Origin of the sequence: Streptomyces avicenniae, from assembly GCF_000719135.1 — a bacterium.
Lineage (GTDB): Bacteria > Actinomycetota > Actinomycetes > Streptomycetales > Streptomycetaceae > Streptomyces > Streptomyces avicenniae.
Map to the genome: position 1 here is coordinate 1 of NZ_JOEK01000018.1, position 55,252 is coordinate 55,252.

52 protein-coding genes, 1 pseudogene and 1 riboswitch (1 of these 54 cut by a window edge) are annotated in these 55,252 nt (G+C 74.2%); of the genes and pseudogenes, 18 read left to right on the plus strand and 35 right to left on the minus strand.

Translation table 11 applies throughout. The features are described 5' to 3' along the window. The 6 genes from IF27_RS30620 to IF27_RS26685 all read right to left on the minus strand — a co-directional run. Window positions 1-123: adenosylhomocysteinase (locus IF27_RS30620; RefSeq protein WP_190233114.1), on the minus strand; the 123-nt coding region annotated here is incomplete at its 3' end. Between the two features lie 245 nt (window positions 124-368). Beyond that, window positions 369-1,568, minus strand: coding sequence for a mannose-6-phosphate isomerase, class I (gene manA, locus IF27_RS26670; RefSeq protein WP_052852405.1), 1,200 nt, complete (start codon window positions 1,566-1,568; stop codon window positions 369-371). Between the two features lie 43 nt (window positions 1,569-1,611). Then, window positions 1,612-2,799 (minus strand): SIS domain-containing protein, encoded by a 1,188-nt coding sequence (locus tag IF27_RS26675; RefSeq protein WP_052852406.1) that lies wholly within the window; start codon window positions 2,797-2,799, stop codon window positions 1,612-1,614. Window positions 2,800-2,846: 47 nt separating this feature from the next. Further along, window positions 2,847-3,020, minus strand: coding sequence for a Trm112 family protein (locus IF27_RS30625; RefSeq protein WP_110946272.1), 174 nt, complete (start codon window positions 3,018-3,020; stop codon window positions 2,847-2,849). A 138-nt stretch (window positions 3,021-3,158) separates the two neighbouring features. Then, window positions 3,159-4,517 (minus strand): phosphomannomutase/phosphoglucomutase, encoded by a 1,359-nt coding sequence (locus IF27_RS26680; protein WP_052852407.1) that lies wholly within the window; start codon window positions 4,515-4,517, stop codon window positions 3,159-3,161. A 124-nt stretch (window positions 4,518-4,641) separates the two neighbouring features. Continuing rightward, on the minus strand, window positions 4,642-5,022 hold the full coding sequence (locus IF27_RS26685; RefSeq protein ID WP_052852408.1) for a DUF3499 domain-containing protein: 381 nt from the start codon (window positions 5,020-5,022) through the stop codon (window positions 4,642-4,644). A 185-nt stretch (window positions 5,023-5,207) separates the two neighbouring features. On the opposite strand from IF27_RS26685, the gene IF27_RS26690 reads away from it, so the two are divergent. Further along, complete coding sequence (locus IF27_RS26690; RefSeq protein ID WP_110946289.1) at window positions 5,208-5,681, plus strand: metallopeptidase family protein; 474 nt, start codon at window positions 5,208-5,210, stop codon at window positions 5,679-5,681. A 44-nt stretch (window positions 5,682-5,725) separates the two neighbouring features. Here the strand turns inward: IF27_RS26690 and IF27_RS26695 are convergent, their stop codons facing one another. From IF27_RS26695 to IF27_RS26705, 3 genes are all read right to left on the minus strand, one after another. Beyond that, complete coding sequence (locus tag IF27_RS26695; protein WP_052852410.1) at window positions 5,726-7,243, minus strand: DUF5719 family protein; 1,518 nt, start codon at window positions 7,241-7,243, stop codon at window positions 5,726-5,728. After that, entirely contained in the window at window positions 7,240-10,881 is a 3,642-nt protein-coding gene (locus IF27_RS26700; RefSeq protein WP_052852411.1) for a glycosyltransferase family 2 protein, read from the minus strand. Before IF27_RS26700 ends, IF27_RS26695 begins: the two co-directional genes overlap by 4 nt. Before the next feature lie 116 nt (window positions 10,882-10,997). After that, window positions 10,998-11,261, minus strand: a complete 264-nt coding sequence (locus IF27_RS26705; RefSeq protein ID WP_004952403.1) for a WhiB family transcriptional regulator — start codon at window positions 11,259-11,261, stop codon at window positions 10,998-11,000. Window positions 11,262-11,806: 545 nt separating this feature from the next. Between IF27_RS26705 and IF27_RS26710 the strand changes: the two genes are divergently transcribed. From IF27_RS26710 to IF27_RS26720, 3 genes are read left to right on the plus strand one after another with little or no spacing between them, the layout of a single operon-like run. Beyond that, window positions 11,807-12,307, plus strand: coding sequence for a cysteine dioxygenase (locus tag IF27_RS26710; protein WP_052852412.1), 501 nt, complete (start codon window positions 11,807-11,809; stop codon window positions 12,305-12,307). 13 nt (window positions 12,308-12,320) lie between these two features. Beyond that, a complete protein-coding gene (gene cofD, locus IF27_RS26715; RefSeq protein ID WP_052852413.1) occupies window positions 12,321-13,286 on the plus strand; it encodes a 2-phospho-L-lactate transferase in 966 nt (321 codons plus the stop codon). Next, window positions 13,283-14,620: a coenzyme F420-0:L-glutamate ligase gene (locus tag IF27_RS26720; protein WP_052852414.1), complete on the plus strand. Its 1,338-nt coding sequence runs from the start codon at window positions 13,283-13,285 to the stop codon at window positions 14,618-14,620. The genes cofD and IF27_RS26720 overlap by 4 nt, the downstream gene beginning before the upstream one ends. 18 nt (window positions 14,621-14,638) lie before the next feature. On the opposite strand, the gene IF27_RS26725 is transcribed toward IF27_RS26720, so the two are convergent. The 5 genes from IF27_RS26725 to IF27_RS26745 all read right to left on the minus strand — a co-directional run bounded on the left by IF27_RS26725 (window position 14,639) and on the right by IF27_RS26745 (window position 21,570). Next, on the minus strand, window positions 14,639-15,745 hold the full coding sequence (locus tag IF27_RS26725; protein ID WP_052852415.1) for an LCP family protein: 1,107 nt from the start codon (window positions 15,743-15,745) through the stop codon (window positions 14,639-14,641). Between the two features lie 283 nt (window positions 15,746-16,028). After that, a complete protein-coding gene (locus IF27_RS26730; RefSeq protein ID WP_052852416.1) occupies window positions 16,029-17,771 on the minus strand; it encodes an LCP family protein in 1,743 nt (580 codons plus the stop codon). Between the two features lie 110 nt (window positions 17,772-17,881). Next, on the minus strand, window positions 17,882-19,633 hold the full coding sequence (locus IF27_RS26735; RefSeq protein ID WP_338058226.1) for an LCP family protein: 1,752 nt from the start codon (window positions 19,631-19,633) through the stop codon (window positions 17,882-17,884). 212 nt (window positions 19,634-19,845) lie between these two features. Then, window positions 19,846-20,778, minus strand: coding sequence for an LCP family protein (locus IF27_RS26740; RefSeq protein ID WP_052852418.1), 933 nt, complete (start codon window positions 20,776-20,778; stop codon window positions 19,846-19,848). Between the two features lie 39 nt (window positions 20,779-20,817). After that, entirely contained in the window at window positions 20,818-21,570 is a 753-nt protein-coding gene (locus IF27_RS26745) for a TIGR03089 family protein (protein WP_052852419.1), read from the minus strand. A 173-nt stretch (window positions 21,571-21,743) separates the two neighbouring features. Here IF27_RS26745 and IF27_RS26750 point away from each other — a divergent pair, with 173 nt between their 5' ends. The 3 genes from IF27_RS26750 (at window position 21,744) to IF27_RS26760 (ending at window position 25,640) form a co-directional block, all read left to right on the plus strand. Continuing rightward, window positions 21,744-23,051: a peptidoglycan recognition protein family protein gene (locus IF27_RS26750; protein ID WP_110946275.1), complete on the plus strand. Its 1,308-nt coding sequence runs from the start codon at window positions 21,744-21,746 to the stop codon at window positions 23,049-23,051. A 24-nt stretch (window positions 23,052-23,075) separates the two neighbouring features. After that, a complete protein-coding gene (locus IF27_RS26755) occupies window positions 23,076-23,984 on the plus strand; it encodes a DNA-3-methyladenine glycosylase family protein (RefSeq protein WP_052852420.1) in 909 nt (302 codons plus the stop codon). A gap of 183 nt (window positions 23,985-24,167) precedes the next feature. Then, a complete protein-coding gene (locus IF27_RS26760) occupies window positions 24,168-25,640 on the plus strand; it encodes an FG-GAP-like repeat-containing protein (protein ID WP_052852421.1) in 1,473 nt (490 codons plus the stop codon). 54 nt (window positions 25,641-25,694) lie between these two features. Here the strand turns inward: IF27_RS26760 and IF27_RS26765 are convergent, their stop codons facing one another. Further along, complete coding sequence (locus IF27_RS26765; RefSeq protein ID WP_052852422.1) at window positions 25,695-26,237, minus strand: acyl-CoA thioesterase; 543 nt, start codon at window positions 26,235-26,237, stop codon at window positions 25,695-25,697. Window positions 26,238-26,331: 94 nt separating this feature from the next. Between IF27_RS26765 and IF27_RS26770 the strand changes: the two genes are divergently transcribed. Further along, window positions 26,332-27,612, plus strand: a complete 1,281-nt coding sequence (locus IF27_RS26770) for an LCP family protein (RefSeq protein ID WP_052852423.1) — start codon at window positions 26,332-26,334, stop codon at window positions 27,610-27,612. A gap of 24 nt (window positions 27,613-27,636) precedes the next feature. Here the strand turns inward: IF27_RS26770 and def are convergent, their stop codons facing one another. Further along, window positions 27,637-28,263: a peptide deformylase gene (def, locus tag IF27_RS26775; protein ID WP_052852424.1), complete on the minus strand. Its 627-nt coding sequence runs from the start codon at window positions 28,261-28,263 to the stop codon at window positions 27,637-27,639. Window positions 28,264-28,343: 80 nt separating this feature from the next. Here def and IF27_RS26780 point away from each other — a divergent pair, with 80 nt between their 5' ends. From IF27_RS26780 to IF27_RS26790, 3 genes are read left to right on the plus strand one after another with little or no spacing between them, the layout of a single operon-like run. Further along, window positions 28,344-28,916, plus strand: a complete 573-nt coding sequence (locus tag IF27_RS26780; protein WP_052852425.1) for a helix-turn-helix domain-containing protein — start codon at window positions 28,344-28,346, stop codon at window positions 28,914-28,916. After that, a complete protein-coding gene (locus IF27_RS26785) occupies window positions 28,906-29,112 on the plus strand; it encodes a DUF6011 domain-containing protein (protein WP_052852426.1) in 207 nt (68 codons plus the stop codon). Before IF27_RS26780 ends, IF27_RS26785 begins: the two co-directional genes overlap by 11 nt. A gap of 43 nt (window positions 29,113-29,155) precedes the next feature. Continuing rightward, window positions 29,156-29,770: a DUF4232 domain-containing protein gene (locus IF27_RS26790; RefSeq protein WP_052852427.1), complete on the plus strand. Its 615-nt coding sequence runs from the start codon at window positions 29,156-29,158 to the stop codon at window positions 29,768-29,770. 7 nt (window positions 29,771-29,777) lie between these two features. On the opposite strand, the gene IF27_RS26795 is transcribed toward IF27_RS26790, so the two are convergent. The 5 genes and pseudogenes from IF27_RS26795 to IF27_RS26815 form a co-directional block, all read right to left on the minus strand. Further along, a complete protein-coding gene (locus tag IF27_RS26795; protein WP_052852428.1) occupies window positions 29,778-30,431 on the minus strand; it encodes a hypothetical protein in 654 nt (217 codons plus the stop codon). Window positions 30,432-30,560: 129 nt separating this feature from the next. Next, window positions 30,561-31,202 (minus strand): GNAT family N-acetyltransferase, encoded by a 642-nt coding sequence (locus tag IF27_RS26800; protein WP_052852429.1) that lies wholly within the window; start codon window positions 31,200-31,202, stop codon window positions 30,561-30,563. A 70-nt stretch (window positions 31,203-31,272) separates the two neighbouring features. After that, window positions 31,273-32,103, minus strand: a pseudogene (locus tag IF27_RS26805) (GH12 family glycosyl hydrolase domain-containing protein); the annotation flags it as partial. A 138-nt stretch (window positions 32,104-32,241) separates the two neighbouring features. Next, entirely contained in the window at window positions 32,242-33,705 is a 1,464-nt protein-coding gene (locus IF27_RS26810; protein WP_223291231.1) for an APC family permease, read from the minus strand. A 100-nt stretch (window positions 33,706-33,805) separates the two neighbouring features. Beyond that, complete coding sequence (locus IF27_RS26815) at window positions 33,806-35,152, minus strand: UDP-glucose dehydrogenase family protein (RefSeq protein ID WP_110946279.1); 1,347 nt, start codon at window positions 35,150-35,152, stop codon at window positions 33,806-33,808. Window positions 35,153-35,287: 135 nt separating this feature from the next. On the opposite strand from IF27_RS26815, the gene IF27_RS26820 reads away from it, so the two are divergent. Beyond that, window positions 35,288-36,448 (plus strand): acyl-CoA dehydrogenase family protein, encoded by a 1,161-nt coding sequence (locus IF27_RS26820; protein WP_052852431.1) that lies wholly within the window; start codon window positions 35,288-35,290, stop codon window positions 36,446-36,448. Window positions 36,449-36,469: 21 nt separating this feature from the next. On the opposite strand, the gene IF27_RS26825 is transcribed toward IF27_RS26820, so the two are convergent. Next, window positions 36,470-37,264 (minus strand): TetR/AcrR family transcriptional regulator, encoded by a 795-nt coding sequence (locus IF27_RS26825; RefSeq protein ID WP_052852432.1) that lies wholly within the window; start codon window positions 37,262-37,264, stop codon window positions 36,470-36,472. Window positions 37,265-37,401: 137 nt separating this feature from the next. On the opposite strand from IF27_RS26825, the gene IF27_RS26830 reads away from it, so the two are divergent. Both IF27_RS26830 and IF27_RS26835 read left to right on the plus strand, forming a co-directional pair. Beyond that, the gene (locus tag IF27_RS26830; protein WP_052852433.1) at window positions 37,402-38,421 is read left to right on the plus strand and encodes an ATP-binding cassette domain-containing protein; all 1,020 of its coding nucleotides are present in this window, start codon (window positions 37,402-37,404) and stop codon (window positions 38,419-38,421) included. Further along, window positions 38,418-39,239 (plus strand): ABC transporter permease, encoded by an 822-nt coding sequence (locus tag IF27_RS26835; RefSeq protein WP_052852434.1) that lies wholly within the window; start codon window positions 38,418-38,420, stop codon window positions 39,237-39,239. The genes IF27_RS26830 and IF27_RS26835 overlap by 4 nt, the downstream gene beginning before the upstream one ends. A gap of 84 nt (window positions 39,240-39,323) precedes the next feature. Here IF27_RS26835 and IF27_RS26840 read toward each other — a convergent pair whose 3' ends face one another. From IF27_RS26840 to IF27_RS26855, 4 genes are all read right to left on the minus strand, one after another. Next, window positions 39,324-40,079 (minus strand): LysM peptidoglycan-binding domain-containing M23 family metallopeptidase, encoded by a 756-nt coding sequence (locus IF27_RS26840; RefSeq protein ID WP_052852435.1) that lies wholly within the window; start codon window positions 40,077-40,079, stop codon window positions 39,324-39,326. Window positions 40,080-40,082: 3 nt separating this feature from the next. After that, window positions 40,083-40,271: riboswitch (cyclic di-AMP (ydaO/yuaA leader) on the minus strand. 349 nt (window positions 40,272-40,620) lie between these two features. Continuing rightward, window positions 40,621-41,808 carry a dipeptidase gene (locus IF27_RS26845; protein WP_052852436.1) on the minus strand — a complete coding sequence of 396 codons (1,188 nt, stop codon included), beginning with the start codon at window positions 41,806-41,808 and terminating at the stop codon, window positions 40,621-40,623. Further along, entirely contained in the window at window positions 41,805-42,341 is a 537-nt protein-coding gene (gene purE / locus IF27_RS26850) for a 5-(carboxyamino)imidazole ribonucleotide mutase (protein WP_052852437.1), read from the minus strand. The genes IF27_RS26845 and purE overlap by 4 nt, the downstream gene beginning before the upstream one ends. Then, the gene (locus IF27_RS26855) at window positions 42,338-43,486 is read right to left on the minus strand and encodes a 5-(carboxyamino)imidazole ribonucleotide synthase (protein WP_110946280.1); all 1,149 of its coding nucleotides are present in this window, start codon (window positions 43,484-43,486) and stop codon (window positions 42,338-42,340) included. The genes purE and IF27_RS26855 overlap by 4 nt, the downstream gene beginning before the upstream one ends. A gap of 63 nt (window positions 43,487-43,549) precedes the next feature. On the opposite strand from IF27_RS26855, the gene IF27_RS26860 reads away from it, so the two are divergent. Beyond that, the gene (locus IF27_RS26860) at window positions 43,550-44,038 is read left to right on the plus strand and encodes a GtrA family protein (RefSeq protein ID WP_110946281.1); all 489 of its coding nucleotides are present in this window, start codon (window positions 43,550-43,552) and stop codon (window positions 44,036-44,038) included. On the opposite strand, the gene IF27_RS26865 is transcribed toward IF27_RS26860, so the two are convergent. From IF27_RS26865 to IF27_RS26880, 4 genes are all read right to left on the minus strand, one after another. Next, on the minus strand, window positions 44,024-45,286 hold the full coding sequence (locus tag IF27_RS26865; RefSeq protein ID WP_052852438.1) for an ATP-binding protein: 1,263 nt from the start codon (window positions 45,284-45,286) through the stop codon (window positions 44,024-44,026). The two genes, IF27_RS26860 and IF27_RS26865, sit on opposite strands and share 15 nt — an antisense overlap. Window positions 45,287-45,298: 12 nt before the next feature. Next, complete coding sequence (locus IF27_RS26870) at window positions 45,299-45,976, minus strand: response regulator transcription factor (RefSeq protein WP_052852439.1); 678 nt, start codon at window positions 45,974-45,976, stop codon at window positions 45,299-45,301. Between the two features lie 93 nt (window positions 45,977-46,069). Beyond that, window positions 46,070-46,705 carry an ATP-binding protein gene (locus IF27_RS26875; protein WP_052852440.1) on the minus strand — a complete coding sequence of 212 codons (636 nt, stop codon included), beginning with the start codon at window positions 46,703-46,705 and terminating at the stop codon, window positions 46,070-46,072. Window positions 46,706-46,889: 184 nt separating this feature from the next. Continuing rightward, entirely contained in the window at window positions 46,890-47,270 is a 381-nt protein-coding gene (locus IF27_RS26880) for an STAS domain-containing protein (protein ID WP_052852441.1), read from the minus strand. A 251-nt stretch (window positions 47,271-47,521) separates the two neighbouring features. Between IF27_RS26880 and IF27_RS26885 the strand changes: the two genes are divergently transcribed. Beyond that, window positions 47,522-48,433: an RNA polymerase sigma factor SigF gene (locus IF27_RS26885; RefSeq protein ID WP_052852442.1), complete on the plus strand. Its 912-nt coding sequence runs from the start codon at window positions 47,522-47,524 to the stop codon at window positions 48,431-48,433. Window positions 48,434-48,488: 55 nt separating this feature from the next. On the opposite strand, the gene IF27_RS26890 is transcribed toward IF27_RS26885, so the two are convergent. Further along, window positions 48,489-49,133, minus strand: coding sequence for a TetR/AcrR family transcriptional regulator (locus IF27_RS26890; RefSeq protein ID WP_052852443.1), 645 nt, complete (start codon window positions 49,131-49,133; stop codon window positions 48,489-48,491). 153 nt (window positions 49,134-49,286) lie between these two features. Here IF27_RS26890 and IF27_RS26895 point away from each other — a divergent pair, with 153 nt between their 5' ends. Together IF27_RS26895 and IF27_RS26900 are read left to right on the plus strand one after the other, a co-directional pair. Next, window positions 49,287-50,240 carry a zinc-binding dehydrogenase gene (locus IF27_RS26895; RefSeq protein WP_052852444.1) on the plus strand — a complete coding sequence of 318 codons (954 nt, stop codon included), beginning with the start codon at window positions 49,287-49,289 and terminating at the stop codon, window positions 50,238-50,240. A gap of 90 nt (window positions 50,241-50,330) precedes the next feature. Next, complete coding sequence (locus tag IF27_RS26900; RefSeq protein ID WP_052852445.1) at window positions 50,331-51,026, plus strand: MOSC domain-containing protein; 696 nt, start codon at window positions 50,331-50,333, stop codon at window positions 51,024-51,026. 13 nt (window positions 51,027-51,039) lie between these two features. On the opposite strand, the gene IF27_RS26905 is transcribed toward IF27_RS26900, so the two are convergent. The 4 genes in view from IF27_RS26905 to IF27_RS26920 are tightly spaced (at most 52 nt apart) and all read right to left on the minus strand, a layout consistent with a single transcriptional unit that may run on beyond the window. Continuing rightward, a complete protein-coding gene (locus IF27_RS26905) occupies window positions 51,040-52,428 on the minus strand; it encodes an MFS transporter (RefSeq protein ID WP_052852446.1) in 1,389 nt (462 codons plus the stop codon). 52 nt (window positions 52,429-52,480) lie between these two features. Beyond that, window positions 52,481-53,683: an imidazolonepropionase gene (hutI, locus tag IF27_RS26910; RefSeq protein ID WP_052852447.1), complete on the minus strand. Its 1,203-nt coding sequence runs from the start codon at window positions 53,681-53,683 to the stop codon at window positions 52,481-52,483. Window positions 53,684-53,720: 37 nt separating this feature from the next. Beyond that, window positions 53,721-55,073 (minus strand): formimidoylglutamate deiminase, encoded by a 1,353-nt coding sequence (locus IF27_RS26915; protein WP_110946282.1) that lies wholly within the window; start codon window positions 55,071-55,073, stop codon window positions 53,721-53,723. Further along, on the minus strand, window positions 55,064-55,252 hold the final stretch of the coding sequence (locus IF27_RS26920; RefSeq protein ID WP_110946290.1) for an allantoate amidohydrolase. The gene runs 1,002 nt beyond the window's last position; only the last 189 of its 1,191 coding nucleotides appear in the window; the start codon falls outside the window, past its right edge; it ends in the stop codon at window positions 55,064-55,066. Before IF27_RS26920 ends, IF27_RS26915 begins: the two co-directional genes overlap by 10 nt.

Genomic DNA, 55,252 nt, shown 5'->3' on the forward strand with positions numbered 1-55,252 from the left:
GTACTCCTCACGCAAGGCCATCAGACCCGGCATCTCATGCTCAGCAAGCGTGATCTCCTTCCGCCCGAAACCGGCGAGGGAGAGATCGGCGACCTTGAAGTCACCGGAGGCGTTCGACGTCATGACGTCTGCTCCTGTGGAGGTGAGTGGATGGCGGACAGGTTGCGGCGACGGGCGCGCCGGGGCGCGACCGTGCGTTCGCGGTCCGTCGGAGGGCCTTCTTACCCCTCGGCCGGGCGGCGGCATGGCCGCCCGACTGCCATCAGCATCGACTGTGACTCCGCCGCCGAATCTACACCGCGTGCCCCGGGACGGCTCAAGGGCGGCCGGTGGTTACCGGCCACGTTCCGCCGCCCGGGGGTGCGCGGTCAGGCGGCGACGGTGGCGCGGAAGAGGGTGCCGGCGCCGGAGATCTCCACGCGGTCGGTCGCCGGTGCCCACGCCGACTGTCCCGGCGCGAGCGTCAGGGCGGCGCCGTCCGCGGCGCGGAGGTCGGCGTGCCCGTCCGTGCACAGGAGGATCTGCGGCGTGCCCTGGGGCAGGGCGCGGGGCGCCTCGCCCTCGGTGAGCAGGTGGCGGGAGAGCCGGAACTCGTCGATGGGGACGCCGTACGTGTGGTCGGCGCCGTCGGCCGGGCCGTCCGTGGGGCTGATGACGCCGGGGTCCGTGGCCTCGAAGCGCACGATGCGCAGGAGTTCCGGCACGTCGATGTGCTTGGGCGTGAGGCCGCAGCGCAGGACGTTGTCCGAGTTGGCCATGATCTCGACGCCGAGCCCCTTGAGGTAGGCGTGCGGCACCCCGGCGGCGAGATAGAGCGCCTGCCCCGGCTGGAGCCGGACGTGGTTCAGGAGCATCGCGGCGATGACGCCGGGGTCGCCCGGGTAGTGGCGGGCGATGTCGGCGTAGGCGGCGTACGGGCCGTCCGGGTCGTCGGCGCCGAGCCGGGCGGCGCCTTCGGCGGCCTGGCGCGCGGACTCGGCGACCTCGTCGCGGTCGGCGGTCAGCACGGCCGTGAGGACCTCGCGCAGGGCGTCGGACGAGGGACGGGCGCGCAGCAGGTCGGCGTACGGCTTGAGGCTGTCCACGCCGAGGCCGTCGAGCAGGTCGGCGGTGGCGGCGGGTTCGCGGAATCCGCACAGGCCGTCGAACGGCGTGAGGGCGCAGATCAGTTCCGGCTTGTGGTTGGTGTCGCGGTACGTGCGGTCGGGGGCGTCGGCGGGGATGCCGCGCGCGTCCTCGGCGGCGTGTCCTGCCGCGGCCTGGGCGCGGTCGGGGTGCACCTGGAGGGAGAGCGGTGAGCCCGCGGCGAGGACCTTGAGCAGGAAGGGCAGGGACGGGCCGAAGCGGCGCACGGCACCGGCGCCGAGCTGGCCGTCGGGGTCGGCGGCGATGGCGTCGGCGAGCGAAAGGGGGCCGTCCGCGCGGTCGAGGCGGGACGGGGCGCCGGGGTGGGCGCCCATCCACAGTTCGGCCTGGGGCTCGCCGGTGGGCTCGACGCCGAGGAGGCGCGGTATGGCGGTGGTGGATCCCCAGGCGTAGGGCCTGACGGTGTTGGTGAGGCGGTCCACGAGTCGTTCCTTTGCGGTTCTGCTGGGCGCGCGGCGGTCCGGGTCAGCCGCGCGCGCCGGTGGCGAGGGCCAGGTACACGGCGGCGAAGTCGAGTTGGGCGATCAGCTCGGCGGCGGTGGCGAGGAGACCGCCGCCCTCGGCGATGGCCGGCTCGCCGAACGCGACGCCGTGGCCCAGGGCGAGGTCCCGGGCGGAGTCGGCGGCGCTGCCGGTGCCCTGGTCGGTGGGCGGGAGGGGGCTGCGGAGCAGCAGGACGCGGGCGTGGAGCGGCGGGGGCTCGTCCACGCGGTCGCGGAAGAAGTCGTCGGGGTCGCCGCCCGGCGCGGCGGCCAGATTGCCCGTCAGGAGCGCGCGGTGGCTGTCGAGGGCTTCCGGCAGTTCGGCGGCCAGGGCAGGGCGCCCGGCGAGGGCGGTGAGGGTGGCGGCGGCGTGCCGCGCGGCGGCGCCCGCGACGGGGCCCTCGCTCCACAGGAGGGGGAGGGTGTCGGAGAAGGCGGACGCGAGGGTCTTGGCCGGGTTGTCGGACGTACGCACGGTGGGGCCGCAGCGTTCGGCGACCGTGTCGAGGCGGTCGGCGAGGAGTTGGAGGGCGGCGGGGCTCGCGTGCGGGTCCTCGTCGGGTCCTGTGCCGGGGGCGGGGTCGAGGAGGCCGAGGCGGTCGGCGAGCATCAGCGCCGGGGTGACGAGGGCCCAGGCGTGGCCGGGTGTGGCGGCGGGGCCGCCCGTCTCCAGGTACGGCGCCGGGGTGAGCGGGATGAGGGGGCTGCGCCGGTGGGCGGCGACGCCCGCCAGGGGGCTGTCCGCCGGGGCGATGACGGCGACGGCGCAGCCGCGTCTGAAGGCGGCTTCGACGAGGAGGGCGAGGCCCGGCTCGGAGCCGTCCGAGGTGGTGAGGAGCAGCAGGTCCAGGGAGCCCACCCAGCGGGGCAGGGGCCACGTGAGCGCGCCGTGGGCGGCGAGGGGGCCCGTGGGGCGCAGGTGGGCGACGCGGACGGAGTCGCCCGCCAGGGCGGTGAGGAGGCCCGCGGTGAGCGGGGTGGCGGGGCCTGTTCCGGCGACCAGCAGGGTGCCGGGGCGGCCCTCCGGGGTGAGACGGCCGAGGTCCGACTCCTCGGCTCCCCGGGCGGCGGTGCGGACCTGGGCTCCCGAGGCGGCGACGGCGCGGAGCATGCCGTGCGGGTCGGCGCGGAGCAGTTCGTCCGGGGCGTCGAGCAGTGATTCGTCGATCATGCGGGGCTCTCTCCGGTCGCCGTGCGGCGTGCGTGTCGGGCCGGGGCTCAGCCGGTCCTGCGGGCCTCGTCCTCCAGCAGGACGGGGATGCCGTCCTGGACGGGGTAGGCCAGAGCGCAGGTGTCGCTCGTGCAGACCAGTTCCTCGCCGTCCTCGCGCAGCGGCGCGTGGCAGACGGGGCAGGCCAGGATCTCCAGCAGAGCGGCCTCGACGAGCGGCATGGCGTCTCCCCTGCGGCTGTGCGGTGCGGGCGTGGGGCCCGTACGCGGGTGGTGTCGCTGTTGTCGCGGATCACCCTACCCGCAGGTCCGCCGCCCCGGCACGGCGAGCCGGGGCGGCGGGTGACGCGTCGGGGTGTGTCAGTCGCGGACGAGGGCGAGGACCTCGTCGCGGACCTTCTCGACGGTGCCGGCGTCGCGGGCCTCGACGTTGAGGCGCAGCAGGGGCTCGGTGTTGGAGGGCCTGATGTTGAACCACCAGTCCTCGGCGAGGACGGTGAGGCCGTCCAGTTCGTCGAGGGTGACGCCCTCGCGGTCGGCGAAGGCGGCCTTGACGGCGGCGGCGCGGGCGGCCTGGTCGTCCACGCGGCTGTTGATCTCGCCGGAGGCGGCGTAGCGGTCGTAGGCGGCGACGAGGCCGGAGAGCGGGCCGTCCTGCCCGCCGAGGGCGGCGAGGACGTGGAGGGCGGCCAGCATGCCGGTGTCGGCGTTCCAGAAGTCGCGGAAGTAGTAGTGGGCGGAGTGCTCGCCGCCGAAGATGGCGCCGGTGCGTGCCATCTCGCCCTTGATGAACGAGTGGCCGACGCGGGTGCGGACGGGGTTGCCGCCGCTCTCGCGGACGACCTCGGGCACGGTCCAGGAGGTGATGAGGTTGTGGATGACGGTGGCGCCCGGGGTCTTGGCCAGTTCGCGGGCGGCGACGAGGGCGGTGATGGCGGACGGGGGGACGGGCTCGCCGCGTTCGTCCACGACGAAGCAGCGGTCGGCGTCGCCGTCGAAGGCGAGGCCGATGTCGGCGCCGGTCTCGCGGACCTTCGCCTGGAGGTCCACGATGTTGGCCGGGTCGATGGGGTTGGCCTCGTGGTTCGGGAAGGTGCCGTCGAGCTCGAAGTACATCGGGACGAGTTCGACGGGCAGCCCGGCGAGGACGGTGGGGACGGTGTGTCCGCCCATGCCGTTGCCCGCGTCCACGACGACCTTGAGGGGGCGGATGGTGGAGAGGTCCACGAGGGAGCGGAGGTGGGCGGCGTAGTCGCCGAGGACGTCGCGCTGGCCGATGGTGCCGGGCTCGGCGACCGGGTCGGGGGCGCCGTCGGCGGCCCAGCGCTCGACGAGGGCGCGGATGTCGGCGAGGCCGGTGTCCTGGCCGACGGGGGCGGCGCCCGCGCGGCACATCTTGATGCCGTTGTAGCGGGCCGGGTTGTGGCTCGCGGTGAACATGGCGCCCGGCAGGTCGAGGGCGCCGCTGGCGTAGTACAGCTCGTCGGTGGAGCACAGGCCGATCTCGGTGACGTCGGCGCCGCGGGAGGCGGCGCCCTTGCCGAAGGCGCGTGAGAGGCCGGGGGACGACGGGCGCATGTCGTGTCCGACGACGATCGCGGTGGCGTCGGTGATCTCGGCGAAGGCGGCGCCGAACAGCTCGGCCAGCGGCTCGTCCCACTGGTCGGGAACCACGCCGCGTACGTCGTATGCCTTCACGATCTGTGACAGGTCCGGCACAGTCAACCCCTTGTCTGCGGTGGCTTCATGGGCGGTGTTCAGGCCGTCCGGTCGGTCCGCGGGTGGGGCGTGCGGCGGACGGCCCGGGCAGGAGCGCTCCACCGATCAATGTACCGGCCGTGGTTCACGGCTCGGGTGAGCGCAGGATGCGCAGGTGCCCGCGGCGGGCGACCTCGACCGGATCGGCGCCGCGCGGCGGGGGGCCGGGGGGCGGGTCCTGCCGGGGCGGGGGGGTGCGGGCCGCCTCGCGGACGGCGTCGGCGAGCGCTTCGAGGTCGTCGCCGGTGGGCCGGGCCGCCGCCGGGTCCACGGCCAGTCGGACGACCTCCCAGCCGCGCGGGGCGGTGAGCCGCTCGGAGTGCGGGGCGCACAGGTCGTAGCAGTGCGGCTCGGCGTAGGTGGCCAGGGGGCCGAGGACGGCGGTGGAGTCCGCGTAGACATAGGTCAGGGTCGCCACGGCGGGGCGGGCGCACGCGGTGCGCGAACAGCGGCGGACGGGACTCACGATGTTGGACCGTACCGCACTCCTGAGCGGGCCGCGACGACTCGGGGCAGCGTCACTCCGCCGTGTCGCCCCTGGGGCGTCCGGCCTGTGGGGATTCGTCCGGAGGTTCGGTGGTGTCCTCCGCGCGGGCGGCGGCGGGCCGTGTGCTCACCATCTGGCGCCCCGTCATCTATGGTCGGACGTTGATGGACGATTCCAGCGGCGTACCCCCGGCTCCTCCCGGCCAGGCGGGTCGGCACCGGCACCGGGACAGGCACGGCCGCGGCATGCGCGGGCCGGTGGCGCCGCCCCAGGTGCCGCTGGCCGTGAGCCGGGCCGACACGTTCGACTCGCTGGTGCACGACTCGGCGGAGCGGCTGCGGCGCAGGCTGCCCGAGCTGGACGACGTGGTGTTCGCCGTCCTGGAGGTGCCGCTGCTGCCGCCCGTCGGCGCGGACGCGGCCCCGGACGGCTCGCCGGACGCGGTGCCGCTGGGCGGCGTGCTGCGGGGGAAGGGCTCGCGGCCCGACCGGATCGTGGTGTTCCGGCGGCCGGTGGAGCTGCGCAGCAGGGACCGGGACGAGTGCGCGCAGCTCGTGCACGAGGTCGTGGTGGAGCAGGCGGCGGATCTGCTGGGGCTCGCGCCGGAGTCCGTTGACCCGAGGTACGGGCAGGACTGACCCCGAGGGGCCGGCCCTGCCCGTTCCCGCGTCGTGCGGCCGGGTCAGTCCGTGAGGATGGCCAGATTTTGCTCCGCCTGCGGCACGGCGACCGTGGAGCGGTCGTCGGGCAGGGTCTGCACGGTGAGGAGCGGCGCGTCCTCGTCGCCCATGGTGAGGGCGCGGGCGGCGTGGAGGGTCCCGCCCGTGGTCTCGACGGTGAGGGAGTAGGGGCCGTCGATGCCCTCGGGCAGTTCGGGGGCGACGGCGAGCGTCGTCCTGCCGTCCACGGTGTACTCCTCGGTGACGGGCTCGCCGCCCCCGGCGCCCGCGGAGACGGTGACGGACACGTCCACCGCCTCGTCGGGGGCGACCAGGGTCAGCAGCGTGCCGGACGCCGTGTTGCCGGTGGCGGTCGCGCGCCGCTCGACGGGGGCGGTCGCGGGGATGAACGCCATCTCGGGCGAAGCGTCCTCGTCGGAGCCGCCGACGATGACCTGGAGCGCGGCGAAGACCGGCCCGGCGCCGGTGTCACCGGCGCGCGTGAGCACGAGGGAGCCGGGCTCGTCCTGGGTCAGGCCGCCGAGGTCCAGGGTGGTGACGGCGCCCGCCGTGACGTCCACGGTCTCGTTGCCCGCCGGGGTGATCGTGCCCGTGGCACCGGCGAGGCCGACGTCCAGCACGACGTCCGCGTCACCCGGTGTGAACGCGAAGAGCCGGACGCTGCGGGCGCCCGCCGGGATGCCGGGGAGGACGAGCGGTCCGTCCGGGGCGGCGGCAGGGGGCAGCCAGTCGGCGCCGCCGCCCGCGTCCACCGCCTCGATCTGCGCGCCGATGCGCCCGCTGCGCGCCGTCACGTGGACGGCGAGGGCCGGGATCTCGGCGTCGGTCAGCGACGCAAGACGCACCGGGACGCTGCTGCCGCCGGGGACGGAGATGTTCTGGCCCGTCTCGCTCTCGACCGCGCCCTCGGGGCCGTACAGCTCGATGTCCACGACGGTGGCGGCCGGGTCGGGGTTGGTGAGGTGCACGTAGTCCTGGCGGGCGGCGCTGGTGCTGGCGCCGGCGAACCAGAAGTCGGTGTCCGGCGTCTGGCAGGCGGTGCCGAGCAGGCCGTCGCCGCCCTCGCCGGTGGTCCTGGTGGTCTGCTGGACCGTCCAGCCGGGGGCGAGGGCGGCCTCCGCCGTGCCGGTGAGGGCGGGGTGGTCGGGCCCTCGGACGCTGCCGGTGACGGGCGTGCCGGGGGCTTCCAGCGGCAGGACGGGCTCGGGCGCCTCCTCCTCGCCCTCGTCGCCCTCGTCGCCGGTCCCGGCGGCGTACTCGGGGGCGGGGACGAGCGCGGCCGTGCCCTCGGCCCGCCCCTCGCCCCCGCCGGTGAGCGGCGGGGTGTACGCGGTGTACCAGGTCGTCGCCGACTCGGCGCCCGTCGGGCGGGGGCAGGCGAGCGTGGAGCGCTCGACGGGGCGGGGCTGCGTCTGCCGGAGCGTCGTCTCGTCGGCGTCGGCGGGGCGCAGCGCGGTCGCGCCGGTGATCGCGCCGAGGGCGACGACGGCGGCGAGCAGGGACATGAGGGTGCGGTTCACCGCTGGTTGCTCCCGTCGCCGTAGTCGGCCGGGTAGTCGTACGGCCTGACGTGCTGCTGGTCGTAGGTCCGGGGCTCGTAGCCGCCGCCCTGGCCGTAGTGCTCCTGGCCGTCCCAGCCGCCGTCCTGCTGCTGCGGGATGGCGCCGCCGTCCTGGTAGTACGTGCCCTGCTGCGGGTACGGAGCGGCGTACGGGTCCTGCTGCGCGCCGCCGCCGTACGGGTTCTGGCCGTACGGGTCGGGCGCATAGCCGGGCTGCTGGGGCGGCGGGGCCGGGTCCTGCGCGTACGCGGGCTCGGCCGTGGGCTCCGGCTGCGGGTCGGGCTCGTGGGCGGGCGGGGCGTCCGGGGTGTGGTCGGTGTCCGGGCCCTGCTGGGCCGGTACGGTCGCCGTCCGGCGGGCACGGCGGCCCTGCGGGGCGGACTCGGGCTGCTCCTCGGGCTCGGGCAGGTCGTCGTCCAGTTCGCGGCGGCGGCCCGGCAGGGCGAGGACGCCCAGCACGAGCAGGGCGAAGCCCTGGGCCCAGACCCACACCGTGTGGGTGAAGGGCGTCTCGTGCACGACGGCGAGACGTCCGCCGCCCGCCGGGAGTTCGAAGCCCTGGGCCCAGCCGTCGAGCGTGACGGGGGTGAGTTCCTGGCCGTCGAGGGTGGCGCGCCAGGCGTCCGACGCGCTGTCGGCGAGCCGGAGCGTGCGGCCCTCGGGTCCTTCCGGCAGGTCGGCGTGGACCTCGACGGTGTCGGCCGGGACGGGGACGGCCTCGCCGCCCGCGTCCTCGGGGGGCAGCACCGTGGCGCGGGCGACCTCGCGGTCCACCCGCCACAGGGAGGTGCCGTCCTCCTGGCTGAGGCGCTGGAGCCCCGGGGTGGTGTCGAGGACGCGCCGCAGCTCGTCGGGCGCGCCGTCCTGGACGAGGACGTAGCGCACGGCGTACCCGGCGAGGACGGCAGTCTGGTCGGCGCCCGATCCGGCGACGAGTTCGCCGACCGCCTGCCCCAGGCCCTCGTCGGGCCCGAGCGCGGCGGCGAGGTCGGCGTCGCCGAGGCGGGCGCCGGAGCCGCGGACCAGGGTGTACGTGATGTGCCCCGCGGGGGCGTCGGCGTCGCCGCGGCGGCCGGTCAGCACGAGGGTGCGGGCCTGGTCGCGCGTGGCGCTCTCGGCGGCGACGAACGCGGGCACCTGCACGGCGTTCGTCCGCTCCAGCGGGCCGTCCGCGCCGCCGAGGGCCCAGCCCGCGGCGACGAGCAGCGGTCCGGCCGCGGCCGTCCCGGCGACGGCCACGGCGAGCGGCTGCCGCCAGCCGAAGCTCTGGGCGGCGACGCGGTACCTGGCGCCGTCGGCGCCGAGCACGCCCGCGCACAGCAGCGCGAGGCCGTAGACGAGCGTGGCAGGGCCGGCCCACGCGTCGCCGCTCGACCAGACGGCGAAGACCAGTCCGGCGAGCGCCGCCGTCCAGGCCGTGAGGATGGCCGGGCGGCGCTCCGAGCGGAGCAGGGCGCCGAGCGCGGCGAGGACGATGCCGAGCAGCAGCCAGGTGCCGGGGGTGCCGGGGCCGCCGGGGTTGGCGTTCAGCAGCTGAGCGGCGCCCGGCTGGCCGGTGTCGAACGGGAGGCCCGCCTCGTGGACGAACTCGGCCGGGCTGAACAGCACCGACCACGACCACGGGCCGAGGAGGACGGCCGGGGTCAGCAGCACGGCCGCCGTCCGCAGGAGCTTCGCCTTCAGCACGCCGGGCGCGGGGCGCAGCGGGAGGACGAGGGCGACGACGGCGAGCAGCAGCGTGAGCGGCCAGACGACGGGCGTGAAGGCGGTCGTGACGGTGAGGAGGAGCGCGAGCGCCCAGACCGCGCGCCAGGGCCCGCGCCCGCCGGTGGTGTGACCCGAGGCGAGGACGGCGCAGCGTGCCATGAGGGGCAGCAGGACGGCGAGCACGGCCGTGCCGACCCGGCCGCCCGCGAGCGCGCCGGTGACGGCGGGCAGGAAGGCGTACGCGATGCTCGCCCAGGCCCGCAGGAGGCGGGACATGACGAGGGGCCGCGAGGCGAAGTAGGCGCTGGCGCCCGCGAGGGGGACCGCGCCGACGAGCAGGAGGCTCATGGCCGGGCCCGGGTTGCCGAGCAGGAGGCCGGAGAGCAGGCCGATCAGCGCGAGGAACGGGGGGGCCGTCTCGGTGCCGCCGGTGCCGACGGGCTGCCAGGTCTCCAGGTAGCGGTCCCACAGGGCCCCGGCGTCGGCCGGGGCGGGCAGGAGCGCGCCGCCCGCGAGCGCGCCGCCGCCGATGAGGTCGCGGCTGGCGAGCAGGGCGGCGAGGAGGAGCCCGAGGAAGAGCATCGGGCCGGGGCGGCGGGCCAGGCGGCGTACGCGGGCGAACTGCTCGACCTGGAGGTCCTCGGCGTCGTCGTCGGTCGGGCCCGACTCGACGGCGCCGTGCCTGCCGCCCGAGGTGGCGGCCGGGTCGTTGCGTCCGGAGAAGTTGCTGACGACCTGTTCGGCGGTGGTGCGCAGGGTGGCGCCCGCCGGGGGGAAGAGGGGCCGTAGTTCGCGCGGGTCGAAGCCGGGGGTCTCGGCGCGTCGGCGGCGGCGGCGCGCGGCGAGGACGCGTTCCGGCCGCAGGAAGGTGCTGAGGAGTCCGGCGGTTTCGTCGAGGGCGCGGCCGGGGAGCTTTCCGACGAGATAGCCGAGGACGCGCAGGAGGGTGCCGAGGACGAGCCGGAAGACGACCCACGGCAGGGTGCGTCCAGGCGTGTTGACGAGGAGCGTGTAGGCGGCGGCGGCCTTGTCCACCCGGTGCGGGCTGCCGCCGAGGCGGCCCGCGGAGTCGATGGAGCGGCGTTCGCGCGAGGCGGCCTCGGCGTGGTGCAGGACGGCGGCGGGGGCGATCAGGACCTGGTGTCCGGCGGCGTGGGCGCGCCAGCACAGGTCGAGGTCGTCGCGCATGAGCGGCAGGCGCCGGTCGAAGCCGCCGAGCTGCTCGTAGACGTCGCGGCGGATGAGCATGCCCGCGGTGGACACGGACAGGACGGTACGGACCTGGTCGTGCTGGCCCTGGTCCTGTTCGCGGCGGTCGAGGCCGGTCCAGCGGCGTCCGCTGTGGGCGACGCTCGCGCCGGTCTCCAGGAGCTGCCTGCGGTCGTACCAGCCGCGGAGCTTGGCGCCGACGATGGTTGCCGAGGGGCTGGCGTCCGCCTGGCGCAGCAGTTCCATCAGGGCGTCGGGCGCCGGGGCGGAGTCGTCGTGCAGCAGCCACAGCCAGTGGACGGGTTCGCCGTGCGGGAACTCGGGCAGGTCGTAGGTGCTGTTGTCCCAGGTGCGGGTGGCCGGGTCCCAGGCGGGTGGCCGCTTGAGGTAGGGCAGTTCGTCCGGTGTGAGGACGGGCGCGGTGCGGGTCGCCTCGGCGACGGCTGTGCCGAAGCCGGTGCGGCGGGCGAGGTGCAGGACCCGCTCGGCGCCGAGCGCTTCGGTGACCAGGGTGGCGGAGGAGTCGGCGCTGCCGGTGTCGGCTGCGATGACGTCCTGGACCGGCCGGTCCTGGCCGAGCAGTCCCCGCAGAACCTCGGGGAGCCAGCGTTCGCCGTCGTGCGAGACGAGCACAGCGGTGACGACGTGCCGCGGGAATTCGGGATGGCTTTGCACGGACATCGAGGGCGGGCCCCGGTTCGCTGGACGGTGGTGGACGTCGCACCACACTAGCGGCTGGATCGCTCGCCACCCTCCGGTGCGCCGGGGCGCTCCGCCGACCGGTCCCCGGCGTCCGTTCAGACCGCCGCCTTCTTCAGCCTGCGCCGCTCCCGCTCGGACAATCCGCCCCAGATGCCGAAACGTTCGTCGTTGGCGAGGGCGTATTCAAGACATTCCGAGCGGACCTCGCAGGCGAGGCACACCTTCTTCGCCTCACGTGTGGAGCCGCCCTTCTCGGGGAAGAACGACTCGGGGTCGGTCTGGGCGCACAGCGCGCGCTCCTGCCAGCCGAGTTCTTCGTCCGCCTCTTCGACGAGCAGTTGTTGGAACAGCTCGGTCATATGCGCGCCCCTCGTCTTCTTTGCGTCCCCGTGATGCCGTCGTTATCGGTCCCGCTCGAACGACATGAGTGAAATTACAGGTGTGGGGCTCTGTGGCAGTCAAGCCACGATCTGCCATTCACCCGATGATTCACCCTGCGGCACCACAGCCATACGGAAAGTGTTCAAATCGGCACAAACTATGCTCGCCCACCCCGCTGCCGGACTCCCAACCCGGTCGTTCTCACTCACTTCAGGTCTCCTTCCGCAAAGAAGGACGACCGCACGCGCCGATACGTTGCCACCGGCGTACGACAGCGACGGAGATCACAGCCGCATCACGGATGAGCAACGGGGCACCTGTCCCGGACCTGTCGCGCATAAACCTTTCGGCACACGACAGAACCTGAAGTGGTGAAACAATGACCAGGGCCGCCTACCCCGTTGACCGGACGGTACGCGGACGCGTCTGTGCGCGCGGGCCCACCGGTCCCGTACGGTGAGCTTCCGTCAGTTCTTCTCCCGTCTTCTCCCGACCCCGATCGCATCGAGGCACACCGCACTCCATGGACAACGACAACGCGATCGCCGGCGACCCGCTGGCGCTCCCGCACCTGCTGCCGCCCGTCACGGGGCACCCCACCACCGTCGCCCAGTTCGCCGGCCTCGCCGGCGCGCTGGCCGGGGACCGGGAGTGTTGGGCGCCGCTGGTCAGGTACGACGCGGCGAGTCGTTGGTACCACCGGCTGCGGACGGGCCCCGGGTACGAGGTGTGGCTCCTCAGCTGGGTGCCTGGCCAGGGCAGCGGACGGCACGACCACGGCGCGTCGAGCGGCGTGTGCACCGTGCTCTCCGGCGTGCTCACGGAGGACGCGGGGCCGCGCGGCTCCCGCGTCCTGACGCCCGGTTCGCTGCGCGTCTTCGCCCCCGGCTACGTGCACGAGATGGTCAACGCGTCGCTGGAGCCCGCCGTCAGTCTCCATGTCTACTTCCCCGGTCTGACGGAGATGCGGATGTACCCGCGCGAGGCCGCCGCACCCGTGTCACGTGAGGCGTTGGCCTGCTGACAGACTGGGGCGCATGCGACGTATCGTGGCTCTCTCCGGCGGCATCGGCGGGGCCCGCTTCCTGCGGGGACTTCGCCGGGCCGCCCCCGAGGCGGACCTCACCGTCATCGGCAACACAGGCGACGACATCCATCTGTTCGGACTGAAGGTCTGTCCCGACCTCGACACCGTGATGTACACCCTCGGCGGCGGCATCCACGAGGAGCAGGGCTGGGGCCGCGCCGGGGAGACGTTCGCCGTCAAGGAGGAGCTGGCCGCCTACGGCGTCGGGCCCGAGTGGTTCGGGCTCGGCGACCGTGACTTCGCGACGCACATCGTGCGCACGCAGATGCTGGCGGCCGGTTATCCGCTGAGCGCCGTCACCGAGGCGCTGTGCCGCCGCTGGGAGCCGGGGGTGCGGCTGCTGCCGATGACCGACGACCGCGTCGAGACGCACGTCCTGATCGACGACGGCGACGGCGGGCGCAAGGCCGTGCACTTCCAGGAGTACTGGGTGCGGCTGCGCGCCGAGGTGCCCGCGCACGCGATCGTGCCCGTCGGCGCCGAGCAGTCCGTCCCGGCGCCCGGCGTGCTGGAGGCGATCGCCGCGGCCGACGTCGTCCTCTTCCCGCCGTCGAACCCGGTGGTCAGCGTGGGCACGATCCTGGCCGTCCCCGGCATGCGGGAGGCGATCGCCGACGCCGGGGTACCGGTCGTGGGCCTGTCCCCCATCATCGGCGGCGCGCCGGTGCGCGGCATGGCGGACAAGGTCCTCGCCGCGGTCGGCGTGGAGGCGAGCGCGGCGGCCGTCGCACAGCACTACGGCTCCGGGCTGCTGGACGGCTGGCTCGTGGACACCGCCGACAAGGACGCCGTGGACGTCGTGGAGGCGGACGGCATCCGCTGCCGGGCCGTGCCGCTGCTGATGACGGACATCGAGGCCACCACCGCCATGGCGCACGCCGCGCTGACGCTGGCCGGGGAGGTCAGGGCCGTATGACGGACTCGGGACAGCGGGCGCAGGGCGCGCCGTCGTACTCCGTCTGGGCGCTGCCCGGCATCCCGGAGGTCCGCGCGGGGGACGACCTGGCGAAGCTCGTCGCGGACGCGGCGACGGCTCCAGGGCTGCCGGGGCTGGCCGACGGCGACGTGGTGATCGTGACGTCGAAGATCGTGAGCAAGGCCGAGGGGCGGCTGCGGCAGGCCGACGACCGGCAGGCCGCCATCGACGAGGAGACCGTGCGGGTCGTCGCCCGGCGCGGGCAGGCCAGGATCGTGGAGTCGCGGCAGGGCTTCATCATGGCCGCCGCGGGCGTGGACGCCTCCAACACGCCGGTGGGGACCGTGCTGCTGCTCCCGGAGGACCCGGACGCCTCGGCCGCGCTCATCAGGCGGGGCCTGCGGGAGCTGCTGTCCGTCGAGGTCGGTGTCGTCGTCACGGACACGTTCGGCCGTCCGTGGCGCGAGGGGCAGACGGACGTGGCGATCGGCGCGGCCGGGATCGAGGTCATGGACGACCTGCGGGGCGGCGTCGATCCGTACGGCAACCCGCTGGGCGTCACGATGACGGCGCTCGCGGACGAGCTGGCGGGCGCGGGCGACCTCGTGAAGGGGAAGACGGCGGGGCTGCCCGTCGCCGTGCTGCGCGGGCTCGCGCACCGTGTGGGCGCGACGGGGCAGGTGGCGCGCGACCTCATCAGGGACGCGGCGGGTGACATGTTCAGGCTCGGGACGTCGGAGGCCGTGCGCGAGGCGGTGACGATGCGGCGGACCGTGCGGGAGTTCACCGGCGAGCCGGTGGACCCGGCGGCGGTGCGGCGCGCGGTCGCCGCGGCCGTGACGGCGCCGGCGCCGCACCACACGACGCCCTGGCGGTTCGTACTGCTGGAGTCGGCGGGGGCGCGGGAGCGGCTGCTCGACGTGATGCGGGAGGCGTGGATCGCCGACCTGCGGCGGGACGGGAAGTCGGAGGAGAGCATCGCGCGGCGCGTGCGGCGCGGCGAGGTGTTGCGGGCGGCGCCGTACCTGGTGGTGCCGTGCCTGGTCACCGAGGGCGCGCACCCCTATCCGGACGCGCGGCGGGCCGGGGCCGAGCGGGAGATGTTCGTGGTCGCCATGGGCGCGGGCGTGCAGAACCTGCTGGTCGCGCTCGCGGGCGAGGGGCTCGGCTCGGCGTGGGTGTCGTCCACGATGTTCTGCCGCGCCGAGGTGCGGGCGGAGCTGGGGATCCCGGCGGGCTGGGACCCGATGGGCGCGGTGGCGGTCGGGCACGCGGCGGCGCCGCCGAAAGTCAGGCCGGTGCGGGACGCGGAGGCGTTCGTCGAGGTCAGGTGAGCCGAGGGCGGCCGGAGTTCAGCACAGGACCTCGTCCGCCGTGGTCGTGGGCGGGGCGACGCCCGTGGCCGGGGACGGCGTGGCGTCCTGCGCGGCCTCGTCGCCGTCCGGGCGCCCCGGCTCGTCGGGCAACGGACGGTCGTCGCGGACGGCGTCGAACAGGCGGTCGGCCGCCGTGTCGTCCCAGACGAGGGTGGAGCCGAGGCCGGGCACGTCCCGGGCCGTGTCGGCGATCGGCACGGAGCCGAAGCGCGTGTCCGACGTGGTCAGCCCGCCCATGGCGCGGGCGAGCGTCAGCATCTCCTCGGCGCCGAAGCCGCGGTCGGCGCTGACCGAGCCGAGGAGGGCATCGACGGTGTCGGACAGGCGGCCAGGGTTGAGCAGGGTGCCGCTGCCGAGCGCCTGGTCGAGGAAGGCGGCGAGGAAGCGCTGCTGCCGCTCCATCCGGCCGAGGTCGGATGCGCCGTCGAGATGCCGTGCGCGGACGTACGCCAGGGCCTGCGCGCCGTCGATGCTGCTGGTGCCCGCGGGCAGGTCGAGGCCCGCGTAGGCGTCCTTGAGCGGGCGCTCCGTGCAGACGCGGACGCCGCCGACGACGTCCACGGCGCGCATGAAGCTGACGAAGCTGACCTCCAGGTAGTGATCGACGCGCACGCCGGTCAGGTCCTCGACGGTGCGGACCATGAGGCCGGGGCCGCCGTGGGAGAGGGCGGCGTTCAGCTTGTCGGGGTGGGACGGGTGCTGATCACCCGTCACGGCGAAGGTGTGCGCGGGCAGTTCCGCGTAGGAGTCGCGGGGCAGGCTGACGAGGTCCACGCGGTCGCGTTCCGCCGAGACGTGGAGGAGGAGGACGGCGTCCGCGCAGTGGCAGGCCGTGCTGCCGAGGTGGTACGCGCGGCGCTCCTCCTCGGTGAGGCCCTCGCGGCTGTCGGTGCCGATGAGGAGGACGTTCAGGCCGCGGCCCGCCGCGGGGCGGTCGTCCAGGCCGTCGAACGGATCGACGCGGCGGACGCCGTCGGTGACCGTGCCGACCATGGCGTGCCCGACGCCGCTGGTCGCGAGGATCAGGGCGGCCAGGCCGGCGGCGGCGCGCAGGGCCCGGCGGCGGGTGCGTCCGGCTGGCATGGTCCACCACCTCCCGCCTGCACGGTATGGCCATACGATCTACCGACCGGGGCGGCGCGCGTCGGGTTCGCCCGTTCGCGGTAACGCGCCCCGGCGGCGGTGGCCGCTCCCGATCCCCCGGCGGGCCTGACGGGCGAGCCCGCCGCCCGACCGGGGGCCCGGCAGGAACAACGACCGGAGCGCGGGGAGTTGACCCGCCGCGCCGGCCCTGGGCCTGGCTACCGCTCTCGCGGGACCCCGTCAAGCGGCGCCGGGGCCACGGCCGTTGGCGTCCCGGCGTGGCTCACCAGGTGTACATCGGCAGGGGGTTGACGTCCATGCACGTGTCCGAGTCGGCGCCGGAGAGGATGTCCTCCTCGTCCACGGCCTGACCGCCGCCCTCCTCGCCGCCACCGTCCGTGCCGCCGGAGCCGTCCGCGGGCGGCTCCTCGGTCGGCGCGGTGAACTCGGTGCCCTCGCGCCAGTCGGCCCCGATGATCAGCGTCACCTGCTCCACGCTGGTCGAGATCCGCACCGCGCTGCCCGGCAGGCCCAGCGCGCCCGCGACGGCCTGGGCGTTCGCCTTGTCCGCGGCGTCGGCGTACAGGACGCGGGTGGTCACCTCGCTCGACATGGTCGCGTCGGTGGCGGCCTGGGTGAAGCCGAGCCCCTGGAGCGCCTCGGTGATGACGGAGGCGCGGCCGTCCACCGGGATCTGGCCGTCGGCGCCGGTGCCGTTGCGCACCGCGACGGGGATGCTGTCCTCGGGGTCGGGCGTCGCCTCGCCCGACGCCTCGGGGTCGGGCTCGGCGGGGGCGGCGTCCTGGTCGTCGAGGGGGATGTCGTCGCGGACCAGCGCGAACAGCGCCTCGGCCTCGGCCATGTCGGGGACGATCCGGTTCTCGTCGTCCGGGTCGGGCAGCCAGGGCAGGGTGACGCTGTTCATGCGGTCCCCGGGTATGGAGCGCAGGTCCTGGCCCAGGTCGTAGAGGTTCTGGACGCTGCCGAGCCCGTGATCGACGGTGAGCGCGTTGGTCGCCGCCTCGGCGAGGTCCATGAGCTGCCCCGGGTTGGTGAGCGACGTGCTGTTCTGGAGCTCGTCCACCATGTTGCTCAGGTACATCTGCTGCGCGCGGGTACGGCCGACGTCGCTGCCGTCGCCGAACGCGTGGCGCGTCCGCAGCCACTGGAGGGCTTCCTCGCCCTGGACGATGTTGTCCCCCGCCGGGAGGCGCAGGTGGGAGTCGGGGTCCGTGATGTTCGTGCTCACGCAGACGGGGACGCCGCCCACCGCGTCGGCCATGGACACGACGCCCGCGAAGTCCAGCATCATGAAGTGGTCGATGGGTATGCCGGTCAGTTCCTCCCAGGTCGCCACGGTGCAGCCGGGGCCGCCGTGGCCGAGGGAGGAGTTGATGGCCGCCTTGGTGAGGGCCGGGTACGTCTCGCCGGTGTCCGGGTCGGTGCACTCGGGTATGGAGACCATGGTGTCGCGGGGGATGCTGATCAGCGTGACGTTGCTGCGGTCGGCCGAGGCGTGCATGAGGATCTGCACGTCGGCGCGCTGCCCGCCGTCGCCCCCGCCGCCCAGCTCGGCGTTCGCGGCGCCCTCGCGCGAGTCGGAGCCGAGCAGCAGGATGTTCAGCGGCACCTGGCCGTCGGCGTTGGGCCGGGAACGTTCGACCTGGCTGTTGCCGAGGTTCAGCTCCCTGCGCTCCAGGTTGCCGTTGAGGTGCTCGACATAGAGGTAGACGCCCAGGGCCACGGCGACTATCAGGAAGGCCAGCGAGGCGGAGCCCCAGAGGAGGACGCGCCGCCACAGCGGCTTCTGCTTCTTCCGGCGCCGCTGGGCCCGGCCGCCGGGGGTGGGGGTGGGCGCGGGGGACGGCGGGGCGCCGCCCTCCGGGTCGGCCCGCTGGAGCGGGATGGTGCCCGGGTCCCTGCGGGTGTCCGCGCCGTGGTCCTCGGCCTGCTGGTGCCGTCCGCCCGCGCGCGGCGGCCCGGCGGAGGTCCCGCCGCCGTCGCCGCGCCTATCGCCTCGCCGCACGGGTACCTCCACTCCTCAGCGGTCGTTGCCGACGGTCCGTGGACACGGCGCCGTCCGTCCCGGGCCACGGCCGCCGCGCCCCGCCGTACGGGCGGGGGGCGGGACGTGACCTAGGAGGCGCAGACATCGTCGTCCGCCTGGATGCTGTCCACGCCGTCCGGGATCTCGGCGGGAACCTCGATCGGCTCCCCGACGCCCCTGAAGTCGTCACCCAGGACCAGGACCATCGCCTCGCGCTCGCCCGACGTGCCGGGCACCTCCACGAGCGCCGCCTCCGGCAGGCCCATGATCGCCGCGAGCGTGGCCGCCTGGTCGGCCTGGTCGGAACGGTACTCCAGCGTGGTGGTCTCCTGGGGCTCCGGGGCGTTGCTCCTGTTGGTCGCGAGCCGCATGCCGTGCTCGTTCTGGAGCCAGGCGAGGGTGTCCTGGGCTGCGCCGATGACGCCGCCGCCGTTGTAGACGTCCACCCGGACGTCCTCGGGCGCGGCCCGCTCCGCCTCCTCGGCCGCCCGTGCGGCGGCCTCCTCCTCCTCGGCGGCCTGCGTCGGGTCGATGTCCTCCTGGAGCATCCGGAAGATCGGCGCGGCACGCTCCTCGTCCACGACGACGGTGGCGCGCTCCTCGGGCGCCTCCTCCGGGTTGTCGCGGACGGGCAGCGTGACGAAGTTGACGTCCGACATGGGGATGCGGCCGATGTCGGAGGCGAGGTCGTACAGCTGCTCGATGCCGCCGATGCCGGTGTCCACGGTCAGCGCCCTGGTGGCGGTGTCGGCGAGGTCCCAGAAGTCGGTGAGGCTGGACAGGACGTCGGAGCCGGTGACCTGGCGGGCCATGGAGGCGAGGAACTGCTGCTGGAGCCGGATGCGGTCGAGGTCGCTGCTGTTGCCGACGCCGTAGCGGGTGCGGACGAACGCGAGGGCGTCCTCGCCCTCCAGCACATGTTCGCCCGGGTCCAGGTCGAGCCCGGACTTCTCGTCCCTGATGGGCTCCTCGAGACAGACCGGCACGCCGCCCACGGCGGTCGAGAGGTCCTTCACCGCGTCGAAGTCGGCCATCATGAAGTGGTTGATCGACACGCCGGTCAGCTGCTCGACCGACCGCCACACGCAGCCGGGGTCACGGCCGAGGGCGCCCATGCTCGTGTTGAAGCGCGCGCCGTAGCTGGCGGGGATGGTCTCCTGCGTGCCGTCCTCGTGGGTGACCTGGCACTCGGGTATGTCCGTGACGAGGTCGCGCGGGATGCTGAGGGCGGTCGCGTGCTCGCGGTTCTTCGAGAAGTGGATCAGGATCGTGGTGTCGTTGCCCTCGCTGGCCTCGCCGCCGTAGCTGTCGTTGCCCTCGCCGGTACGGGTGTCCGTGCCGATGATCAGAAGGTTGACGGGCTCGTCGCGCGAGGCCGGGTTGTCTATCCCCGTATCGACCTTGTCGAGGTTGCCGTTGAGGCGGTCCCAGGCGTACCAGGCGAGCCCGGCCGCCACGACGACGACGAAGGCCGTCGAGCCGCCGACCCAGAGCAGGACCTTGCGGGTGCGGGAGCGCCGCGGCTTGGCCTTCCTGCGGCCACGGGCGGCGCGGCGGTCGCGGGGCGGGCCGGCGCCCTGCCGGGGGACGGGCGGTCCGCCGTCCGGCCGGTCGCGGTCGCCCGTGCGGGGACGTCCGGCCGCGCCGGGGCTGCTGCCGGTGCCGCGCGTCGTCGGCCCCGAGCGGTCGCCCGTGCTCTCGACGGACGGCGCGCGGCGCTGTCTCGGCGGTGCGTTACGGGGTGTGCCCGTCGCTCGATCCGCCGGGGGGCGGCTCGCCGGTTCCGGCTGCCGTGCTCCTGGCAGCCGCAGTTCGTAACTACCGGTGTCCGGGTTGAACACCCACTGATCCGCGGGATCGACATCTCCCGCGCCCCCACGTCCCTGCGCTTCCACGTTTCCGCGTGCCCTCCGTGTGCCTGCTAGAGGATCAGACGGCACACACTAGCGGGCGGTTTCCGGCACAGGCGATCGCGGTGACGCATTCCACCTCTTCGTGGGGGAACGGCGCACGTGCCCGCTCCCCGCGGGGCGGTTTTCCTCGGATTGTCGGATCAGGCGCAGAAGGAGGCGCCATGGGCGTCCGCCGGGCGCACCGAGACGTCCCCGCCCCAGGCGGGATCGACCTCCTTGTCGGTCCGCAGGGCGGTGAAGAGGGAGTTGGCGTCCGGCTGCGCGGGGAGGCCGCCTTCCAGCGGGACGGTGAGGAACTGCAGGCCGCCCTCGGGGACGGCGCGGATGCGGCGGACGAGTTCGTACAGCTCGACAAGGGAGTCGAGTTCCGCGTCGGAGGTGATCGACGAGGTCAGGGCGTCGAGGACCGGGAGGAGCTTGCCCGGGTTGAGGAGCACGCCGCTGCTGGAGACCCGGCGGGCGAGGGCGTCGAGCGTGCACGGGCTGACCCCGCCGACGGCGTCCGCGACCTTGCCGAGCGAGGTGAAGTCGATGAGCAGGTGGTGGTCGATGCGGATGCCCGTGAGGCGTTCCAGGGTGCGGATGGCGCAGGCCGTGCCGCCGCTCTCGTAGGAGAGGGCGAGGGCGCCGCGCCGGGCGGGGAGGGCGGTGCCGTCCGTGCCGGTGCAGGCGGGGATCTGGGTGGTGAGGTCACGGGGGACGCCGACGGCGGTGGCGCTGGCGCCGTCGCCCGCGAGATGCAGGACGACCAGGGCCTCGGCGCGGCGCGGGGAGCCGTCGGGACCGGCGTCCGAGCGGATCAGCAGGACGTTCTCCGCCTTGCCCGCGGCACGGGCGGGCCGCTCCTCACGGTGCCTGTCCAGCTCGCGCGCCGTGCCCGTGTCGGTGGTGAGCTTGCCGTCGAAGCCGCGCAGGGAGAGCCACCCGGCCAGGGCCCCGGCCAGCACGAGGAGCGCGGCGCCGAGGGCGATCCAGCGCAGGCCGCGCCGACGGCGTCGGCGTCCCGGAGGTTCCGGCGGCTCGGCGGCGGATCCGGCGGGCGGGTGGTAGGCAGGCTGTCGCGGCACCCTCATGGCTACGATCCTGCGGGTGCCGCCGCCGGGCGGCCACCGTCACTCGGCGAAGTGGGTGACGCGCTCACTCTCCCGCCGCGCGGCCAGGTCCGCCGGGTCGAGGTGGTCGGCGTGGCGGCACAGGACGAGGGAGGAACCGGCGGCCAGCGGCGCGAAGAGACCGGCGGACAGGCCGGGCCAGGTGTGGTACCCGGCCTGGGACATGAGGCGGCTTGTGGGGTCGAGGCCGCGTTCGGCGGCGTCGGCGTTCGCCAGGGCGAGGACCTGGGCGCCGGTGAGGTCGCGCCCGCCGACGCTGAGCGCGACGTCGTCGGGGCCCGGCGGGTCGTACGCGTCGAACGCGTCGGGCTGCGCGGGGGCGGCGACGGCGTAGTCCGTGAAACCGGCCGGGGGCTCGGCGAAGCGGACGCCGAGGGGGCGCAGGCTGAGCGCGACGCGCTCTCCGGCGCAGGCGCGGGCCTCGGCGAGCCGGTCGGGGCCCGCGACCACGAGGTCGGCGTCGCGCGGGTCGCCGTCCACGTCGGCGACGACGCCGGTGGCGGCGCAGGCCAGGAGCCAGGCGGCGGTCTGCCAGTGGGCGGGCAGGAGGAGGGCGAGGCGGTCGCCGCGTCCGGCGGACAGCTCGTCCTGGAGCAGGTTCGCCGTCTTGGCCACCCAGTTGGCGAGGGTGGTGGCGGACAGTTCGACGCGCTCGCCGGTGGCGTCGTCGTAGTACGTCAGCAGCGGGCGCGCGGGGTCGGCGGCGAGCGCTGAACGCAGGAGGTCGGCCGGGACGCGTTCGGTGGAGTTCATCGCGGTCAGCGTAGCCGCGGGTGGGGACGGGGTGCGGGGGCGGTGCGGGATCTCTTTCGGGCTACAGCGGGGCTACCCCCTTGACCTGCGACAAGGCGCTGTTGTTACGCTGAGTGACGAGAGGAGTACGCCATGAATAGACAGATTTACCGCTTTTGCGCAAGATCAGCTGTATGCGTCCCTTCACCGCTTCCTTCGCCGGTTCAGCCTTCCCACCGCCCCCGACGCCTTCGTCCCCCGCTCCGTCTCCCGGGCCCCACGGGTCCGGGCCCTCACGGTTCGGCTCGCTCTTCGCCGCGACGGTCGGCGTCGCCTGCTCGGCGGCGCTGGCGCTGCCTCTCGTCCTCCTGCCGGGCGGCGTCGCCCATGCCGCCGACGCCCCGGCGGGCGGGCTCCAGTCCCTGCCGCTCCAGCCGCTCAAGGGCCTTCAGCCGCTGGACGCGGGCGGCGGGGCGGACAGCGACGCGACCGGTGAAGGACAGGGGCTCCCCGCCACGGGCACCGAGCCGTTCTCCCTGCTCGGCGTCGTCTGGACCGACGCGGACGCCGCCCTGCGCGGACAGGCGCAGGTGCGGACGCGCGCGATCGAGGACGGCACGTGGTCCGCCTGGCAGGACCTGGAGACCGACCCCGCCCACACGCCCGACCCGGGCTCGGCCGAGGCCGCGGACCCGGGGGTGCGGGGCGGCACCGCCCCGCTGTGGGTCGGGCCGTCGGACGGCGTCCAGGTCAGGGTCGTCCCCGACGACGGCTCGCGGGCCGAGGAGGGGCTGCCCGAGGGGCTGAGCCTGGAACTGATCGACACCGGCCAGGACCCGGCGCCCGAGGCCGTCACCCAGCCGCAGGCCCTCCTGCCCGCGGCGGCGGCGAGCGCGGAGCACGAGGGGCCGCGCCCGCCGATCGTCATCCGCTCCGGCTGGGGTGCCGACGAGGGCCTGCGGGAGAGCGGCTTCGTCTACACCGACACGGTCAAGACCGTCTTCGTGCACCACACGGCGGGGACCAACGACTACGCCTGCTCGGAGGCGCCGTCGATCCTCCGTGGCATCTACCGCTACCACGTGGAGAGCCAGGGCTGGCGCGACGTCGGCTACAACTTCTTCGTGGACCGCTGCGGCACGATCTACGAGGGACGCGCGGGCGGCGTCGCCGAACCGGTGCAGGGCGCGCACACGCTGGGCTTCAACCACAACAGCATGGGCGTGGCCGTGATCGGCACCTACTCGAACACCAAGCCCAACAAGGACATCACCGACAACCTCTCGCTCCTCACCGCGTGGAAGCTCGGCCTGCACGGCGGGAACCCGGAGGGCGCGCGCAACCGCACGTCCTCGGGCGGCAAGCACGCGGCCGGGACCACGATCAAGCTGAACAACATCTCGGGCCACCGCGACGCGTACAACACCGACTGCCCCGGCGGCGAGTTGCAGGCGGCGCTCGGCACGGTGCGTTCCACGGCCGCCCGGCTCCAGGGCAGGTGACGGCGGCGGCTAGCCTTACCGGTCGTGCCGGACCGGAGCTGGGCGCCGCCCGAACCCTACGACCTGCGCCGCAGCCTCCTCGTGCTGCGGCGCGGGCCGTACGACCCCGCGTTCCGGGAGACGGCGGACGGCGCCGTGTGGCGTGCCACGCGGACACCGGAGGGTCCCGCGACGCTCAGGCTGCTGCCGGGGCGGCCGGTACGGGCGACGGCCTGGGGCCCCGGCGCCGACTGGGCGCTGGAGCGCCTGCCCGCGCTGCTCGGGGCGGACGACGCCCCGGAGGCGTTCACCGCACACCACCCCCTGGTCGCACAGGCGCACCGGCGCCACGGCGGGCTGCGGCTCGTCAGGACGGGCCTGGTCCTGGAGTCCCTGGTCCCGACGGTGCTCGAACAGCGGGTGACGACGGAGGAGGCGTACCGCGCCTGGCGCCTGCTGCTGCGGCGCTTCGGCGAGCCCGCGCCTGGCCCGGCGGACGGCGGCCCCGACCTGTGGGTGATGCCCGAGCCGCGCACGTTCGCCCTCCTCCCCTCCTGGGAGTGGCACCGCGCGGGCGTGGACCCGAAGCGGTCGGCCGCCGTCGTCCGCGCCGTGCGGCTGGCCCGGCGGATGGAGGAGGCGGCGGGCCTCCCGCTGGCCGCCGCCCTGGCGCGGCTCCAGGCCGTGCCGGGCATCGGTCCCTGGACCGCGGCCGAGACCCTCCAGCGCAGCAACGGCGAGCCGGACGCGATCACCGTCGGCGACCTGCATCTGCCCGGCACCGTCGGGCACGCTCTGGCCGGTGAGCGCGGCGCGGACGACGCCAGGATGCTGGAGCTGCTGGCCCCGTACGCGGGGCAGCGCCACCGGGCGGCGCGGCTGATCCTGCTCTCGGGGGTCGTGCCCGCGCGCCGGGCGCCACGCCAGCGGCACGCGCGGATCGCCCGGCTCTGACGCCGGGCCGCGGGCCAGGTCCGTGACCGCTCCATGCGCGTGTGTGACCGGACGATGACCGTTCCGCTCCAGCCGCCGTCACATCGCCGCAACGCCGCTCACCTGCGCTTTTCCGCCCCTAGAGTCCCGGTACAGCGCCAGGGGCACCCACCGCCCCTGGCGGGGAGAAGGGGAGGGACACCGATGCACGGACTCACGGCCCGCACTGTGACGACCGCCGTCGTCGTGGCGCTCGGCGCGGCGGGACTCGTACCGCTGACCGCCGCCACGGCAGCCGCCGCGCCCGCCGGGATCGCCGACGACTTCAACGGCGACGGCTACCGGGACGTCGCCGTCGGCGCGCCGTTCGCCAACGACGGCGGCTTCACGGACGCGGGCGCCGTCGTGGTCGCCTACGGCTCGCCCACCGGTCCGCACGCGGGGGCCACCAGGACCGTCAGCCAGTCCACCGCGACCGTCGTCGGCACCTCGGCCGAGGGCGACCGCTTCGGATCGGCCCTGGCGGCGGGCGACTTCGACGGCGACGGCTACGGCGACCTCGCGGTCGGCGCGCCAGGTGAGGACCTCGGGAGCGGGCGGCTCGACGAGGGCACGGTCACCGTCCTGTGGGGCGGCGCCACCGGCCTGAACGGCAGCACGAAGCTCAGCTCGCCCGGCGGCACGCGCGGCCACGGGCAGCGGATCGTCGCCGGGGACTTCGACGGCGACGGCCGGGACGACCTGGTCGTGGGCAGCACGGACGCCCCCCGGCTCCACGTGTACCTCGGCGGCACCGCGAGGGTCCCGTCCCTGGGCTCCCGCTTCGCCTTCCTCCTCCCCGAGAGCCACTTCGACGGCGCGTTCGGCCCGAGCGCCCTCGGCGCGGGCGACATCGACGGCGACGGCACCGACGACCTGGTCGTGGCCTCCAACTCGCCCGGCGCGCCCACGGTGCCGCGGTCCGTCGTCTACCTCTCCCCCGGCGTGCCGGGCGGCGCCACGTACGCGGGGGACGCCGGTCCCGGCTTCTCCACCGCCGTCGGGGACCTGGACGGCGACGGCTACGACGACGTCGTCACCGGCAACGCGTACGAGCCGGGCGAGGGCATCGGCGGGGCCACGCTCGGCGGGAACATCACCGTCGCCCACGGCTCGGCCACCGGCCTCGACAGCGCCCGCGGCATCCGGCGGATCACCCAGGACACGCCCGGCGTGCCCGGGGCCGCCGAGGCCCGCGACCGGTTCGGCGCGACCCTCGCCGTCGGCGACCAGAACGGCGACGGCTACGCCGAGATCGCCGTCGGCTCCCCCCGGGAGACGATCGGCGCCGACGCGGAGACGGGCATGGTCACCGTCGTCCCCGGCAGCGCCCAGGGCCCCGCCCCCGCCGCCTCCTACGGCGTCCACCAGGACGTGACCGGCGTCCCCGGCGGCAACGAGGCGTACGACGAGTACGGCCACGGCCTCTCCTTCGCCGACACCGACGCAGACGGCCACGCCGACCTGCTGATCGGCGCGCCGGGCGAGGACGGCCACAACGGCGCGGTCACCTCGCTCCGCGGCACGTCCACCGGCTACGCCACCACGGGAGGCGTCATGGTCAAGGCCGCGGCCACCGGCCTGGACATCACCCACGACGAGCAGGTGAACGCGTACTGGGGTCACGTCATCTCCTGACCCCGGCCCCCACCCGCGTGCCGTCCGCCTCCCGACGCGGACGGCACGCGGAGGCTACGAGGCCGTGCCGTCCGAGGACAGCGGGTGGCCCGCGCGCAGGGCGGTGATCTCGCGGCGCCTGGCCAGCCGGTGGGTGCGGCGGATCTGCGCCTCCTGGTAGCGGCGCCTGTCCCGGTCGCTGCCGGGGAGCACGGGCGGCACGGGCCGCGGCTTCCCCGCCTCGTCCACGGCGGCGAAGACGAGGTAGGCCGTGGCGACGCGCGTGGCGGGCGTCGCCTCGTTCCACCGCTCGGCGAGCACGAGGACGCCGATCTCCATGGACGTCCTGCCCGTCCAGTTGCACTGGGCCCTGACGTGGACGAGGTCGCCGACGCGGACCGGTTCGAGGAAGACCATCTCGTCCATCGCCGCGGTCACCGCGGGGCCGCCGGAGTGGCGCCCGGCCACCGCGCCCGCCGCGTCGTCCACGAGCTTCATGATCACCCCGCCGTGCACGGTGCCCAGGAGGTTCACGTCGTTCTGGGTCATGATGTGCGAGAGCGTGGTGCGGGACGCGGCGGTGGCTTTCCCGGGGGGATCGGGCGGCAGATCGGTCATATGGTCAGCGTAAGCACAGGGCATTGCATCAGGTTCGCCACAGTCGGCACCGCGCGTTTTTGCCGAACGGCCTCTCCGGGGGAGACTCCTCCGTATGAGCGACTGGCCGGACGGGTGGACGGACGAGCAGGGCAAGCGGAAGCGCTACGGGCGCGGCAGCGCGGACGCACGGCCCGAGGGCGCCCGCGTCATGCCGCAGGTCCCGCCCGGCCGGGCCCAGCGCCCCCCGCGGCAGCGGACACCGTACGGCGAGAACGACCGGTACGCGGCGCCGCCGCCGCAGCAGTCCTACGACTCCGGCTACAGCGACGGGCAGATCTACCGCGGCTCCGGCGGCCACCAGGCGCCGCCGCCGTCCGACCCGGGCGGCCCCCCGCCGGCCCGCGGGCCGCGGCCCCGGCCGCGCTGGGGCAGGATCATCGGCTTCGCGACGCTCGGCCTCGTGCTGGTCCTGCTGGTCACCGGCGTGAGCACCTACTTCTGGGCGGACGGCAAGCTGCGCCGCGAGGTGGATCTCTCCGCGCTGGAGAACCGGCCGGAGGCGGGCGAGGGCACCAATTACCTGATCGTCGGCTCGGACAGCCGCGAGGGCCTGAGCAGCGAGGAGCAGCAGGAGCTGCACACGGGCAACGCGGCCGGGAAGCGCACCGACACGATGATGCTGCTGCACGTCGGCAGCAACGGGAACACCATGGTGAGCCTGCCGCGTGACTCGTGGGTGACGATCCCCGAGTTCACCGGCTCGGAGAGCGGCAACCGCATACCCGAGCAGCAGCGCAAGCTCAACGCGGCCTACTCGATCGAGGGCCCGTGGCTGCTGGCCAGGACCATCGAGCACAACCTCGACATCCGCATCGACCACTACGTCGAGATCGGCTTCGGCGGCTTCGCCAGCGTCGTGGACGCCCTGGGCGGCGTCGAGATGTGCTTCGACGAGCCGATCCAGGACGAGAACTCGGGCGCCGACTTCGCGGCGGGCTGCCAGCAGCTCGACGGCCGGGAGGCCCTGGCGTTCAACCGGCAGCGGTACCAGGAGGCCGAGGGCGACCTGGGCCGTACGCAGAACCAGCAGGAGTTCCTGAGCACGCTGGCGAACCAGGCCGCGTCGCCGTCCACGATCCTGAACCCGTTCCGCCTCTACCCGGTGCTCGGGGCGAGCCTGGACGCGCTGATCGTGGACGAGGACATGTCGCTGTGGGACCTGCGGTCGATGTTCTGGGCGATGCGGGGCGCGGAGCGGATGAACATCCCCGTGGCCGACCCGGGCTACGCCACGTCGGAGGGGTCGGCCGTGCTGTGGGACATGGAGCAGGCGACGCTGCTGATGGACCAGCTGCGCAACGACGAGACGGTCACCGTCGGCGTCGAGGAGTGACGCCGACGGCGCCGCCCGGCCGGGTCAGCGGGCGCGTGCCGCCTCGCGGGCGGCCCGGCGGGCGAGGACGCGTTCGCGCAGGGCGCCCATCTCCTGGATGACGGCCTTGCGGTCGCGGGCGGCGAGCCGGTCCACGTACAGCTGCCCGTTGAGGTGGTCGGTCTCGTGCTGGAGGCAGCGGGCGAAGTAGCCGCGCCCTTCGATGACGAGCGGCTGCCCGTGCTGGTCCTGGCCGCGCACGACGGCGAGGTCGGGGCGGGCGAGCGGCATGTAGGGGCCTGGCACGGAGAGGCAGCCCTCCGGCTCCTCGACCAGCGTGCGGCGCTCGGCGGGCAGGTCGTCCAGGACGGGGTTGGCGATGTGGCCGACGTGGCGCGTGCCCCAGTCGTCGGTCATGTCCCAGACGAAGAGGCGCAGATCGACGCCGACCTGGTTGGCCGCCAGCCCGGCGCCCTCGGCGACCTGGAGCGTGGCGAACATGTCGTCGATGAGGCGGGCCAGTTCTTCGGTGCCGAAGTCCGTGACCGGCCGGAGGCCGCGGTGCAGGATCTCCTCGCCGATGACGGTGATGCGGCGCGCCGTCCCCCTGACGGCCTCGGGCGACGGCTGCGGATAGGACTCGACGGACTGTCCCTGGACGAGTACGGCCATCCCGCACGCTCCTCACTTGTTCCCGGCGGTGCCCGTGTCACCGCTTGACGGCTGCTTTGCAAAGTACCAGACTTTGCAAAATGCCGGACGAGAGAGTACCCGCCGACGCCGGACGGACGCGCGCGCCGCTCCCGCTCCCCCACCACCCGGTCAGGGACGCCCTGCTCGGCCTGCTGGCCGACCTGGGCACGGTGACCTCCACGGAGGCGGCGCGGCGCCTCTCCCTCAGCTCCGGCCTGTGCTCCTTCCACCTGCGGCAGCTGGCCAGGCACGGGCTGATCGAGGAGGCGCCGCGCCGGGGCGGCGGGCGGGTGCGGCCCTGGCGGCTGCGTGACGACTCCCCCGGCGCGGACGGCGTCGGCGTGGAGTGGGGGGACGCGACGGGCATCGGGACGCTCAACCGCGCCCTGGAGGACGAGAGTTACCGGCGCTGGCTCGACAACCGCGAGCGGGCGCCCGAGGAGTGGCGGCGCGACGCGGCGTTCAGCGAAGTCGTGCACCTCACCCCGGACGAGTTGGACGAAGTCGCTGCCGCGATCCGCGCCGTGCTCGCCCCGTACCGCGACCGGCGCGGGCGCCCCGCGAGCGCCGCACCGGTGGCGGCCGTGGCGCGCCTGTTCCCGCTCCTGGTGGACCCGCCGCATGGACGCTGAGGAACCGGCGCTGCTGCCGCTCGCCGACGGCGGTCGGCAGACGCCCGTGACCTGCCGCCTGTGCGGGCGGCGGCTGCGCGGGCGTGAGGCGCGGATGTGGGGGCTGGGCCCTGAGTGCCGGGAGAAGCTGGCCGTGCGGGTGGCGCCGCCGCCGCCGGAGCACGCCGTGGAGCAGGAGACGCTGCCGGGCATGTGAGGGGGCCGGGGACGCCCGCCCCCGTCAATGCGATGATCACACGATGATCCTGCTTTCCGGCGCCCGCCGCCGTACCCTCCTGCTGGTGGTACCGGCCGTCCTGCTGGCCGCCGCCTGCGCGCCCGGGACAACGGAACGCGAGGACACGTCGGCGCCTTCCGCCCCCGCGAGCCCGGTGCAGCCGGAGAGGGCGCCGGAACCCGCCGTGGTGGAGGAGACCTGCCCGCCGGAGGGCGTCCGGCTCGGCGCGGGCCCGGTGGACGCAGCGATGGGCCTGCGCGCGATGCGGATCCTCCTGACGAACTGCGGCGACGAGCCGCGCACCGTGTCGGGCCACCCGTCGCTCACCGTCCTGGACGAGGAGTCCGCGCCGCTGGACGTCGAGATCACGCACGACCCGGTGGAGTTCGCGCCGACGCCCGACTTCGCCGAGCCCCCGGGCGAGGTCGTGATCCCGCCGGACGGGGTGGCGTACGCGGTGCTGATGTGGCGCAACACGGTGACCGACGCGACGGTCGTGGCCACCCTGGGCACCGGCCTGTCCGTCGTCGTCACCGAGGACGGCACGACGCAGACCGTCGAGCCGGACGGCGGGCTCGACCTGGGCAACACGGGCCTGCTCGCCGTCTCGCCGTGGCTCGCCGACACCAACGGCTGACCGCGCGCTACGCGACCGGCCGCAGGTCGGGCTCCGGGGTCAGCCCACCGTCGTCCGCGCACTCCAGCTCCTCCGCCAGGAGGACCGCGGCGGCGTGGGCGACCGTCATCATCGGTCCCTCGTCGCCCGCTTCGGGATGATTCCCCATACGGGAGACGGCCGCCGACACCGTGGTGGACTCCCCGTCCACGGCGGGGAGTCCGCAGTCGAAGAGGACCACACCCCTGTCCGACGACGCGTGCGCCTCACGGCCGATGGAGTACACGAGCGCGCCTTCGGGAAGGTCCGTCCGACCGTCGAGTTCATGGGAACGAGGGGTGCGGTAGGTGATATTGAGCGACATGTGCGCGCTGGTCTCCGACGCGTACACCGCGCACAACGCGTACCCGCTGTTCTCGTAGAGGTCCTCCGGGGCATGGACCTCCCGCGTCAGCTCCTCGGCGATCGCCGCGGGGCTCAACGACTCCTGGGCGAGGAAGTCCGGGCTTCCGGCGAGCCCTTCCACAACGGTCGCCACCTGAGGGGTCAGCATCCCGCCGCACGCCTCGGCGCGAGCAACCTGTTCCTGTCCCGATGCCGGATCCGCGTCCTCCGCCCCCTCGTCGCCCCCACCACAGGCGGTGAGCCACCCGCACAGCAGCAGCAGAGCCGCAGAGGCCATGGTGCTTCTCCTCCGTGACGCCATTCGTCCCCCTCAACCAGTTCACGCACACCGTCCTGTGCCGCCTTCAGTGTCGTGCGGCCGTCGTCCGGGATGCGCCCGACTCCCGCACGCTCTTCTCCACGAACGTCAGGCGCCGAAGAGGGGGAGGCAGCCGTCGAGGCCGTCGAGGGTGACGGGCACCGTCCGGTGGCGTTCCCAGCGCTCACGCGACAGCCGCAGCCGGTGCTCGGTGGCGGGGCCGCCGCGCAGGGCGACGCGGACGATGCCGTCCCGCTCGTAGCCCATCTTCTCCGAGACGCGCAGCGACGCCGCGTTGTGCGCGAGGGCGCCCGACATCGCCTCCACCGCGCCGAGACCGGCGAAGGCCAGTTCGAGCACCGCGGCGCGCATCTCCGTCCCGAGGCCCTGTCCCTGATGCGGGCGGCCGAGCCACGAGCCGCTGTTGACCTGGCGGAGCGTGGCGAAGTCGGTGGCCCCCAGGCTCTGGTGGCCGACCGGTCGGCCGTCGAGGAAGGCCACGAGGCCCATCGACCACGCCTCGGGCGTCCAGGCGCCGAGCTGGCGCCAGTGGTACTGCACGACCGACCGGGCCCGTTCCCGCGGGGGCAGGTCGGTCCAGGGCACGAGGAAGGGCATCTCCTCAGGGGGATGGATGTCGGGGACGGCCAGATCGGCGAGATCGGCCAACTCCTCCTCCGTGGGCAGCCGGAGCAGCAGACGCGGAGTGCGCAGATGAATGCCCAGAAGGGGCCAGTGATCGATCAGCATGGCCCATTCTGCGAATGCCGCCGCGCGGTCCGCATCCGATTTCGCCCCGGCTGCCCCGCACCACCGGTCAGGCGACCGTCGCGGAGAACGAGCTGACGCCGAGACCGACGCCGCCCTGCCACGGCTCGAACCCGGCCTGGATGCTGGTGAGGTACCAGGCGTTGCCCGCCAGTCCCCGGCTCACCGTGACGTCCACGAAGTCCATCACGTCGAAGGTGAGCGAGCCGATGGCGGACGGTGCGACGAAGGAGATCACCTGGTTCGAGCCGTTGCTGCCGGTCCACACCTGCCAGCTGCGCCCGGCGACCGACACGGTGCCGGAGGGGGAGCCGATCGGCTGGATCGGGCCGACGCGGTTGAGCCAGATCATGATCTCCGTCTGGTTGACCCCCGTGCGCCGGGGCGTCGGGTCGAGCCAGATGTCGTACGACGCGTTGTACACGGAGTTGCCCGTGTACTGGTACGTGATGCTCGTCCGCGCGGTGCCGATCGAGCTGATCTGGCGCGGCAGGTTGGTGCCGGGCGAACAGTTCCCGTAGTGGCAGCCGAAGAAGACCGACGGGTACGACTTGGGCGGGCCGCCGGTGGACACGCCGCCGTCGGCCTGCGCGAGGCGGAAGCCGGTGCCCGAGACGTCGATGCACTGCGTCGCGCTCGTGCCCCAGCGGTTGTTCTGCACCGTGTAGCGGTTCTGGATGGTGGTCGAGCCGTACTGGTCGCAGATCACGACGTCGCGGCCGACAGGCCCGGAGGCGCCCGCGCCCGGCGCGGCCGTGAGCAGGCCGGCGACCGACGCGACGCCGGCCAGGAACGCCACCAGCGCCCTGCGGAGCCCGGACACCGGGCCACGGCGGCCGGGACTGTGGCCGTGTGCGCCTGGTGTGACGTGTGTGGTCCTCATGCTGCTTCCCTTCGACGACGAGCCGGAAGGGGAGCGCTCCCATGAGTGTGCTGCGGCGGAATCTAGGCTCTCCGGGTACGGACGGCAAGAGGTTGCGCACGGACCGGCGTCACGGAACTCGCGCGACGCCCGGGGGTGTCACCGGGTGGGCGCGGCCTCGGGCGTCGGGGTCGGCCCACCGGCGCCGTCGCCGGGGCCCGGGCCGTCGTCCCCCGGACCGTCCTGGCGCCGCCGCCCGGCGAGGACGCGGTTGCCCACCCACACGCAGGCCCACAGCCCGACGCCGATGAGCATCAGCCAGCCCGCCACCTCGTAGTCCTCCCCGGCGCGCCCGGACAGCGGCGTCGCCAGGTAGACGCACAGCACGGCGCCGATCACCGGCAGCGCGGTGGGGGCGCGGAAGTGCCGGTGCCCGACGGGGTCGCGACGCAGCACGAGCACGGCCACGTTGACGATGGCGAACACGCACAGCAGCAGCAGGGACGTCGTGCCGCCGAGCGCCGTCAGGTCGGCGTACCCGATCAGGAGGAACGCGAGGAGGGTCGTGAACACGATGGCGACCCACGGCGTACGCCTGCGGGGCAGGAGGCGGCTGAGCGGCCCGGGGAGGGCGCGTTCGCGGGACATGCCGTAGAGCAGACGGCTGGCCATCAGCATGTTGATCAGCGCCGAGTTGGCGACGGCGAACATGGTGATCCACGCGAAGAGGTCGAGGGGGAAGCCGGGGGCCCCGGCCTGGACGACCTTCAGCAACGGTGTGTCGCCCTCGCCGAGTTCGGCCGGGGCGACCAGCGTGACGCTGGCGACGGCGACGAGGATGTAGATGACGCCGGTGACGCACAGGCCGACGAGCATCATCCGGGGGAAGGTCCGCACGGGGTCCTTCGTCTCCTCCGCCATGTTGACGGAGTCCTCGAAGCCGACCATCGCGAAGAACGCGAGGGCCGTCGCCGCGCTCACGGCGCCGAAGGCGCCCTCGCCGCCGCTCGTGTCGAACTCCGTGACGCGCCCGAAGTCGCCCTGGCCCTCGATCACGGCCCAGGCGCCGACGCCGATGACGATGAGGAGGCCGGAGAGTTCGACGGCGGTGAGGACGACGTTCGCCTTGACGCTCTCGCCGACGCCGCGCAGGTTCACCAGGCTGATGAGCACCATGAAGGCGAGGGCGACCGTCAGGGCGACGCGTCCGTGGTCACCGTCCACGTCCAGCGCGGACAGCAGGTTGGCGGCGAACGCCTTGGAGGCGCTGGACGCCGAGGTCAGGCCGGAGGCCATGACGGCGAACGTGACGAGGAAGGTGAGGAAGTGGATGCCGAACGCGCGGTGCGAGTACGCGGCGGCGCCCCCGGCGCGGGGGTACTTGGTGACGAGTTCGAGGTAGCTGGTGGCCGTCAGCAGGGCGACGGTGAAGGCGCACAGGAAGGGGAGCCAGACCGCCCCGCCGACCTCGGCCGCGACGCTGCCGGTCAGCGCGTAGACACCTGTCCCGAGGATGTCGCCGACGATGAAGAGCAGGAGGAGTCCCGGCCCCATGACGCGCTTCAGTTCGGCAGGTGCCGCCGTCTCCGGCGGAGTGGTCGCATTCCCCATGGACTGTGACATGCCCGGACCCTAGCGCACCACACCCCCCACAAAAGCGGACGAACGGCGCGCTCAGGGACGCCGCACGGACGTGCGGACCGGCGCGGGTACGGGCACGCCGTCAGGCCGTGGGCCGCCCGAGGGCGCGGTACGTCCAGCCCGACTTGCGCCACAGCTCGGGGTCGAGGGTGTTGCGCCCGTCGAGGATGCGGCGCTCGCCGACGACCTCGCCCATCGCCGCGGGGTCGATCTCCCGGAACTCGCGCCACTCCGTCAGATGCAGCACGGCGTCGGCGGACTGCGCGGCCTCCACGGCGGAGGAGGCGTAGGCGAGCGTCGGGAAGACGCGGCGCGCGTTCTCGACGGCCTTGGGGTCGTAGACCGTCACCTGCGCGCCTTGGAGGTGCAGTTGACCCGCGATGTTGAGCGCGGGCGAGTCGCGGACGTCGTCGGAGTCCGGTTTGAAGGCGGCGCCGAGGACGGCGACGCGCTTGCCGAGCAGCGAGCCGCCGAGCGACTCGCGCGTCAGCTCCACCATCGCGGCGCGGCGGCGCATGTTGATCGCGTCGATCTCGCGCAGGAACGAGACGGCCTCGGCCGCGCCGAGTTCGCCCGCGCGGGCCATGAGGGCGCGGATGTCCTTGGGCAGGCAGCCGCCGCCGAAGCCGATGCCCGCGCGCAGGAACTTCTTCCCGATGCGGTCGTCGTGGCCCAGCGCCTCGGCGAGCCTGACGACGTCGCCGTCGGCCGCCTCGCAGATCTCGGCCATGGCGTTGATGAAGGAGATCTTGGTGGAGAGGAACGCGTTGGCCGCCGACTTGACGAGTTCGGCGGTGGGCAGGTCGGTGACGAGGAACGGCGTACCGGCCGCGATCGGGGTCGCGTACACCTCGCGCAGGGTCGCCTCGGCGCGCTCGCCCGTCACCCCCGCGACGATGCGGTCGGGGCTGAGCGTGTCCTCGACGGCGAAGCCCTCGCGCAGGAACTCCGGGTTCCACGCCAGCTCGGCCTCCGCGCCCGCCGGGGCCAGCTCCGCGACGCGCCGGGCGAGACGCGCGGCGCTGCCGACCGGGACGGTGGACTTGCCGACGACGAGCGTGGGCCGGTCGAGATGGGGCGCGAGCGCCTCCACGGCGGCGTCCACGTACGACATGTCGCACGCGTACTCCCCCGGCCGCTGCGGGGTGTTGACGCAGACGAAGTGGACGTCGCCGAAGGCCGCGAGGTCGGCGAACGAGGTGGTGAAGGACAGCCGCCCGCTGGAGCCGGGCAGCCCGGCGACATGACGGCCCAGCAGCTCGTCGAGCCCCGGTTCGTAGATCGGCGCGTGGCCCCTGGCCAGCTTCTGGATCTTCTCGGGCACGATGTCCAGGCCGAGGACGTCGAAGCCCAGCTCCGCCATGGCCGCCGCGTGGGTGGCACCGAGATAGCCGAGGCCGATGACCGTGATCTTCGTCGGGCTGTTCACGGCTCCAGAGCATAGCCGCACGCACGGACGGCGGGCCGCGGAGCGCCGGTGCCCGTTGCCCCGGACGGCGACCGTGCGCTTTAGTTACTTAACAGTCGTTAGCATCGCCGCAGACGCCAGCAAGGAGTGGGACCCGTGGCCCGAGCCGCAGACTTCGATCTCTACCGCCCCGCCGAGGAGCACGAGATGCTCCGGGAGTCGGTCCGCGCACTGGCCGAGGCGAAGATCGCGCCGCACGCCGCCGAGGTGGACGAGGCGGGCCGCTTCCCGCAGGAGGCGCTGGACGCGCTGGTGGCCAACGACCTGCACGCCGTGCACGTCCCCGAGGAGTTCGGCGGCGCGGGGGCCGACGCGCTGGCCACGGTGATCGTGATCGAGGAGATCGCGCGGGTGTGCGCCTCGTCCTCGCTGATCCCGGCCGTGAACAAGCTGGGCTCGCTGCCGGTGATGCTGGCCGGTTCCCCGGAGTTGCAGGCGAAGTACCTGACGCCGCTGGCCAAGGGCGACGTGATGTTCTCCTACTGCCTCTCCGAGCCCGACGCGGGCTCGGACGCGGGCGGCATGCGCACCCGCGCGGTGCGCGACGGGGACACGTACGTGCTGAACGGCGTGAAGCGCTGGATCACCAACGCCGGTGTCTCCGAGTACTACACGGTGCTGGCCGTCACCGATCCGGACAAGCGCACGCGCGGCGGGATCTCGGCGTTCGTGGTCGAGAAGGGCGACGAGGGCGTGTCGTTCGGCGCGCCGGAGCGCAAGCTCGGCATCAAGGGCTCGCCGACGCGCGAGGTCTACCTCGACAACGTGACGCTCCCCGCCGACCGCATGATCGGCGCCGAGGGCACGGGCTTCACGACGGCGATGCGCACGCTGGACCACACCCGCATCACGATCGCCGCGCAGGCCCTCGGCATCGCGCAGGGCGCGCTGGACTACGCGAAGGGCTACGTGCGGGAGCGCAAGCAGTTCGGTAAGCCCGTGGGCGACTTCCAGGGCGTGCAGTTCATGCTCGCCGACATGGCGATGAAGCTGGAGGCGGCCAGGCAGCTGACGTACGCGGCGGCGGCGCGCTCGGAGCGCGGCGACGCCGACCTGACGTTCTTCGGCGCGGCGGCCAAGTGTTACGCGTCGGACGCGGCGATGGACATCACCACGGACGCGGTGCAGCTCCTCGGCGGCTACGGCTACACGCGGGACTACCCGGTCGAGCGGATGATGCGGGACGCGAAGATCACGCAGATCTACGAGGGCACGAACCAGGTCCAGCGGATCGTCATGGCGAGGAACCTCCCCTGACCCGACGGCGGCGGGTCCCGGTCAGGTGCCGTTCCCGGCGCGCGCTTCCCGCCCACCGGGGCCGCGCAGGGCGTAGAGCGCGGTGATGCCGTCGAGGATGAACCGCAGTCCGTAGAGGAAGTCCTCCTCGGCCGTGGACCGGTCGTCGGCGAACGCCCCGCTCTTCACCAGCCGCGACAGCGCGGGGTAGTCCGGGTTGTCGGTCACCTTCTCCAGCATGCGCTGGTACGCCATGCCCCACTCCATGTACCCGACGCCGGTGCGCGGCGCGGCGCGGGTGACGGAGACCTCCTGGCTGACCTCGTTGAGGACGAAGCCGGAGACGACCATCAGCACGCCCAGCTTGTCGTCCTCGCTCAGCGGCGTGTCGCTCAGCGAGGCGAGCACCGCCTCCATCCACGCGATGTTGTTGGGGCCCATCGGCGGCCCGCTGATGGGGATGTCGATCATCCAGGGCCGCGCGATCATGACGCGCCGCACGTCCAGGGCGTAGGACTCGATGCGGCCGTACCAGTCGTCGGGCCAGTCGCTGGTGTCCGGCATGCCCGTCCCCATCTCGAACATCAGGTCGAGCAGGTCGTCCTTGCTGGGCACGTAGCGGTAGAGCGACATCGTCGTGACGCCGACCTTCTCGGCGACCTTGCGCATCGACACGCCCTCGACGCCCTCGGCGTCCGCGATCTCGACGGCGGCGCCGACGATCTGGTCGAGCGTCAGGCTTCCGCGCGGCCCCCTGGTACCGGGCGGCCGGGTCCGCCACAACAGGTCGAGCAGGTACTGCGGGTCGCGCCCGCCCCCCTTCGGCTCGGTCGCCATGCGCCTTCTCCCGTTCCCTCCGCCGACGGTCGCCGGTTGACGCCATCCTAGAACTGTGTAAGGTGTAGACAGAAATGTACAGCGTAAACAGTTTACGGAACAGACAGTTTTCTGTTCCCGGGTACTTGGGGGTTTCCATGGCGGCTGACCACGCCATAGCGGCCGAGGGGCTGCGCAAGCGGTACGGCGACACGGGAGGCAGGGCGGCCCTGGACGGCTTCGGCATGACCGTCCCGTTCGGCACCGTCCACGGGCTCCTCGGCCCGAACGGCGCCGGGAAGACCACGGCCGTCCGCGCGCTGGCGACCCTGCTGCGCTACGACGCGGGCCACGCCGAGATCTGCGGCTTCGACGTGGCGCGGCAGCCGGGCGAGGTCCGTGCCCGCATCGGGCTCACCGGCCAGTACGCGGCGGTGGACGAACAGCTCAGCGGGCGGCAGAACCTCGTCATGTTCGGCACGCTCTACGGCCTCGGCAGGCGCCGGGCCCGGCAGCGGGCGGACGAGCTGCTGGCGCAGTTCGGGCTGACGGACGCGGCCGGACGGGGGGCCGGGAAGTACTCCGGCGGCATGCGGCGGCGGCTCGACCTCGCGGCGAGCCTGGTCCGGGTGCCGCGCGTGCTGTTCCTGGACGAGCCGACCACCGGGCTCGACCCGCGCAGCCGCAACCAGGTGTGGGACGCCGTACGGTCCCTCGTCGCCACCGGGACGACGGTGCTGCTGACCACGCAGTACCTGGAGGAGGCCGACCAGTTGGCGGACCGCATCTCGGTGATCGACGCGGGGCGGGTCGTCGCGGAGGGCACGGCCGACGAGCTGAAGGCCCGGCTCGGCGGGGCGCGCGTCGAGGTCGTCGTGCGGGACGCCGCCGACCTGCCGCGCGTCGCGGACCTGCTCGCCCGGGCGGCAGGGCCGGGCGGGCGGCCCGAGGTGGACCGCGACGCGCGGCGGGCGTCCGTGCCCGTCGCCGATCACGTCGCGGCGCTGACGGAGGTGGTGCGCGCCCTGCACGACGCGGGCGTCACCGTCGAGGACATCGGGACGCGGCGGCCGACGCTGGACGAGGCGTTCCTGCACCTCACCGGCCACCGCACGCAGGAACGGACGGACGCGGCCGGGGACGGCGCGGTACTCGCGGGGAAGGGGCGTGCCGCATGAGCGCGGACACGGTACGGGGCGCCGCCCCCAGGCGGCGGGGGCCCGTCGCGGACGGCCTGACCATGACACGACGGCACATGGCCCACCTCGCGCGGACGCCCGAGGAGGCGGCGCTCTACTTCGCGCTGCCCATCATGTTCGTCCTCGTCTTCGGCTACGTCTTCGGCAGCGGCATGTCGGTCGCGGGCGGCGGGAACTACCGGGAGTTCCTGGTGCCGGGCGTCTTCGCCATGACGATGCTCTACGGCATGGGCTCCAGCGGCTCCGCCATCGCCGTGGACGCACGGCGGGGCGTGGTGGATCGTTTCCGCTCCATGCCGATCGCCAGGTCCGCCCTGCTGACGGGCCGCTGCACGGCCGACATGCTGCGGGGCGTCATCGAGCTGCTGGTCGTCCTGATGTGCGGCCTGCTGGTCGGCTGGACCTGGCACCGCGGCATCGGCCGCATGCTGCTGGCCCTGCTGCTCGTGCTCGCGCTGCGCCTGGCGATCACGTGGATCGGCATCTATCTCGGCCTGCTGGTCCGCAACGAGGACGCGGTCGGCGGCATCGTGTTCCCGCTGGCGTTCCCGCTGACCGCGGTGTCCAACGTGTTCACGTCCCCCGAACTGATGCCCGGCTGGCTCGGCACCGTCTCGGAGTGGAACCCGCTGTCCGCGACCGTCACGGCCCTGCGCGACCTGTTCGGGAACCCGGGCGTGGGCGGCAGCGGCTGGGCCTCGGACAACGCGCTGCTGCTCGCGATCCTGTGGCCCGCCGTGCTCACGGCGATCTTCGCGCCGCTGGCCGTCCGCCGCTACAAGGCGCTCGGCCGCTGACCTGGCCCGAGGCGGGGCGGGGGACGGCGAAGGGGCGGGACCTGGAGTGCCAGGTCCCGCCCCTTCCCGCGTCGCGGGGCGCCGTCAGGCGGTGACGCCGTGCTGCGCGAGGTAGGCGATCGGGTCGATGTCCGAGCCGTAGTCGGGGCCGGTGCGCACCTCGAAGTGCAGGTGCGGGCCGGTGGAGTTCCCGGTGGAGCCGGAGAGGCCGATCTGCTGGCCGGTGGAGACGGTCTGGCCGACGCTGACCGAGAGCGACGACAGGTGGGCGTACTGGCTGTAGTGGCCGTCGGCGTGCTGGATGACGACCTGGTTGCCGTACGAGCCGCCGGAGCCCGCCGTGACGACCTGGCCGTCGGTGATGGCGGCGACGGGCGTGCCGGAGCCGACCGGGAAGTCCGCGCCGGTGTGGTGGCCCGAGGCCCACAGGGAACCGGCCGCGCCGTAGCCGCTGCCGTGGACACCGGCGACCGGGGCGACGTACGAGCCGGTGGCGGGCTGGGCGGCGGCTTCCTCGGCGGGCGCCGGGGCGGCCTGGGCGGTGACGGTGATGCCGTCGAGCTTCAGCGTGTCGCCGGGGTGGATCAGGCCGGGGTCGGTGCCGACGGCGTCCTCGTTGGCGGCGTACAGGGCCTGCCAGCCGCCGTCGATGTCGTGTTCTGCGGCGATGCGCGACAGGGTGTCGCCCGGCTGGACCTCGTACGTGTCGGCGGTCGCGGCGCTCGCGGCGCCGGTCGCGACCAGCGGCAGGGCCACGCCGGCGCCGCCGGCGGTGAGCAGCAGGGAGACGCGTGAGATGCGGCGGCCACGCGGGCGGCGGTGGCGTCCGTGTGCGGACATGCGTGTGCTCCTCTCCGACGCCTGCGAGGTCAGCTGTCGGGTTCGGGCCGGAGACTGCCCGGCCGTCGGCGCGCGGAGGGCTGTGGATGCCCGCTGCGCGTCGTCGGCTTCACCCCGAGCCGGTACCTCTCTTCGCGAGCGGCACCGGCGGAAAGTGGGTCCCCCGCTCCTGTCACACGGAAAGTTCTGAGTCCCTGCTCCCGGTGACAGGATTCGGCGTCCGGGGGCGGTGCGCCGCGGAGGGGCGGCGCGCCAGAACGTTAAGCCGATGAATTCGGGCAACACAAGAAACAGGACGCACGCCGACCACGATCGGCGATACCGGGACGAGCCGACCGTCGCCGTACGTCACACGGTGGACGCGGGGCGCGACGGCGGGCCGCGGTGACGCACCGTCAAGGCCCCTGGTCGAGAGCCCGATCGCCCGAGCGCGATCAACGCGCGTCACTTTCACGAGGTGAACGGTCGGGGAGCCGAGTGAACTCGGTCACCCACAGGCAACCCATGCCCGACAACAGACGCAGTGCGGCAAATGCCCGATTCAGCCGTCGAGCTGTTCGATCGTCGCGAGCGACGGCCCGCGCCGCCCCGCCGCGTCCCGGGCGACGGCCTCCGCGTCCCGCAGGACCCGGACCGCGTTCCCCCAGGTCAGCTTCGCGAGGTCGGCAGCCGACCAGCCGCGGTCCAGCAGCTCCGCGACCAGCCGCGGGTACCCGGCCACGCTGTCGAGCCCGTCCGGCAGGTACGCCGTCCCGTCGAAGTCGCCGCCGAGGCCGAGGTGGTCGATGCCCGCGACGTCCCGCATGTGGTCGAGATGGTCGGCGACGGTCGCCACCGTGGCGCGCGGGCGCGGGTTGTCGGCCTCGAAGGCGCCGAGCACGCGCATGGCGTCCGGCGTGTGGTCCAGCGGCTGGAAGCCCCGCGCCCGCATGTGGTCGGCGGCGCGCGTGAACCAGGCGTACGCCTCGGCCAGCACGAACTGCGGCACGAACGTCGCCATCGCCACCCCGCCGTTGCCGGGCAGCAGCGCCAGGACGTCGTCCGGGATGTTGCGCGGGTGGTCGCAGACGGCGCGGGCGGAGGAGTGCGAGAAGATCACCGGCGCCTCCGTCACCCGCAGCGCGTCCCGCATCGTGGCGGGCGCGACGTGCGACAGATCGACGAGCATGCCCAGCCGGTTCATCTCGCGCACGACCTCCTCGCCGAACGCGGACAGCCCGTCGTGGCGCGGCGCGTCGGTGGCGGAGTCGGCCCAGTCGATCGTCAGGTTGTGGGTGAGCGTCATGTAGCGGACGCCCAGCGTGTACAGCGCGCGGAGGGTGGCGAGGGAGTTGGCGATGCTGTGGCCGCCCTCGGCGCCCATCAGGGAGGCGATACGGCCCTCGGCGCGCGCCGCCTCCAGGTCGTCGGCCGTCAGGGCGCGCCGCAGCGACTCCGGGTAGCGGGCCAGGAGGGCGGCGACCACGTCGATCTGCTCCAGGCACGCGCTGACGGCGCGGTCCCCGGCGTACTCGGCCGCGACGTACACCGACCAGAACTGGCCGCCGACGCCGCCCGCGCGCAGGCGGGGCAGGTCGGTGTGGAGCCGGTGGCTCTGGTCGGTGGCGATGTCGGCGCGGTCGAGGTCGTAGCCCACCTGCTGGCGCAGGGCCCACGGCAGGTCGTTGTGCCCGTCCACGACCGGGTACGCGTCGAGCAGCGCGCGGGCGGCGTCCAGGTGGGCGCTCATACGGCGGCCTCGTCGGCGCGCGCGGCGCGCAGGCGGCGTCCCTTCTCGGTGGCCTGCTCGCGCAGCGCGCGCTGGAACTCGACCATCCGCAGCCGCAGGCCCTCGTCGTGCGCGGCCAGGAGACGGACGGCGAGGAGCCCGGCGTTGCGCGCGCCGCCGATGGAGACGGTCGCGACCGGCACCCCGGCCGGCATCTGCACGATCGACAGCAGCGAGTCCATGCCGTCGAGGTGCTTCAGCGGCACGGGCACGCCGATGACGGGCAGCGGGGTGAGCGAGGCGAGCATGCCGGGCAGGTGGGCGGCGCCGCCCGCGCCCGCGACGATCGCCTTCAGGCCGCGCCCGGCGGCCTCCTCGCCGTACGCGAGCATCTCGTGCGGCATGCGGTGCGCCGAGACGACGTCCACCTCGTGCGGCACGCCGAACTCGTCGAGCGCGTCGGCGGCGGCCCGCATCACCGGCCAGTCGGAGTCGGAGCCCATGACGATGCCGACCAGCGGCGGGGCGGTGGCGGTGGTGTCCTGCGGGCTCATTCGGTGATGACTCCTCTGAGGTAGTCGGCCGCGTGCCGGGCGCGCTCGCGCACGTCGTCCAGGTCGTCGCCGTAGGTCGTGACATGGCCGACCTTGCGGCCCGGCTTCACGTCCTTGCCGTACATGTGGATCTTCAGCCTCGGGTCGCGCGCCATGCAGTGCAGGTAGCCCTGGTACATGTCGGGGAAGTCGCCGCCGAGGACGTTGGCCATCACCGTCCAGCGCGCGCGGGGGCGCGGGTCGCCCAGCGGCAGGTCCAGCACGGCCCGCAGGTGGTTGGCGAACTGCGAGGTGACGGCGCCGTCCTGCGTCCAGTGCCCCGAGTTGTGCGGGCGCATCGCCAGCTCGTTCACGAGGACGCGGCCGTCCCGCGTCTCGAACAGCTCGACGGCGAGGTGCCCCGTGACGCCGAGGTCGGCGGCGACGCGCAGCGCGAGCCGCTGGGCGGCCAGGGCGACGTCCTCCGGCAGGCCGGGCGCGGGGGCGATCACCGTGTCGCAGACGCCGCCGACCTGCACCGACTCCACCACCGGGTAGGCGACGGCCTGGCCGTGCGGGGAGCGCACGACGTTCGCCGCCAGCTCCCGCACGAAGTCCACCTTCTCCTCGGCTAGCACGGCGACCCCGGCGCGGAACGGCGCGGTGGTCGCGGCGGCGGTCGCCGCGTCGGGCACGACCCACACGCCCTTGCCGTCGTAGCCGCCGCGCACCGTCTTCAGGACGACGGGGAAGCCGCCGGTCTCGCCCGCGAAGCGCACCACGTCGTCCGGGTCGGCCACGAGGCGGTGGCGCGGGCAGGGCACGCCCAGCTCGGTCAGCCGGGCGCGCATCACGCCCTTGTCCTGCGCGTGCACCAGCGCGTCGGGGCCGGGGCGGACGGGGATGCCGTCCGCCTCCAGCGCGCGCAGATGCTCGGTCGGGACATGCTCGTGATCGAAAGTGATCACGTCGCACCCCTTCGCGAACGCACGGAGCGTGTCGAGATCGCGGTAGTCGCCGATCACGACGTCCCCGACCGCCTGCGCGGCGGAGTCCTGCGGAGTGTCGCTGAGCAGCCTGAATCTGATGCCGAGCGGGATGCCCGCCTCGTGGGTCATACGGGCGAGCTGCCCCCCGCCGACCATGCCGACCACCGGAAAAGTCACGCACACAGCGTATCCGCCACGCCCCCAGGACCCGCACGGGACCGCCTGGTTACCATGGCGGCTATGACCGAAGCCCTCACACTCCGCGACCGCCTGCGGGGGGTCGCCCGCGAGGCCGCGAAGTTCGGCACCGTGGGGGCGTTCGGTTTCCTGGTCAACGTCGTCGTGTTCAACCTGTGCACCCAGGCCGCGGACCTCGCCCCCGTACGCTCCGGCGTGATCGCCACCTCGGCCGCCATCTGCACCAACTACGCGGGCAACCGCTACTGGACCTACCGGCACCGCGACAAGTCGGGCCGCAGCCGGGAGGTGGGGCTCTTCCTCCTCTTCTCCGGCGTGGGCATGGTGATCGAGAACGGCCTCCTCGCCCTCTCGCACTACGGCCTCGGCCTCACCTCGCCGCTCGCGGACAACCTCGCGAAGAACGTCCTCGGCCTCGGCCTCGGCTCGCTCTTCCGCTTCTGGTCCTACCGGACGTGGGTCTTCCGCGCCGCCCCCGGGCCCGCGGCGGCGGACGACACGGCGCCCACCGAGGCGTCAGGCACGGTCTGAGCCGCCGCCCTGCTCGGCGGCCTCGCGGCTGAGGAACAGCGCGAACACCGGCGGCCTGGCCTGGAGCAGTTCGAGACGGCCGCCGTCCGCCTCCGCCAGGTCACGGGCCACGGCGAGCCCGAGCCCCGTCGAGTTCCGGCCGCTGACCGTGCGCTCGAAGACCCGGGCGCCCAGCTCCGAGGGGACGCCAGGACCTTGGTCGGTGACCTCCACGACGACCTGGTTGCCGGTCGTGCGCGTGCGCAGCGCGACGGTCCCGGCGCCGTGCATGAGCGCGTTCTCGATGAGGCAGGCGAGGACCTGCGAGACGGCGCCGGGCGTGCCCACGGCGCGCAGCCCGGCGCGGCCCGAGTGGACTATCGCCCGGCCCGCGTTGCGGTAGGCGGGCTTCCACTCCTCGGTCTGCTGGACGACGACGTCGTCGATGGCGAAGGCGACCGCGGAGCCGAGCCGTGGGTCGCGCGAGTTGGTCAGCAGCCGCTGGACGACGTCGGTGAGCCGCTCCACCTGGGCCAGGGCGATCGCCGCCTCCTCCTGGACCGTGTCACGGTCCTCGGTGGCGATGATCTCCTCCAGGCGCATCGACAGCGCGGTCAGCGGCGTACGCAGCTGGTGGGAGGCGTCGGCGGCGAGGCGGCGCTCCGCCGTGAGCATGCGGGCGATCCGCTCCGCGCTCGCGTCCAGCACGTCGGCGACGCGGTCCAGCTCAGGGACGCCGTAGCGGCGGTGGCGGGGGCGCGGATCGCCCGACCCGAGCCGTTCCGCCGCCTCGGCGAGGTCGGTGAGGGGCGCGGAGACCCGGTTGGCCTGCCGGACCGCCAGCAGCACGGCGGCGCCGACGGCCAGCAGCGAGACGACCAGGGTGATCGTCACCATGCGGCCGATCTCGTCGCTGACGACGCTGCGCGGCTGGGAGACGGTCACCGTCTCGCCGCGCGCCCCGACCTGCTCGGCCGACATCTCCTCGCCCGACGGCTCCTCGCCGATCCGCACGGTCTCGCTGCCCGGCAGCGCGATCTCCACGAACCGGTCCGCCGGGGCGGAGGCGCGCAGCTCGTCCGCCGTGACCGGGTCGCCCGACGCGATCCGGCTCTCGACGTCGGCCAGCACCCGGGACGCCTCGGCGTCCAGCCGGTCGCGCGCGGTGGACTCGATGGACCTGGCCTCGACCAGGAAGAGCGAGAAGCCGAAGACCGCCAGGACGACGAGGACGACGGCCAGGGTCGAGTTGATCAGGCGGCGGCGCACGGCGGTGGTCCGTCAGCTCTTCTCGAAGCGGAACCCCACGCCCCGGACGGTGGCGATGTAGCGGGGGTTGGCCGCGTCGTCGCCGAGCTTCTTGCGCAGCCAGGAGATGTGCATGTCCAGGGTCTTGGTGGAGGACCACCAGGTCGTGTCCCACACCTCGCGCATCAGCTGCTCGCGGGTGACGACGCGCCCCGCGTCGCGTACCAGCACGCGCAGCAGGTCGAACTCCTTGGCGGTCAGGTGCAGTTCCTCGTCGCCCATCCAGGCGCGGTGCGACTCCACGTCGATGCGGATGCCGTGCACGGCGGGCGCGGGGGCGGACTCGGCCGTGCCGCGGCGCAGCAACGCCCGGACGCGGGCGAGCAGCTCGGCCAGGCGGAACGGCTTGGTGACGTAGTCGTCGGCGCCCGCGTCCAGGCCGACGACGGTGTCCACCTCGTCGGCGCGGGCCGTCAGGACGAGGACGGGCAGGGTCAGACCCTCGGTGCGCAGCCGACGGCAGACCTCAAGGCCGTCCATGCCGGGCAGGCCCAGGTCGATCACGACGAGATCGACGTCGCCACGCAGTCCGGCGCGCAGGGCCGCGGGCCCGTCCTCGCGCACGTCCACCTCGTAGCCCTCACGGCGCAGGGCGCGGGCCAGGGGCTCCGAGATGGATGCGTCGTCCTCTGCGAGCAGTACTCGGGTCATGGGGCGATGGTAGACGCCCCGCGACGCCCCGCAGTCGATACCGGGTAACCCGGTGGGCGGCGACGGGGGGCGGCGGCGCCCCGTCGGGTCGGCTCAGGCGAGGCCGGGCGGGGCCGCCACCTCGGCCCAGACGGTCTTCCCGCCGGAGGCGGCGTCGTGCGTGACACCCCAGTCGAGGCAGAGCCGCTCGACGATGAACATGCCGTGGCCGCCGGGGCGACCGGCGCGGCGGGTGGTGCGCAGGGCGGGATCGCCGTCGCCGCCGTCCACGACCTCGACGCGCAGCGTCTTGGTCCCGTACCCGACGCGCAGCTCCTCGGGGCCTCCGGCGTGCAGGCAGGCGTTCGTGACCAGTTCCGACACGACCAGCAGGGCGTCCTCCGCGGTGGCGCGCTGCTCCTCCGTCTCGGAGGGGAGCCAGCCCCAGTCGTGCAGGGCCTCGCGCAGGAACTCGCGCGAGCGGGCGACGACGCCCGCGGTGCCGACGAGCCGCAGCCGTCTGAGCTGCCGCATCGGCTCGGCGGCGGGCCGCTCCTCCACCGCCGCGGACGGCGCGCCGTCCGGCGGCACGCCGTGGTCGCCGCCGTGGTCGCCGAGGACGTCGGGGTCGCCGTGCGGGATCGCGTCCCGCACGGCCTCCACGTAGCCGCTCGCCTCGACGGCGGCCTGACCCTGTGGCTCCGGTCCGGGGTCACCGCCGCCTGCCGGGAACGGCCGGGTCGCATTCATGCCCACGCCTCCCCTCACCGCATCCCCACGCTGCTGAAACGTTCGTCCGCCGGTGCCGTGCGGGCACCGGGGACACATTGGCCTGAGTGCACTCCTGCCCGGCGCGCGGGTGGCCACACCCACACCACCCCGGCAATCGTGTGACGCGCGCGCCCGTGGCGCGGCGGCGCGGTTCGCCCGGCACTCAGTCCGCCGGATGTGCCGCGAGGGCGTCGGCGAGGGTGCTGTGCACGGTGAACACCGAGCCGGCGCCCGTTATCTCGAACACGCGGGCGACGATGGGGCGCATGCCCGCCAGGTGGATCTCGCCACCGACGGCCTCCGCCTCCAGCCGCGTGGCGAGGAGGACGTTCAGGCCCGTGGAGTCGCAGAACTCCAGCTCGGAGCAGTCGATGACGATGCGGCGGGAGCCGTCCGCGATGCTCTGCTCGAGCGTCACGCGCAGCGCGTCCGCGGAATGGTGATCCAACTCACCTGCCGGTGTGACCACGGCACCGGGCCCGGTACGCCGCACGTCGATCGTCAGCTGTTTCCGGCGCGTGCTGTCCGGTGTCCCGCGGTCCATGCAGCCCCCTTCTCATCGGAGCCTTCATCCTGGCTAGGTTCGAAACCTTAGCCCGTGCCCCGTCGTCCCGACAGCCGAACGTATCGGACATCCGTCCGGTTCCGGACGGAGCGAACTTGCCACGGCCACCCGATCCCCGATAGGCGTAGAGCTTGAGAGTTTTCCCTACGTCGGCTTGGAGGCGCCGCACTCCGCAGTGCACGTCACGGCTTCGGCAGCCATATGCCGAGATACTCACGGAGGACACGCCTATGTCACCCGCCCCCCACCCCCACGCCCCCTCGACGACGGCCCAGGACACCGCACCGGCCGCCACCGCCTTCGTGCCCGCCCGGCTCCGGGACGCCGAGGACGACCTGTTCGCGTCACTTGCCGAGCTGCCCCCCTTCGAGGACGTGGCACCGCCCGACGCGCGGACCCTGTCGAAATCCCTCTTCGCCCGCCTCGCGACGCTGGAGGAGGGCACCCACGCGCACGCGTACGTCCGCAGCACCCTCGTCGAGCTGAACCTCGCGCTGGTCCGCTTCGCCGCCTCGCGCTTCCGCTCCCGCAGCGAGCCGATGGAGGACATCGTCCAGGTCGGCACGATCGGCCTGATCAAGGCGATCGACCGCTTCGACGCCGAGCGGGGCGTGGAGTTCCCCACCTTCGCGATGCCCACGATCGTCGGCGAGATCAAGCGGTTCTTCCGCGACACCTCCTGGTCGGTACGGGTGCCGCGCCGCCTCCAGGAGCTGCGGCTCGACCTCGCCAAGGCGGGCGACGAGCTGGCGCAGCAGCTGGACCGCTCGCCGACGGTGGCGGAGCTGGCCGGGCGCCTCGGCGTCGGCGAGGACGAGGTCGTCGAGGGGATGACGGCGTCGAACGCGTACACCGCCAGCTCGCTGGACGCCCAGCCGGAGGAGGACGACAGCGAGAGCGCCCTCGCCGACCGGCTGGGGTACGAGGACCACGACCTCGAAGGCATCGAGTACATCGAGTCGCTGAAGCCGCTCATCGCCGGGCTGGCGCCGCGCGACCGGACGATCCTGTCGCTGCGCTTCGTCGCCAACATGACGCAGTCGGAGATCGGCGAGGAGCTGGGGATCTCGCAGATGCACGTCTCGCGGCTGCTGTCGCGGACGCTGGCGCGGCTGCGGCGCGGGCTGCTGGCCGAGGACTGATCCCTCCGGCCGCCCTGCGCGGCCGTTCCGGGGCCCGCCGGGGAGCACACGCGGTCTACGCGTGTACTCCCCGGCGGGCCTCTTCGTGTCGGGGGGCGGCGCTGAGCAGGGGGGCGAGATCCGGCAGCGCCGCGAAGGCGTCGTCCATCCGGGAGCGGAGCGCGGCGCGGTCGGGCGCCCCGTCCTCCGCCCAGCGGGCGAGCGCCCAGCGCCAGGCGGTCAGGAACAGCTCGATGAGCAGGCGCCGTTCCAGCTCGGACTGCCCGGGGGCCAGACCGAGCGCGACGACCCGGTCGGTGACGTCGGCGCAGTGCCGCAGGCTGTGGGCGACCAGCGCGGGCGTGCGGTCGCACAGGGCGCGGCTCGTCAGGAAGCGTGCCTCCCAGCCGTCGGCCATCTCCTCGACGGCCGCCCGGAGCGCGGCGACGTAGTCGGGCAGCGGCGAGGGGCCGGGCGGGTGCGCCTCGACGCGCGCGCTGTACGCGGCCCACAGCTCCTTCTCCGGGGCGAGGGCGACGTCCTCCTTGGAGGCGAACATGCGGAAGAAGGTCCGCTGGGAGACCTCCACCGCCTCCACCAGCTCGTCGAGCGTCGCGGCGGCGAAGCCCTTCTCGGTGAACAGCCGCAGCGCCTCGTCCACCAGCGCGTGGCGGGTGCGCAGTTTCTTGCGCTCCCGCAGCGTCAGTCCGGCGTCGGTCATGGGGCGAGTCTACCTGTCGCCGGTGACAGCCAAAAGCCTGTTGCACGCTTATGCCGGTGACTGGCACTATCTCTTCCGCCGCCCGGTCCCGGGCCCGGTGCCCACCCGGAGCGGCGTGACGCGCGTGCGTCCACCGACGGAAGGATCCGAACGATGCGTGCCTGGACGATCGACCACACCGCACCCGGCCATCTCGCCCTGACGGAGGTGCCCGACCCGGAGCCGGGTCCCGGGGAGGTGCTGATCCGCGTCTCGGCCGTCTCCCTCAACCACGGCGAGGTCACGCACGTCCTGCCCGAGGGCGACGCAGGAGCCGTGCCGGGCTGGGACGCGGCGGGTGTCGTCGTCCGGGCGGCGGCCGACGGCTCGGGGCCGCCCGTGGGCACGCCGGTGGTCACGCTCGGCGAGGACGGTGCCTGGGCGGAGCTGCGGAGCGTGCCGACCGAGGGGATCGGCGTGATACCCGAGGACGCCGACCCCGGCGCGGTCAGCACCCTGCCGGTCGCCGCGGGCACGGCGCTGCGGGCGCTGCACCGGCTCGGCCCGATCCTGGGCCGCCGTGTCCTGGTGACGGGCGCGGGCAGCGGGGTGGGGCGGTACGCCCTCCAGCTCGCCGCGCGGGGCGGCGCGCACGTGATCGCGACGACGCGGGACGCCGCGAACGGCGAGGCGCTGCGGGCGCTGGGCGCGCACGAGGTGGTCGTGGGCGTCCCCGGCATCACGGACGGGCTGTCGGCGCCGGTGCACGGGGTCCTGGACACCGTGGGCGGGGATCATCTGGTGGCGGCGTTCGGGGCGCTCGCGCCGCACGGGACGCTGGTCGCCGTCGGGCACACGGAGGGCCGTGGCGAGTCGTTCCCGCTCGGCGCGCTGAACGGCCCGCTGGGGCACAACCGTTCCGTCGCGACCTACTTCCTCCTCGACGACAGCGTGGGGCTCGGCGCCGACCTGGCGTGGCTCGCGGAGCTGCTGACGCGGGGCGAGCTGGACCCGCAGATCGGCTGGCGCGGCGGCTGGGACCGCGCCGCCGAGGCCGTCGCGGCGCTGCGGGAGGGGAGGGTGACGGGCAAGGCCGTACTGGACGTCACGGACGGGCCGAGGAGCTGACCGGGTCGGCCGCGCGGCCGTATCCTCGGGCCTGTGCCCGAGACCTCACCGCCCTCACCGCCCTCGTCGTCCTCACCGCCCGTCCGGCCGGTGACCGTCCTCACCGTCAACACCGGCCGCGCCACCTCCGCCGCGCAGACGGACGCGCCGTCCGGGCTCACCGGGATCGACAAGCGGCCGGTGGCCGGGCCGGTCGCGGTCGGCGCGCCGGGCCCACGCGGCGTGGGCGGCAGCGGCCTCGCCGGGGACACGGTGTGCGACCTGCGGTTCCACGGCGGGGACGACCAGGCCGTGTACGCGTACGCCCGTGAGGACCTGGACCGCTGGGAAGGACTGCTCGGGCGCCCGCTGGCCAACGGCGTCTTCGGGGAGAACCTGACGACGGTCGGCGCCGACCTGGCGGAGGTGCGGATCGGCGAGCGGTGGCGTGTGGGCGGCGAGCTGGTCCTTGAGGCGACGAGCCCCCGCATCCCCTGCCGGACGTTCGCGTCATGGCTCGGCGAGTCCGGGTGGGTGAAGCGGTTCACGGCCGACGCGCGCTCCGGCGTCTACTTCCGGGTGCTGACCCCCGGACAGATCCGCGCCGGTGACGGCGTCGAGGTCCTGCACCGGCCGGACCACGAGGTGACGACGAGGTTCCTCTTCCGCGCGATGACGACGGCGCCCGAACTGCGCCCCCGGGTCATCGCCGCCGGGGACGCGCTGCACTCGCGCGAGCGGGAGCGGGCGCGCGCGTGGGCCGGGCTCGGCCCGGTGGCGGACGCGCCCGTGCCAGACCCGGCCTGAGCGCCCCGGCGCGTCAGGCGCGCGTGCCGAGCGCGGCGTCGATCGACCGCTGGCGCAGGTGCCGTCGCATGTAGAGCGACAGGCCGGCGATGCACACCAGCGCGACCACGTACGGCGTGCGGAGCCCGGCCTCGCGTCCGGCCAGCGCCTCCACCGCGACGACCAGCCCGCCGACGGCCGCCATGCCCAGCGGCATGCTGCCCCAGCCGAGGAGGCGGTAGACGCTGTTGACGCGGCCGAGGAGGTGGTCGGGGATGAGGGTCTGCCGCAGGGAGACGGTCACGACGTTCCACATCACGATGCCGAAGCCGGTGACGGCCATGGCCGCGCCGACCAGGTACGCGTCGGACGACAGGACGGCGGTCGTGTAGGCCACGGTGTCGATGGCCAGCAGGCAGAACAGGGAGCGCGCGGTGCCGATCCGCCGGGTCACCCGGGCCGCGAGCAGGCCGCCGAGGAGACCGCCGACGCCACCGACCGACGTGAGGACGGCGAAGCCGAACGCGCCCAGGTCCAGGACCTCCTGCGCGTAGAGCACATAGGTGGCCATGATGCCCTGGCCTGCGACGTTGAGGACCGCCAGGGAGAGGGCCAGGGGCCGCAGCAGCGGGTGACGCCACAGCCAGCGGACGCCCTCGGCGATGTCGGCGCGCATGCGCCGCCTGACGACCGGCGGCGCGGGCGCCGTGGGCTGGGCGTCCTGGCCCGTCTGCGCGGGTACGGCGGACGGCACCGTGGTCTGCGCGGGCACGGCGGGCGCCGCCGCCCGGAACGTGCCGCGCAGGGTCAGCAGCAGCACCCCGGCGACCGCGGCCGTCAACGCGTCGAAGGCGAACGGCGCGGCGAGCGCGAGGCCGAGGAGGAAGCCGCCGACCGGCCGGGCGAAGAAGTCCTCGGTGACGATCTGCCCCGCCATCAGGCGGCCGTTGGCGGCGGCGAGGCGGTCGCGGTCCACCAGCGAGGGCAGCAGGACCTGCGAGGTGTTGTCGAACAGGACCTCGGCGAATCCGAGGACCAGCGCGCACACGTAGAGCAGCGGCAGGGACATCACGTCGAGCGCGACGAGCAGGGCGACCGTGCCGAGGACGACGACGCGTGCGGCGCTCATCGCCAGCATGATGCGGCGGCGGTCGAGGCGGTCGGCGAGCGCGCCCGCGGGGAGGCTGAACAGCAGCCACGGCAGGCGGACGGCGGCGCCGACGAGCGCGATGGCGAGCGCGTTGTCCGTGAGCGTCGTGGCGAGCCAGGGGAAGGCGATGGCGCTGGCGCCCTGGCCGAGGTTGGCGAACGTGACGGCGGTCCACAGGCGCAGGAAACGCGAGCCGAGGCCGGTGGCCGGTGGTGGCTGTGGGGCCGGCGCGGCGGTGTCCGCGCCGCGCTCCGTCCGGACGTCCTCTGCCATGCGCCGTGCTCCTCCCCCGTGCGCGGAAGGTCCGCGCGACCAGGTCGCGACCCTAGACCGCGCGCCGTCCGGCGCGCCAGACCGACCTGACGAGGGGCACGCCGGGGCGGTAGGCGAGGTGGACGGGCGAGGGCGCGTCGAGGAGCACCACGTCGGCGCGGGCGCCGGGCGTGAGGCGGCCGATGTCGGTGCGGCGCAGCGCGGCGGCGCCGCCCGCGGTGGCCGACCAGAGCGCCTCGTCGGGCGTCATGCCCATGTCGCGGACGGCGACGGCGATGCAGAACGGAAGTGAACTGGTGTACGACGAGCCGGGGTTGCAGTCGGTGGCGAGCGCGACGACGGCTCCGGCGTCCAGGAGCCTGCGGGCGTCAGGGTAGGGCGAGCGGGTGGAGAACTCGCAGCCGGGGAGGAGCGTCGCGACGGTCCTGCCGCCGCTGTCGGCGAGGGCGGCGACGTCCGCGTCCGTGAGGTGGGTGCAGTGGTCGGCCGACGCCGCCCCCAGTTCCACGGCGAGCCGGACGCCGGGGCCGGGGCCGAGCTGGTTGGCGTGCAGGCGGGGGATCAGGCCGCGTGCCGCTCCCGCCGTGAGGACGGCGCGGGCCTGGTCGGCGTCGAAGGCGCCGCGTTCGCAGAAGGCGTCGATCCAGCGGGCGTGCGGGGCGGCGGCGTCGAGCATCGGGCCGGTGACCAGCTCGACGTACGCCTCGGGTGCGGCGGCGTACTCGGGCGGGACGACGTGGGCGCCGAGATAGGTCGTCTCGGGCGTCATGGACCGTGCGATGCGCAGGGCGCGGGCCTCGTCGGCGACGGTGAGGCCGTAGCCGGACTTGGTCTCGGCGGTGGTGGTGCCCTGGCGCAGCATCTCGTCGAGGTGGGCGGTGAGGCGCGTGGCGAGGTCGGCGTCGGTGGCGCGGCGGGTCGCGGCGACGGTGCGGCGGATGCCTCCGGCCGTGTAGGGGCGGCCCGCCATCCGCGCGGTGAACTCGTCGGTGCGGTCCCCGGCGTGGAGCAGGTGGGCGTGCGAATCGACGAAGCCGGGGATGACGGTCCGGCCGCCCGCGTCGAGGTGACTGTCAGTGGCGGGTGCTTCACTGGTTGTGCCGGTCCAGACGACGCGGTCGCCCTCCAGGACGAGGGCGGCGTCGTGGACCGGGCCGAGGGGACCGGGGCCGAGGGAGGGGTCGTTGGTGATGAGGGTGGCGATGTTGGTGATGGCGGTGCTCGCCGCCGGGTTGCCGGGTTCTGCGGGGGACATCGGCGGGGTTCTCCCGGCGGGTGGGGGCGGACGGGGGTCAGGCGGTGTGGTGCAGGCTCGTGATGGCCCTGTCGAGGAGCCCGGGGACGTCGGGCAGGAGTTGGTGGATGCCGTCGCGGACGATGTGGCGGCCCGCGACGACCGTGTGCCGGACGTCGGCGGCGGTACCCGCGGCGAGGACGGCCTCGGCGGCCAGGGCGGGCGGGCAGCCGGTGGTGCGGACGCTGTCGAGGGCGAGGGTGGTGAAGTCGGCGAGGGCGCCCGCGGCCAGCCTGCCGCCCTCGGGGCGTCCCAGCGCGGCGTGGCCCGCCGCCCCGGCGGCCCCGAGCAGTTCGGCGGGGGTGAAGTGGCCGCGTCTGCCGCTGCGGAGCCGTTCGCCGCCTTCCAGGGCGCGGGTCTCGGCGAGCGGGTCGATGACCGTGTGGCTGTCCGTGCCGAGGCAGAGGGGGGCGCCCGCGTCGCGGAGACCGGCGGCGGGCCCGATACCGTCGGCGAGGTCGCGTTCGGTCGTCGGGCAGAGGCAGACGGCGGTGCCGGAGTCGGCGAGCAGGCGGATGTCGTCGTCGGTGAGATGGGTGGCGTGGACGGCGGTCGTGCGCGGCCCGAGGAGGCCGTGGTCGGCCGCGAGCCGGGTGGGGGTGACGCCGTGGGCGCGGAGGCAGTCGTCGTTCTCGGCGGGCTGCTCGGAGAGGTGGAGGTGCAGCGGCGCGTCGCGGTCGGCGGCCCAGCGGGCGACGGTCGCCAGTTCCCCGGCGGGCACCGCGCGGACGGAGTGGACCGCGGCGCCGACCAGGAAGGTGCCGCCGCCCGGCAGCGCGGCGGCCCGGGCCGCCCAGGCGTCGGCGGTGCCGTCGCTGAAGCGCAGTTGCCGGGGGCCGGGCGGTCTGCCGAATCCGGCGGCGAGGTAACAGGTGTCGAGGAGGGTGAGGCGCAGGCCGGCGTCCTCGGCCGCGGCGGCGAGCGCCAGCCCCATGGCGTTGGGCTCCCCGTACGGCGTGCCGTCCGGCCGGTGGTGGACGTAGTGGAACTCGCCGACGGACGTGATGCCCGCCAGGGCCATCTCCGCGAAGACGGCGCGGGCGAGGGCGCCGTACGACGCGGGGGTGAGGCGGGCAGCCGTGTCGTACATGCCGTCGCGCCAGGTCCAGAAGGTGCCGCCGCCGACCTGGGAGAGACCACGCAGCGCGCGGTGGAAGGCGTGGCTGTGGGCGTTGGCGAAGCCGGGGACGGTGAGTCCCCGCAGCGGGACGGCTCCGATCGGCGGGGCCGCGAGACCGGGGTGGACCTCGGTGATGCGGCCGGACGGGGCGGTGGCGAGGGCGACGCCCGGCTCGACCGTGCCGCCGAGCCAGGCGTGCTCCGCCCAGTAGAGCTGTGCGGTCAGGGACACGCGAGACCCTCCAGTACACGGGTGAGCGCGGCGACTCCGGCCAGGCAGTCGGCCTCGTCGGCGTGCTCCGCCGGGGCGTGCGAGACGCCGGTCGGGTTGCGCACGTACAGCATGGCGGTGGGGACGACCGAGGCGAGGATCCCCGCGTCGTGCCCGGCGCCCGTGGGCAGCGCGGGGGG

What these genes read in the sequence shown, in the direction of transcription:
- IF27_RS26675 (WP_052852406.1), bottom strand. Translation starts at nt 2,799, where the DNA reads ATGATCGACGAATCACTGCTCGACGCCCCGGACGAACTGCTCCGCGCC.
- IF27_RS30625 (WP_110946272.1), bottom strand. Translation starts at nt 3,020, where the DNA reads ATGCCGCTCGTCGAGGCCGCTCTGCTGGAGATCCTGGCCTGCCCCGTC.
- IF27_RS26690 (WP_110946289.1), top strand. Translation starts at nt 5,208, where the DNA reads ATGGACGATTCCAGCGGCGTACCCCCGGCTCCTCCCGGCCAGGCGGGT.
- IF27_RS26700 (WP_052852411.1), bottom strand. Translation starts at nt 10,881, where the DNA reads ATGTCCGTGCAAAGCCATCCCGAATTCCCGCGGCACGTCGTCACCGCT.
- IF27_RS26705 (WP_004952403.1), bottom strand. Translation starts at nt 11,261, where the DNA reads ATGACCGAGCTGTTCCAACAACTGCTCGTCGAAGAGGCGGACGAAGAA.
- IF27_RS26710 (WP_052852412.1), top strand. Translation starts at nt 11,807, where the DNA reads ATGGACAACGACAACGCGATCGCCGGCGACCCGCTGGCGCTCCCGCAC.
- cofD (WP_052852413.1), top strand. Translation starts at nt 12,321, where the DNA reads ATGCGACGTATCGTGGCTCTCTCCGGCGGCATCGGCGGGGCCCGCTTC.
- IF27_RS26720 (WP_052852414.1), top strand. Translation starts at nt 13,283, where the DNA reads ATGACGGACTCGGGACAGCGGGCGCAGGGCGCGCCGTCGTACTCCGTC.
- IF27_RS26725 (WP_052852415.1), bottom strand. Translation starts at nt 15,745, where the DNA reads ATGCCAGCCGGACGCACCCGCCGCCGGGCCCTGCGCGCCGCCGCCGGC.
- IF27_RS26740 (WP_052852418.1), bottom strand. Translation starts at nt 20,778, where the DNA reads ATGAGGGTGCCGCGACAGCCTGCCTACCACCCGCCCGCCGGATCCGCC.
- IF27_RS26745 (WP_052852419.1), bottom strand. Translation starts at nt 21,570, where the DNA reads ATGAACTCCACCGAACGCGTCCCGGCCGACCTCCTGCGTTCAGCGCTC.
- IF27_RS26750 (WP_110946275.1), top strand. Translation starts at nt 21,744, where the DNA reads ATGCGTCCCTTCACCGCTTCCTTCGCCGGTTCAGCCTTCCCACCGCCC.
- IF27_RS26760 (WP_052852421.1), top strand. Translation starts at nt 24,168, where the DNA reads ATGCACGGACTCACGGCCCGCACTGTGACGACCGCCGTCGTCGTGGCG.
- IF27_RS26765 (WP_052852422.1), bottom strand. Translation starts at nt 26,237, where the DNA reads ATGACCGATCTGCCGCCCGATCCCCCCGGGAAAGCCACCGCCGCGTCC.
- IF27_RS26770 (WP_052852423.1), top strand. Translation starts at nt 26,332, where the DNA reads ATGAGCGACTGGCCGGACGGGTGGACGGACGAGCAGGGCAAGCGGAAG.
- def (WP_052852424.1), bottom strand. Translation starts at nt 28,263, where the DNA reads ATGGCCGTACTCGTCCAGGGACAGTCCGTCGAGTCCTATCCGCAGCCG.
- IF27_RS26780 (WP_052852425.1), top strand. Translation starts at nt 28,344, where the DNA reads ATGCCGGACGAGAGAGTACCCGCCGACGCCGGACGGACGCGCGCGCCG.
- IF27_RS26785 (WP_052852426.1), top strand. Translation starts at nt 28,906, where the DNA reads ATGGACGCTGAGGAACCGGCGCTGCTGCCGCTCGCCGACGGCGGTCGG.
- IF27_RS26790 (WP_052852427.1), top strand. Translation starts at nt 29,156, where the DNA reads ATGATCCTGCTTTCCGGCGCCCGCCGCCGTACCCTCCTGCTGGTGGTA.
- IF27_RS26795 (WP_052852428.1), bottom strand. Translation starts at nt 30,431, where the DNA reads ATGGCCTCTGCGGCTCTGCTGCTGCTGTGCGGGTGGCTCACCGCCTGT.
- IF27_RS26800 (WP_052852429.1), bottom strand. Translation starts at nt 31,202, where the DNA reads ATGCTGATCGATCACTGGCCCCTTCTGGGCATTCATCTGCGCACTCCG.
- IF27_RS26810 (WP_223291231.1), bottom strand. Translation starts at nt 33,705, where the DNA reads ATGTCACAGTCCATGGGGAATGCGACCACTCCGCCGGAGACGGCGGCA.
- IF27_RS26825 (WP_052852432.1), bottom strand. Translation starts at nt 37,264, where the DNA reads ATGGCGACCGAGCCGAAGGGGGGCGGGCGCGACCCGCAGTACCTGCTC.
- IF27_RS26830 (WP_052852433.1), top strand. Translation starts at nt 37,402, where the DNA reads ATGGCGGCTGACCACGCCATAGCGGCCGAGGGGCTGCGCAAGCGGTAC.
- IF27_RS26835 (WP_052852434.1), top strand. Translation starts at nt 38,418, where the DNA reads ATGAGCGCGGACACGGTACGGGGCGCCGCCCCCAGGCGGCGGGGGCCC.
- IF27_RS26840 (WP_052852435.1), bottom strand. Translation starts at nt 40,079, where the DNA reads ATGTCCGCACACGGACGCCACCGCCGCCCGCGTGGCCGCCGCATCTCA.
- IF27_RS26845 (WP_052852436.1), bottom strand. Translation starts at nt 41,808, where the DNA reads ATGAGCGCCCACCTGGACGCCGCCCGCGCGCTGCTCGACGCGTACCCG.
- purE (WP_052852437.1), bottom strand. Translation starts at nt 42,341, where the DNA reads ATGAGCCCGCAGGACACCACCGCCACCGCCCCGCCGCTGGTCGGCATC.
- IF27_RS26860 (WP_110946281.1), top strand. Translation starts at nt 43,550, where the DNA reads ATGACCGAAGCCCTCACACTCCGCGACCGCCTGCGGGGGGTCGCCCGC.
- IF27_RS26870 (WP_052852439.1), bottom strand. Translation starts at nt 45,976, where the DNA reads ATGACCCGAGTACTGCTCGCAGAGGACGACGCATCCATCTCGGAGCCC.
- IF27_RS26875 (WP_052852440.1), bottom strand. Translation starts at nt 46,705, where the DNA reads ATGAATGCGACCCGGCCGTTCCCGGCAGGCGGCGGTGACCCCGGACCG.
- IF27_RS26880 (WP_052852441.1), bottom strand. Translation starts at nt 47,270, where the DNA reads ATGGACCGCGGGACACCGGACAGCACGCGCCGGAAACAGCTGACGATC.
- IF27_RS26885 (WP_052852442.1), top strand. Translation starts at nt 47,522, where the DNA reads ATGTCACCCGCCCCCCACCCCCACGCCCCCTCGACGACGGCCCAGGAC.
- IF27_RS26890 (WP_052852443.1), bottom strand. Translation starts at nt 49,133, where the DNA reads ATGACCGACGCCGGACTGACGCTGCGGGAGCGCAAGAAACTGCGCACC.
- IF27_RS26895 (WP_052852444.1), top strand. Translation starts at nt 49,287, where the DNA reads ATGCGTGCCTGGACGATCGACCACACCGCACCCGGCCATCTCGCCCTG.
- IF27_RS26905 (WP_052852446.1), bottom strand. Translation starts at nt 52,428, where the DNA reads ATGGCAGAGGACGTCCGGACGGAGCGCGGCGCGGACACCGCCGCGCCG.
- hutI (WP_052852447.1), bottom strand. Translation starts at nt 53,683, where the DNA reads ATGTCCCCCGCAGAACCCGGCAACCCGGCGGCGAGCACCGCCATCACC.